The 57,671-nt window shown below is 42.9% G+C and carries 29 protein-coding genes (1 of these 29 running past the window's edge); 6 read left to right on the forward strand and 23 right to left on the reverse strand.

Features of this window, described 5'->3' with window-relative positions; genetic code table 11:
• The 10 genes from BUE31_RS24510 to BUE31_RS24555 form a co-directional block, all read right to left on the reverse strand.
• Positions 1 to 6,740 (reverse strand): type I polyketide synthase (locus BUE31_RS24510; RefSeq protein ID WP_073406506.1); only part of this gene is annotated, 6,740 nt, incomplete at its 3' end.
• A gap of 900 nt (positions 6,741 to 7,640) precedes the next feature.
• A complete protein-coding gene (locus tag BUE31_RS24515) occupies positions 7,641 to 8,075 on the reverse strand; it encodes a MarR family winged helix-turn-helix transcriptional regulator (RefSeq protein WP_073406507.1) in 435 nt (144 codons plus the stop codon).
• Positions 8,076 to 8,097: 22 nt separating this feature from the next.
• Positions 8,098 to 11,385: an efflux RND transporter permease subunit gene (locus tag BUE31_RS24520; protein ID WP_073406508.1), complete on the reverse strand. Its 3,288-nt coding sequence runs from the start codon at positions 11,383 to 11,385 to the stop codon at positions 8,098 to 8,100.
• The gene (locus tag BUE31_RS24525) at positions 11,382 to 14,639 is read right to left on the reverse strand and encodes an efflux RND transporter permease subunit (protein ID WP_073406509.1); all 3,258 of its coding nucleotides are present in this window, start codon (positions 14,637 to 14,639) and stop codon (positions 11,382 to 11,384) included. Before BUE31_RS24525 ends, BUE31_RS24520 begins: the two co-directional genes overlap by 4 nt.
• Before the next feature lie 44 nt (positions 14,640 to 14,683).
• The gene (locus BUE31_RS24530) at positions 14,684 to 15,859 is read right to left on the reverse strand and encodes an efflux RND transporter periplasmic adaptor subunit (RefSeq protein ID WP_073406510.1); all 1,176 of its coding nucleotides are present in this window, start codon (positions 15,857 to 15,859) and stop codon (positions 14,684 to 14,686) included.
• A 20-nt stretch (positions 15,860 to 15,879) separates the two neighbouring features.
• Positions 15,880 to 17,322, reverse strand: coding sequence for a TolC family protein (locus tag BUE31_RS24535; protein WP_073406511.1), 1,443 nt, complete (start codon positions 17,320 to 17,322; stop codon positions 15,880 to 15,882).
• 577 nt (positions 17,323 to 17,899) lie between these two features.
• Complete coding sequence (locus BUE31_RS24540) at positions 17,900 to 18,595, reverse strand: hypothetical protein (RefSeq protein ID WP_073406512.1); 696 nt, start codon at positions 18,593 to 18,595, stop codon at positions 17,900 to 17,902.
• Between the two features lie 124 nt (positions 18,596 to 18,719).
• Positions 18,720 to 19,787, reverse strand: a complete 1,068-nt coding sequence (locus BUE31_RS24545) for a glycoside hydrolase family protein (RefSeq protein ID WP_073406513.1) — start codon at positions 19,785 to 19,787, stop codon at positions 18,720 to 18,722.
• A 135-nt stretch (positions 19,788 to 19,922) separates the two neighbouring features.
• Positions 19,923 to 21,467, reverse strand: coding sequence for a RagB/SusD family nutrient uptake outer membrane protein (locus BUE31_RS24550; RefSeq protein ID WP_073406514.1), 1,545 nt, complete (start codon positions 21,465 to 21,467; stop codon positions 19,923 to 19,925).
• A 22-nt stretch (positions 21,468 to 21,489) separates the two neighbouring features.
• Entirely contained in the window at positions 21,490 to 24,582 is a 3,093-nt protein-coding gene (locus BUE31_RS24555; protein WP_073406515.1) for a SusC/RagA family TonB-linked outer membrane protein, read from the reverse strand.
• A gap of 1,512 nt (positions 24,583 to 26,094) precedes the next feature.
• On the opposite strand from BUE31_RS24555, the gene BUE31_RS24560 reads away from it, so the two are divergent.
• Positions 26,095 to 26,346 (forward strand): hypothetical protein, encoded by a 252-nt coding sequence (locus BUE31_RS24560; RefSeq protein ID WP_073406516.1) that lies wholly within the window; start codon positions 26,095 to 26,097, stop codon positions 26,344 to 26,346.
• 159 nt (positions 26,347 to 26,505) lie between these two features.
• Positions 26,506 to 26,874: an ankyrin repeat domain-containing protein gene (locus tag BUE31_RS24565; protein WP_073406517.1), complete on the forward strand. Its 369-nt coding sequence runs from the start codon at positions 26,506 to 26,508 to the stop codon at positions 26,872 to 26,874.
• 56 nt (positions 26,875 to 26,930) lie between these two features.
• On the opposite strand, the gene BUE31_RS24570 is transcribed toward BUE31_RS24565, so the two are convergent.
• Entirely contained in the window at positions 26,931 to 28,376 is a 1,446-nt protein-coding gene (locus BUE31_RS24570; RefSeq protein ID WP_073406518.1) for an arabinose isomerase, read from the reverse strand.
• Positions 28,377 to 28,826: 450 nt separating this feature from the next.
• Between BUE31_RS24570 and BUE31_RS24575 the strand changes: the two genes are divergently transcribed.
• The 4 genes from BUE31_RS24575 (at position 28,827) to BUE31_RS24590 (ending at position 33,331) form a co-directional block, all read left to right on the forward strand.
• Positions 28,827 to 29,774, forward strand: coding sequence for an AraC family transcriptional regulator (locus tag BUE31_RS24575; RefSeq protein ID WP_073406519.1), 948 nt, complete (start codon positions 28,827 to 28,829; stop codon positions 29,772 to 29,774).
• Positions 29,775 to 29,835: 61 nt separating this feature from the next.
• Positions 29,836 to 31,347, forward strand: a complete 1,512-nt coding sequence (locus BUE31_RS24580; protein ID WP_073406520.1) for a family 43 glycosylhydrolase — start codon at positions 29,836 to 29,838, stop codon at positions 31,345 to 31,347.
• A 166-nt stretch (positions 31,348 to 31,513) separates the two neighbouring features.
• Positions 31,514 to 32,326 (forward strand): phytanoyl-CoA dioxygenase family protein, encoded by an 813-nt coding sequence (locus tag BUE31_RS24585; protein WP_073406521.1) that lies wholly within the window; start codon positions 31,514 to 31,516, stop codon positions 32,324 to 32,326.
• Between the two features lie 123 nt (positions 32,327 to 32,449).
• Complete coding sequence (locus BUE31_RS24590; protein ID WP_073406522.1) at positions 32,450 to 33,331, forward strand: TolB-like translocation protein; 882 nt, start codon at positions 32,450 to 32,452, stop codon at positions 33,329 to 33,331.
• A 130-nt stretch (positions 33,332 to 33,461) separates the two neighbouring features.
• Here the strand turns inward: BUE31_RS24590 and BUE31_RS24595 are convergent, their stop codons facing one another.
• The 12 genes from BUE31_RS24595 to BUE31_RS24650 all read right to left on the reverse strand — a co-directional run.
• Entirely contained in the window at positions 33,462 to 34,739 is a 1,278-nt protein-coding gene (locus tag BUE31_RS24595) for an eCIS core domain-containing protein (protein WP_073406523.1), read from the reverse strand.
• 11 nt (positions 34,740 to 34,750) lie between these two features.
• Positions 34,751 to 38,017: an eCIS core domain-containing protein gene (locus BUE31_RS24600; RefSeq protein ID WP_073406524.1), complete on the reverse strand. Its 3,267-nt coding sequence runs from the start codon at positions 38,015 to 38,017 to the stop codon at positions 34,751 to 34,753.
• Positions 38,018 to 38,065: 48 nt separating this feature from the next.
• On the reverse strand, positions 38,066 to 38,575 hold the full coding sequence (locus BUE31_RS24605; protein WP_073406525.1) for a hypothetical protein: 510 nt from the start codon (positions 38,573 to 38,575) through the stop codon (positions 38,066 to 38,068).
• A 38-nt stretch (positions 38,576 to 38,613) separates the two neighbouring features.
• Complete coding sequence (locus BUE31_RS24610; RefSeq protein ID WP_073406526.1) at positions 38,614 to 40,581, reverse strand: eCIS core domain-containing protein; 1,968 nt, start codon at positions 40,579 to 40,581, stop codon at positions 38,614 to 38,616.
• A gap of 44 nt (positions 40,582 to 40,625) precedes the next feature.
• Complete coding sequence (locus BUE31_RS24615) at positions 40,626 to 42,179, reverse strand: eCIS core domain-containing protein (RefSeq protein WP_073406527.1); 1,554 nt, start codon at positions 42,177 to 42,179, stop codon at positions 40,626 to 40,628.
• Between the two features lies 1 nt (position 42,180).
• Complete coding sequence (locus BUE31_RS24620; protein ID WP_073406528.1) at positions 42,181 to 43,971, reverse strand: eCIS core domain-containing protein; 1,791 nt, start codon at positions 43,969 to 43,971, stop codon at positions 42,181 to 42,183.
• 33 nt (positions 43,972 to 44,004) lie between these two features.
• The gene (locus BUE31_RS24625; protein ID WP_073406529.1) at positions 44,005 to 45,114 is read right to left on the reverse strand and encodes an eCIS core domain-containing protein; all 1,110 of its coding nucleotides are present in this window, start codon (positions 45,112 to 45,114) and stop codon (positions 44,005 to 44,007) included.
• A 36-nt stretch (positions 45,115 to 45,150) separates the two neighbouring features.
• A complete protein-coding gene (locus BUE31_RS24630) occupies positions 45,151 to 46,461 on the reverse strand; it encodes an eCIS core domain-containing protein (RefSeq protein ID WP_073406530.1) in 1,311 nt (436 codons plus the stop codon).
• 42 nt (positions 46,462 to 46,503) lie between these two features.
• A complete protein-coding gene (locus BUE31_RS24635; RefSeq protein WP_083620288.1) occupies positions 46,504 to 47,952 on the reverse strand; it encodes an ATP-binding protein in 1,449 nt (482 codons plus the stop codon).
• Positions 47,953 to 47,961: 9 nt separating this feature from the next.
• The gene (locus BUE31_RS24640; RefSeq protein ID WP_143167249.1) at positions 47,962 to 49,395 is read right to left on the reverse strand and encodes a contractile injection system tape measure protein; all 1,434 of its coding nucleotides are present in this window, start codon (positions 49,393 to 49,395) and stop codon (positions 47,962 to 47,964) included.
• Complete coding sequence (locus tag BUE31_RS24645; RefSeq protein WP_073406532.1) at positions 49,376 to 52,882, reverse strand: FlxA-like family protein; 3,507 nt, start codon at positions 52,880 to 52,882, stop codon at positions 49,376 to 49,378. Before BUE31_RS24645 ends, BUE31_RS24640 begins: the two co-directional genes overlap by 20 nt.
• A gap of 82 nt (positions 52,883 to 52,964) precedes the next feature.
• Positions 52,965 to 57,671, reverse strand: the 3' portion of a protein-coding gene (locus BUE31_RS24650) for a hypothetical protein (RefSeq protein WP_073406533.1). It continues 90 nt past the right edge of the window; only the last 4,707 of its 4,797 coding nucleotides appear in the window; its start codon lies beyond the right edge, outside the window — the gene reads right to left on this strand; its stop codon occupies positions 52,965 to 52,967.

Raw genomic sequence — 57,671 nt, forward strand, 5'->3', positions numbered from 1 at the left:
GGGTCGGGGTCATAATAATGCTCCACATCCCAGCGTTCACGCGGTACTTCCCTGATCGCATCCACCCCATCCCTTAACAGCTCCCAAAACGCTTCCGGGTCCTTCGCTCCCGGGAACCTGCAGCCCATCCCGATCACCGCTATCGGCTCATGGTCATGGTTTGCCTGTGCCGGTATCACTTTTTCTTCCGCTTCTTTTACCCAGCCCAGTTCTTCCAGCAGGTGGTCTTTTAACGCATTTATTCTCGGATAGTTAAACCCTACCGTTGCCGCCACACTGATCCCCAGCTCCCGCTGCAGCCTGTTGCGCAGCTCCAGCGCCATCAGCGAGTCCATCCCCAGCTCCGAGAAACCTGCTTCACGCTCCTGCATCCTGCCCTCTTCCATACCGAGGATGCTCCCCAACAGGTTCTCCAGGTATATAGCCAGTTGTTCCCCTCTTGCCGCCATAGCAGCTTTCTCCAGTTCCTGCCGCATCGTGCTGCCGCTTTGCGCCTGTTTTACCAGCTTGCTTAACAGGTGCTTTTTGTGCCCTGCTTCTTTTATATATTGTTCCCAGTCTATTTCAAATACGCCTGCGTTGGTTTCTCCTGTAGCTAATACATAATCCAGCGCTGCCAGCGCCTTTTCGCTTGTTAAAGCGCTTATTCCCATCCTTTGCATCCTTGCCCGGTCGGCGCTGCCCAATGCCGCTGCCATGCCGCCTGCCGCCCATGGCCCCCAGCTGATCACCGTCCCTGCAAGGCCCTGCGACCGCCGGTAGCTGCACAGCCCTTCCATATAGCTGTTCGCTGCTGCATAGTTCCCCTGCCCGGCAAACCCTAACACCGCTGCTGCCGATGAGTAGCATACAAAGAAGTCCAGCGGCTCGTTTGCTGTCAGCTCGTGCAGCAGCCAGCCGCCTGCGGCTTTCGGATGCAGCACCTGTTCAAAACTGCTGCTGTCCAGGTTCTCCAGCAGCCCGTCTGCCAGTGTACCTGCCGCATGGATGATCCCCTTCAGTGGCCTTTTCCCTGACCTGATCGTTTTGAAAAGCGTTTCCATGTCGCTGCGGTTGCCCACATCGCCTTGTACTATTCGTATAATGGTTCCGGTTTGCTGCGCCTGCTTTGCCAGCGCTTCCGGCACGATTGTGCCGTTGCGGCTCAGCAGCAGGATCTCTCCCGCACCCCGCGCCGACAGCCAGCCTGCCGTGGCTATTCCCAGCGCGCCTGTGCCGCCGCTGACCAGGTAGCTCCCTGTTTTATCTGCTTTAAATGTTTTTGTTGTTTGCTTTGGCTGGATCTCTTCCAGTTTCGCTGCATATCTTTTCCCGTCCCGATAGGCTACCCGTTCTGCCACCGCCCTGCCGCCAAGTTCCGGCAGCAGCTGGCTTACCGGCCCACGGTAGTCTATCATCACCGGTTGCCATTGCGGCAGCTCGCTGCCCAAAACGCCTGTTAAGCCGCTCAGTGCTGCCTGGCCTGCTACCGTGCTTTCGGTCCCTTTTTCATTTACCGCCTGGCCGCCGTGGCTCAGCACCCACAGCCGAGCCGTTGCCGTCATGCCTGCCAGCGTCCTGATCAGCGCCTGCAGGTGTACCAGCTCCTGCACAATATGTCCTGCTGTGGCGCCACTTTCCAGATCAAGCCCGCGCCCGTAAACAATTCCTGTTATACCGCTTTGCAGTGCTGCCTCTACTATCGCCTTATAATGTTCTGCTGCCTGCCCTGCCGCTACTTCTTTTACTTTGGCTCCACGGCCCGTAAGCGCGGCTGACAGCTCATGCATCTCTCCACCATTGTCCATAAACAGCAGCCAGTTGCCTGGTGTGCCGTTCAGTCCTTCACCCGCCTGCAATGCCGCTGCTTCCCAGTTTACACGGTAAAGCAGCTTGTCAAGTACTGGATTGCCCTGGGTACTGTAACGCCGTTCCAGCTCTTCCAGCAGCCGGGGCAACAGCGATACTCCCTGCTCTTCCAGTTCCAGCGCCGTGCTCAGTTCTGCCCTGAGCGTTTCCAGATCTGTTGCGCCAAGCCTGCTCAGCAGGCCTGGTTCTTTTATCTCCTGTTTTTGTTCTGTTGTTACCCAGTACCTGCTGCGCTGAAAGGGATAGGTGGGCAGCTGTACTTTCTTCCTTTTGCCCAAAAAGCCTTCCCAGTTTACCGCGCAACCCGCTGCATACAGCGCTGCCAGGCTGGCGGACAGCTGTTCACGCCCGTCTTTCTCCCGTCTTAGGCTGTGCTGCCACTGCGGCTGCTTCCCTGTATCGTTCAGGCATTGCATCCCCAGCGGTAAAAGCACGGCCTTCGGCCCAAGCTCTAAATAAATGTCTATGCCTGCCTTTTCCAGCGTGGCCATTCCAGCCCTGAAGTTTACCGGCGCCAGCACATGTGCTGTCCAATAGGCTGCCGTAGTTATTTCTTCGCCTGCCTGTTCCCCGCTTACCAGCGAGATCAGCGGGATAGCGGGTTTGTTGTATTGGATCTCCCCGGCTATCTTCCCGAAGGCTGCCGTTACCGGCTCCATCAGGCCTGAGTGGAACGCATGCGACACCTCCAGGCGTACTGTCTTTATTCCTGCCTTTTCCAGCGCTGTTTCCAGTGCGTCAAGGCTTGCGCTTTCTCCCGATATTACCGTTTGCTGCGGGCTGTTCAGCGCCGCTATCCACAACTTATCTTTATAGCTTTTTAAAAAGCTGGTCAGCTTGTCTTCTCCTGTATATACATTCATCATCCCGCCCGCTTTCGGCAGTGCTCCCATCAGCCGCCCGCGGTTCACCACCAGCTTCATCCCGTCTTCCAGGCTGAAAACCCCGGCAACGCAGGCTGCCGTATATTCTCCTACGCTATGCCCCAGCACCAGGTCCGGCATAATACCCCAGTGCTGCCACAGCTGCGCCAGCGACCAGCCTAAAGAGAACAGCGCCGGCTGGCTGTAGGTCGTATCGTTTATTAATCCTTCGTCCCCTTTTTCAGGGTACAGCATTTCCAGCAGCGATATAGTGTGATAGCTGCTGAACAGCTTACTGCAGCGATCCAGCGCTGAACGGAATACCGGTTCTTCTTCATACAACGCCCTGCCCATTCCTGCATATTGTGAGCCCTGACCGGTAAACAGCCAGGCCTGCTGCGGAGTTCCCTGCTGCGGGGACTCGCCCTGATAAACGCCTTTTGCCGTCTTCCCCGAAAGCCAGCCTTTTAGCTGCGCTGTTACCGTCGCCGCATCTGTTCCTGTTATTCCCAGACGGTGGCTGAAATGGCTCCGCCCTGCGCCTGCTGTATAGCATACCGAGCTCAAATCCACCACTCCGCCAACGCCCTCTAAATAGCTTACATAGCGCTCCGCTAAATCCCGTAAGCTTCCTAAATCACGACCCGAGATAGCTAAAATATATTCTGCGGGTTCAGGAAGCGGGTTGGTAACCTCTGGTGCTTCTTCAATTATTGCATGAGCGTTAGTCCCTCCAAAGCCAAAGGAGCTTACAGCAGCTATCCGTTTTCCGTTATTAAAATTCCAATTTGTTTGTTTTGCGGCAATTTTCAGGCGGTTATCATCCCACTCAATTAGTGGATTTATGCTGCTGAAATTTATATGCGGGGGAATTTCTTTGTGCTGCAATGCAAGTATCAATTTAATAACACCTGCAATACCCGCTGCAGATTCGAGGTGACCGATATGTGTTTTTACAGAACCAACCATGCATGGGTTTTCATTCTGTCTTCCTTCAAGTAAAACAGAAGAGAATGAATTTATCTCTATGGGGTCGCCTAAAGATGTGCCGGTGCCATGCGCTTCCAAATAAGATACCTGTTCAGCACTTACACCGGCATTGGCTAAAGCCTGCCTGATAACCCTTACCTGCGAAGGGCCATTTGGCGCGGTAATACCATTGCTCCGTCCGTCCTGGTTTATAGCTGTTCCCCTTATAACTGCCTGGATCCTGTCGCCATCCGCAATGGCATCTTCCAGTCTTTTTAAAATAATTATTCCACAACCTTCACCCCTTACATAGCCGTCGGCGGCAGCATCAAAAGTTTTACACTTGCCGTCAGGCGCCAGCATACCTGCTTTTGCAAATACAACGCTCAGTTCGGGGCTTAATATAAGGTTTACACCACCTGCTAAAGCAGTATCTATTTCCCCGGTGCGCAAGCTTTGGCAAGCCTGGTGGATTGACACCAAAGAAGAAGAGCAAGCTGTATCAATTGACATGCTTGGCCCTTTAAGATTTAAAAAATAGGAAAGTCTGTTAGCAGCTATACTCGAAGCATTACCAGTGCCTGCGTACTGATCAAAACGGGTTACAGAATTCGACTGAATTCGCTGATAATCGTTGTTACTGATCCCAATGTAAATGCCAGTTTTATATTCGGGCAAATCAGATAGTGACGTTCCCGCATTCTCCAATGCTTCCCATGCAACTTCGAGCAACAACCTTTGCTGCGGGTCCATTGCAGAAGCTTCGCGTGGTGAGATCCCAAAAAATAAAGGATCAAACTCTTCCAGCTTATTTAAAAACCCGCCCCAGGTAATGGTATCAAGAATGGTTTTGTCTTCAACGATTTTTTCCAGGTCAGCTTCTTCCCACCTTCCTTCAGGCAATTTTCTAACAGCACTCACGTCCTGCTTTAATAGCTCCCAAAAAGCTTCGGGGTTATCGGCCATAGGGAACCTGCAACCCATTCCTACTATGGCTATCGGGCTGTACCCATTTAAATTTTTCTCCTGTGGAGCTGTTATTGCGGTTAATTGTTCATCTGATGATAAATAATTAGCCAACGCACGGATAGTAGGATAATTGTAAACCAGGGTAGCTTCCACCTTACGCGAAAGAAGGCTACCCAAAGCCCCTGTCATCTCAGCAGCAAACAATGAGTCCATACCCATCATTTCAAACGTATCGGTTGCTTTTATTGCTGCTGGGTTTAAGTTCATTTCCTTCGCCATCAAAGCTGTTATCCAGGCTTCAATAGTTTTGCCATCAACAGATCTTTCGTTTGATTCAACAGCAGATTCGCTTAACAAATCTATGGCAGGCGTATTGTTTACCCATTCAGCAACAATTGTAAGCTTGCTATCTGTAAATGCCTGTTTACAAGCTCTTCTCTGTATTTTTCCGCTTGAAGTTTTAGGTAACGATGCTGGCATCAGTAAAGAAATGGCATAAACCTGCAAGTCATGATCTAAAGAAACCTGCTTTCTGATAGCAGCAAATACATCTTCAGGATCTAATTTTGAAAGATGCCCGCGGTTAACTTCCTGTACAATTACCAGTTGTTCTTTTCCGCCCACCTCTATACTAAAGGCTGCGCCGCCATCCTGTTTTAATGCTGGATGGCTTTTTTCGGCAGTCACTTCAATATCCTGCGGATAATGATTCAGCCCTCTTATTATAATAAGATCTTTTAGCCTACCGGTAATAAAAAGCTCGTCATTATGGTAAAAGCCAAGGTCGCCTGTCCTTAAGAAAGGCCCTTCACTACTGTCCTTTAAGCGAGCTTTAAATACCTCTTCTGTCTCTTTTTCTCTTTTCCAATATCCAAGGGCACAGGAAGGGCCACCAATCCATATTTCACCAATGCAACCCGGTTCTGAAAGCTCCATTGTTTCAGGGTCAACAATAATTATTTTTGTGTCCAGCACATATGAGCCATGCCCTGCAAAATATTGAGAGCCCGGTTCACCATCCTTCATCACAACCACCAGGTTCTTTTCAAGGGCAGCGGAATTAATAGACAGGAAGGTTACCCGCTTGCTTTTGTGAACAGTAGATACTTTCAGTGTAGACTCGGCCAAACCATAGGCCGGAGTAAATGTTTCGGGCCTGAAACCATATTGCTTGTATTTTTCAGAAAACTCTCTTATTGTTTCTACCCTTACCGGTTCTGTACCAATCATGGCCATCTCCCAGCTGCTCAGATCCAAATCTTTGATCTGGTCAGTTGTAGTGCTTTTACAGCATAAAGAATAGGCAAAATTAGGGGCCGGGCTATGGGTGCCTTTATATTTGGATATTGCTTCGAGCCATCGCAGCGGACGCTGGATAAAAGAGGCGGGAGCCATTAAATAACATGGAAATCCGTTGTATAAAGGTTGTAAAAGCCCATAAATTAAACCAAGATCATGGAAAATAGGCAACCATGTAACCATAACACTGTTTTCGCTGTGTTCATAGGTAGCATCAAGATCCTGCAGGTTGTAAATAATATTTTTGTGGGTCACCATTACCCCTTTGGGGGTACCGGTTGATCCGGATGTGTACTGTAAATAAGCAATTGAATTCTCGTCAATAGTTATTTCTTTATAATCCTGCCAGCGTTCATCCTTTTCCAGGTCAGAAAGTATGCGGTTAAGGGCCTGCAGCTTGCTCTCATTGTTATCGTGTTTTTCAAAGTTTGGAGCAACATTCGAGGTGGTAAGCACCAGGTTTGCCTTCGCATCACTTATTATAGCGTCCAATCTTTCAAGCGACCTGTTTTTACGCGGCGGATAAACCGGTATAGCTACCACACCCGCAAAAAGGCATGCAAAAAAAGCAACAACGTAATCAAGCCCCGGATTGTAAATTAACAGTACCCTGTCGCCCTTTTTGGTAACACGCTGAATACAGCCGGCAAGGTGTAATACCCGTTTATATAATGATAAATAAGAAAAGCTTTCGGCTTGGTCTTCTCCATCTTTTAAGTAAACATAAGCAGTCCTTTCGGGAGATTTTTCCGATCGGAATTTTAAAAGATCAACCAGGTTAATTGCCTGCATATTAGTAAATAATAGGGTTTATACATTTATTTCCAGTACACAATTATTTACAGCGAAACCTTTAAAAAAGGGTTTTAAGCTGCAAAAGCCATTATTCTACTACTATTTAAGATTGATTTGGGATATAATTTTTCATATAGGTTAGGTTAAGGTTATAGGTTTCTACTGTAAAAAATTAACTAATTGTTTTTTTGCAAATAATACTGCTTACATAGTGTTAATACAATACCGAAATATTAAACGCAATATTAACATACCTGCATTAAGCCACAACTATGTTTGTTTTAATTTTTAGTTAATAAACACTACCTGTTTATACCAGGTTTTGATTAATCAATTCTCTTTTAAAATTTGTATGAAAGAACAGGATCCATTTGGATATCAATTTAACACGATTTTTTTAACCGAAAAAAGTTTTGCCTATCGGCATAAAATATTGTGAAAAATTCAAAAAAAATAATTAGTTACGTAAGGTTACTGCCCACACGCGTTGCAAAAGGCATAGTTTTTAATTTGATTGATATTAGTTTTGTCTAATAATGGAATAGAATTCGATTCCATGTTTGTTTTTTGTGATATCATGGTGTCCAGGTTTAAAGACCAAATATATATAATTAATTATTAACTTAATAATTAATTAAAGGGATATTTTTAAAAAACAGATATTCATGGAGTTAGCGATAGATTATTCCTTTTACGCTGATATTTAATTTCAATGAATACTAAATATAAATTACCGGCAACCCCAAATGATTCTGATTAATACGTTGTACAGTCTGGCATTCGTACTTTTGGGGTGCACTTCAGAAATCTGTTTACATTCTCTCTTTCAAAACCGTCGTTTTTTCCATTGATGGAGATTGCCCAGCAAAAACACGATGATAAAGAAAAGCGGCGTAATTAAAAAGCTACCTTCTTCACCAAATTCTGCTGGATCATTTCCGACACTTCAAAAAACGTCATCAGTTTTTGCCGCTCTATTCCGGCCTCGGCCAGTTGATTTATTTTTTCAATGCTTATTTCAATATGCGGTATGGAGCTGACGGCCGAGGGAGAAAGCGATATGTAATGCTGACGCCTGTCGTCGGGATTGATGTTTATTTGTACCAGTCCGCGTTTTTCTAACTCAAAAACAATCACTGCTGTACGCGATTTATCAATCTGAAGCAGCTCTGCAAGTTTGTTTTGAGTTACCGGTTTTTCCTGCGTGGCAAGGACCAGTAAAACTTCAAAGTGATGGTCGAGCTCAAGAGCAGAAAGTTCTTTTGAGATCATTCTTGTGTATAAATTGTTGATCTTTTTTAATCGTTGCGATATTAACTGTACACTTTTCATACGCTACTTTATAGGGGGTAAATCAATTTCCGTTATTTCTCTCATGTTCTTCCCGCGATGACTTATTTTCAGCATGGGCCATAGCAATATCATATTCCAGCTCGGGGTCAATATTCTGCTCTTCTACTTTTTGGGCTTTTTCCATCAGCTCCTCATGATGATCCTGCAGCCATTTCAGTTGTTTTTTACCATACGAAAAACGGGTAAACAATACAAACAACAGAGGTACAATAAATATGGAGATAGTTGATGATGCAATCATGCCGCCAAGCACAGTTACTCCAATGGTATTCCTGGAAGCTGCGCCAGCACCGGTTGCCAGTGCAAGCGGCAATACGCCAAGTATAAATGCCAGCGAGGTCATAATAATAGGCCGTAAACGTAAACGCACGGCTTCAAGGGTTGATTTGAGAAGCTCTTCGCCACGGTCAACCCTGATCTTGGCAAATTCAACGATCAGGATAGCGTTTTTGGCTGATAATCCTATCAGCGTGATCAATCCAATTTGGGCGTACACATTATTGGTTAGCGCAGGGATGCAGGTAAGTGCCAGGATAGCGCCAAAAGCGCTTATCGGCACAGCAAGCATTACCGAAAAAGGCACCGACCAGCTTTCATACAATGCGGCCAGGAACAGGAACACAAATATGATACAGAACAGAAAGATATAAACCGTGGTTGAGCCTGCTTTGATCTCTTCATAGCTCAATCCGGAAAACTCAATAGTGTATCCCCGGGGCAGCACTTTGGCTGCCAGTGCCTTTAAGGCGTCCAAACTTTGCCCGCTGCTATAACCGTCAGGAATGGCGCCGTCAACTTCGGCCGACCGGAAAATATTAAAGTGTGAGATCAGCGGCGCGGCAACAGTAGGCTTATAATGAATAACTGTGCTCAGCGGCACCATATCACCGACCGAATTCCTGACATAATATTTATCCATGTTTGATATCAGCGACCTGTAGGCTGTATCAGCCTGCACCACTACGTGGTAAGTTCTGTTATACAGGGTAAAGTTATTCACAAACAAGCTGCCCATATAGGCCTGCATGGTCGAAAACACGTCAGAAATATTTACACCTAGCTTTTGGCATTTTTCCCTGTCAACCGTAAGATCATAGCTTGGCGTATGAGCCGAAAAGTAGCTAAAGGCGGTGGATATTTCCGGGATCTTATGCGCTTCGGCAACAAACTTTTTAATAACTTTTTCAAACTGGTGAATATCGTCAGTAGAGCTTCCCTGTTCAATTTGCATGCTGAACCCTGCTGCAAGGCCAATGCCTCTTATTGGCGGCGGCTGGATCACCACCACACTTGCATTTTTTATCCCGGCTTTGGCAATCCGTTTTTTTATCGCATCAGTAATGCCCGCTACTTGGGTAGCCGGCGTGGTACGGTCATCCCACGGGGTGAGCATACAAAACATAGAGCCGTTGTTCGAATTTGCGCCGCCATTTAATATGTTAAAGCCTGATATGGCCGTGTAGTGCAAAATACCTGGTGTTGAGCCAACTATCTTCATCAGCTTTTCCATTACGTTTACTGACTGCGTGGTTGAAGACGCTTCCGGTAATTGGTAGGTAACAAAAAGCCGCCCTCCGTCTTCCGAAGGCACAAAACCGGATGGCTTGGTTTTAAATAAAAGGATAGTGCCCCCGCAAATACATACCAGTATAATAATTACAAACCTTGAATGTTTAATACTGCGTTTTACCCCATTTGAATATTTGAAGGTTACTTTTTCAAACCAGGTATTAAAATGATAGAAAAACTTATCAAGCCAGTTTGATGATTTTTTGTTCACATGGCTGGGCCGTAAAAGCAAGGTGCACAATGCGGGAGTTAATGAAAGCGCAATAAAGGCTGAAAACATAACCGAGATGGCGATAGTGATAGCAAATTGCTGATACAGCCGGCCTACAATACCGGGAATAAACCCTACCGGCACAAATACCGAAGCTAAAATGAGCGCTATGGCAACTACCGGTGCAGAGATCTCTTTCATGGCGTGGTAGGTAGCCTCTTTGGGCGACATGTGCTGCTCATCAATATAATGCTGAACAGCCTCCACCACAATAATGGCATCATCAACCACAATACCTATGGCCAGCACAAAGCCAAACATAGTTAGGGTGTTTATGGTAAAGCCAAGCGGTATAAAAAAGCAGAATGTAGCCAAAATTGATACCGGGATAGCCAAAATTGGGATCAAAGACGACCGCCAGTTTTGAAGGAACAGGAACACTACAACCGCCACCAAACCAAGCGCTTTTAGCAGGGTGCCGATAACCTCCTGCATAGAAACCTTTATGATAGTTACAGACTCAAACGGAACGGTATAATCAACATCTGCCGGGAATGATTTTTTCAGCTTTGCCAGCTCGGCATAAACGTTCTCAGCTGTTTGGAGTGCATTGCTTCCCGGCGATTGATAAACCTGGATAGTTGAGCACCGGTTCCCGTCGGCAAAGGCGTTGCTTGAAAAAGTGAATTTGCCAAGCTCTATCCTCGCAATATCTTTAAGGTAAACCAGCTCGCCGGTTGCCGGGATGGTTTTTACGATAACCTTTTCATATTCGGGCACTTTATTAAGCATCCCGTTAACCAATATACCGATCTCATTTGACTGTGATGATTTTTGCGGAGGAGCCCCTGCCGAGCCCGCTGCCACATATACGTTTTGCGCATCCAGCGCAGCAACCACGTCAGCAGGTGTTAAATGGTACGATGCCATTTTTTCAGGATTCATCCAAATCCGCATGCTGAAGTTATCAGTACGGGCGCTTACATCACCAACTCCCGGAACGCGGAGAATAGCATCTTCAATAAACGTATTGGTGTAATTATCAAGAAAAGTGATGTTATGCGTTTTCTTTGGCGAATAAATAGCGATCAGCATCAACTGGTCAGGGTTGCTTGCGCGCACTGTTAAGCCAAGCTTGCTTACTACAGATGGCAGGATGGGTTTAGCTATCCCTACTCGGTTCTGCACGTTCAATGCGGCAATTTGCACATTGGTGCCAATATTAAAGGTAACCCTTATGCCTACACCACCGCTGTTGGTACTGGTGCTGGTCATGTATTCCATTCCGGGGGTTCCGTTCACCTGTTCCTCAACAGGGATTGCAACCGTTTGCTCCACCGTTTGGGCATCAGCGCCTGTATACGATCCGTTAACCGAAACACTCGGCGGTGAGATATTGGGGTACTGATCAACCGCTAAATTAAAAAGGCAAATAGTACCCGAGATCATCAAAACTATTGAGATAACAATTGCGGTAACCGGCCTTTTTATGAATGTATTTGCAATCATATATGATCGGGGTTACTAAGCGAACGTGATTTTTCAATCTCGTATTCCAGCTCGGGGTCAATATTTTGTGCTTCTACCTTCCTGGCTTTTTCCATCAGATCCTCGTGATGCAATTTCAGGTATTCCAATTTTTCTTTACCGTAGGATAAACGGGTAATCAACACGTACAGCACAGGCACTATAAATATGGCAATGGTTGATGCGGCAAGCATCCCGCCCAAAACAGTAAAACCAATGGTACGCCTGGCTACCGCCCCCGCGCCCGTCGCCAAAACCAACGGCAACACGCCCAGGATAAACGCCAGCGACGTCATGATAATAGGCCGTAAACGCAGGCTAACCGCATCCAGGGTTGATTTTAAAAGATCCTCTCCCCTGTCAACCCGCACTTTTGCAAACTCCACAATCAGGATGGCATTTTTGGCCGCAAGACCAATTAACGTTATCAAACCTATTTGTGCATAAACGTTATTGGTAAGCCCGGGTACAAACAGCAGGGCAAGTATGGCTCCAAAAGCGCCCACCGGCACAGCAAGCAGTACCGAAAAAGGCACCGACCAGCTTTCGTACAAGGCCGCCAGGAAAAGGAACACAAATGTAATAGAGAACAGGAAAATATAAATGGTGGTTGAACCTGCCTTTTGTTCCTCATAGCTCAAGCCAGAGAATTCATAAGTATAACCTTCAGGCAATGTTTTAGCCAGCTCCTGCAAAGCGGTCAATGCCTGGTTGCTGCTGTAACCATCGGCATTTGAGCCGTCAATTTCTGCTGTGCGGAAAATATTAAAGTGCGAGATCAGCGGCGCTGCTTCTGTTGGCTTATAGCTTATTAATGTGCCAAGCGGAACCATTGTGCCTGCCTGGTTGCGTACATAATATTTATCCATGTCTGACACCACAGTTCTAAAAGCGGTATCGGCCTGCACCACTACGTGGAAAGTACGGTTATATGTGGTAAAGTCATTAATATACAAACTGCCCATATAAGCCTGTATAGTTGTAAAAACATCGGCTACGTTAACGCCCAGCTTTTCGCATTTTTCCCTGTCAACATTCAGGCTCACATTAGGAGTATGTGCGGTAAAAAAGCTGTAGGCTTTAGTTATTGCCGGGTTTTTATTTGCCCGGGCAACAAAATCATTTACCACCTTTTCAAAGGCATGCACATCGTCATTTGTGCTGCGCTGCTCTATCTGCATGCTGAAACCTACTGTTGAGCCAACACCTGGTAACGGCGAAGGCTGAATAACCTCCACATTGGCATTATTGATCCCTGCATCACGAATGCGTTTTTGCAGTACGCTGATTATTCCGGGCACCTGCTCGCTTGATCTCGAACGGTCATCCCATGGGGCAAGCTGGCAATAAATGGTGCCGTTATTTGAGTTGCTGGCATTGGTTACCACGTTAAGGCCTGATAGGGCTGCGTAATGCGCCACACCCGGCGTTGTGCCAATAACATGCATCAGCTTGCTCATCACATCAACAGATGCTGCTGTAGACGAGGCCGGCGGAAGCTGGAAAGTGACGTATAAATTTCCATCGTCTTCAGAAGGGATGAATCCCGATGGTTTTGCCTGGAACATAAAATAAGCGCCTGCACAAATGCACAACAATAAAATGATGATATACCTTGAACCCGCGATGCTTTTTTTAACCCCATTGGTATATTTAGCGGTAACCCTGTCAAACCAGGCGTTAAACTTGTTAAACCATTTAGTTAAGCCCCTGGCTTTTTTGCTGGTATCTGTCGGTTTTAATAATAGGGTACACAGGGCCGGGGTTAATGATAATGCTATAAAAGCAGATATAATTACCGATATGGCGATAGTGATGGCAAACTGCTGGTATAAGCGCCCAACTATGCCCGGAATAAAGCCAACGGGCACAAACACCGCAGCAAGGATAAGCGCAATAGCTACAACCGGCGCCGAAATATCCTTCATAGCCTGGTAGGTAGCTTCCTTGGCCGACATTTTATCATGATCGATATAATGCTGCACGGCCTCAACCACAATAATGGCATCATCAACCACAATACCAATGGCCAGCACAAAACCGAACATGGTTAAGGTATTTATAGTAAAGCCTAAAGGGATAAAGAAGCAGAACGTACCAAAAATAGATACAGGGATGGCCAAAACAGGTATTAATGTTGACCGCCAGTTTTGCAGGAACAGGAACACCACAATGGCAACCAGGCCCAGCGTTTTTAATAAGGTGCCCACAACATCCTGCATTGAAACTTTTACTACCGTAACTGATTCAAACGGTACGCTGTATTCAACATCAGCCGGGAAAGTTTGCCTTAATTTTGCCAGCTGATCATAAACCCCCTTTGCCGTTGCCAGCGCATTACTTCCGGGCGCCTGGTAAATTTGAAGGTAAGATGCCCGGTGCCCATCAACAAACGAATTGCTCGAAAAAGTAAACTTTCCAAGCTCAACCCTTGCCACATCTTTAAGATAAACCAAAGCCCCCGTTGAAGGAATTGTTTTTACAATAACATTTTCAAATTCAGATACTTTGCTCAACCTGCCGTTAACCAAAATCCCCAGCTCGTAGGTCTGACTCGATGCCTGCGGTGGCACTCCGGCTGTTCCGGCTGCTACCTGTACGTTTTGGGCATTAAGCGCATTAATAACATCGGTTGGGGTTAAGCTGTATGCAGCCATTTTTTCAGGATTCATCCATATGCGCATACTAAAATCGTCGGTAAACCTGTTTATGCTGCCTACGCCCGGCACCCGCAATAATGCATCCTGGATAAATATATTGGTATAGTTATCAAGGAAAGTAATGTTGTGTGTGTTTTTTGGCGCGTAAATAGCCACCATCATGAGCATACTTGGGTTAAGCGCGCGTACGGTTAGCCCTAACCGGCTAACTACCGCAGGCATCAGCGGCGTAGCAATACTTACCCGGTTTTGAACATCAAGCGCAGCCACATCAATATCAGTACCTATTTTAAAAGTAACATTCATTGACATCAGCCCATTATTGGTGCTGTTGCTTTGCATGTATTCCATGCCCGGGGTTCCGTTAACCTGTTCTTCTATAGGAGTGGCCACGGTTTGTTCTACCGTTTGCGCATCGGCGCCTGTAAACTGGCCATTAACCTGTACAATAGGCGGGGTAATATCCGGATACTGGTCAATAGGCAGCAGCAGGATACATACTATCCCTGTAATTACCAGCACAATAGAGATCACTATGGCTGTTACAGGTCTTTTTATAAAGGTATTAGCAATCATATTTTAATTTCATCTAAATAAATGCAGCTTACACCGCTTTAATTTTATTGCCTGCCGCCTTTACCTTGTGTTGGAGCAACCTTGTTAGCTGTGGTTATTTGCGAGCCGTCATGCAGTAACTGAACACCGTCAGTAACTACCCTGCTGCCGGGGGTAATTCCGCTTTTTATAATTACGTTAGGCCCGATTGTTTGACCAACCTGTACCTTTTTCTGAGCCGCAACAAGCGCTTTTTTCTTTTTGGTAGTATCAGGGCCGGTTTTATCATTTATCATACTATCCTTTGCCGTAAATACAAAGTATTCGCCCATTTGCTCAACAACAGCCTTGCTTGGCAATACCATTTGTGGTGATGTTTCTTCGTTATGAACGCGCACCACGCAGCTCATGCCCACCCTTAAATAATTTTTAGGATTTGGAAACACCAGCCTAACCCTGATTGAACCTGTTTGTGAATCAACTGCACGGTCAATAACGGAGATCTTCCCGGTAAACGGATAAAGTGAATTATCAGGCAGAAGAATGGTAAATAAGGAATCTACATTATGCTTGCCATCCTGAAGCTTTTCAAAATGCGGCAATTGCTTTTCATTAATAATAAAATCAACCGCTACCGGATCAACTGTTGATATGGTATTTAAAACCGTTGTGCCCGGGGTAACCACATTACCCAGCTTTACCTGGCTAAAGCCTATCGTGCCGTCAAACGGCGCAGTGACTATCGCATACGTTAAATTGGTTTTAGCAGTTTTAACCGCCTGCTCTGCCGATTTAACCGAGTTCTTAGCATTTTGCAGTGTAATTATCGCATGGTCATATTGTTGTTTAGCCACGGCATTGTAGTTGTTCAGGTATTCATACCTGTCGGCATCCTGCTGTGCCTGCGTCAGGTTACCTTCCGCCACTCTTTGATTGGCAACTGCAGCATTGTAGTTGTCGAGGTAGATCCGTTCATCTATTTCATACAGTTTCTGGCCTTTTCTAACGTTGGTTCCTTCTGTAAAAAATATCCCGGTAATGGCGCCCTGTACCTGCGGAAGCAAGCTTACCTGGCTTAGCGCTGCCGTTGTTGAAGGATAATTATCAAAGTATAAAACATTTTTTGTTTTTAGCTTTATCAAGCTTACCGGCACTTCGGGGTTCACGGGCGGTTGCTTTTTTTTACAGGCGGTAATTACCAGGCAGCTTAAAAAAATAGCATTCAATATTACTCTATTCATTGAGGCGGTTGTTTTAATAATTAGTAAGAAATAATTCCCATTGATTTTTCAAGATCGATTTTGCTTGATAACAGCTGAAATAGCGCATTCAGATAGCTTGTTTCGGATGTTATCAGGTTTGATTCGGCAGTTATCACATTTAAATAAGGCACAATACCCTGTTTGTATTGAAGGGTTACAACAAAATATACCCGTTTTGCCATAGCCACATTTTTTTGCAGCAGCTGCAGGTTATAAAAATTGCCCTTATAATTGGCTATAGCGGTTTTATATTCTTTGTTGATCTGCAGCTTCAGGTCTATTTCATCCCAGCCGATAAGCTGTTGCTGCAGTTTTGCCTTTTGCAAATTGTGGGTTCGTGAAAAACCGGTAAAAATAGGGATGCTGAATGAAAGGCCAACCAATTGGCTTGGATATGAGTTTGACAGCAGATTGGAAAACCTGTTATTTTGAAAAGCCAGGTTATAATTATAAAATGCCGATAAAGTTGGTAAATACGAAGTTCGATAATAATTTACCGCCTGCGTTTGAAGGGCTTTGCTGGTTTCAACCTGCTGAAATTCAATGCGTTTTTCATATTTCAACTGTTGCGCGGTATCAATATAAATGCCCTTTATCATTTGCACCGTGTCAAAGCTTACATTAAACTCTTTTTCCACAGGGAACCCCATCTGCTGTTTTAAAGCGGCATATTGCGGAACCACATTTTCATTAGCCTGCTTTAGCTGTGCCCTTGAATTATTCAGGGTGATGGCCGCTTCCTCGTAGTCTGTTTCATCAACAATACCGCCTTTGTACTGATGATATGCATCGCGTACATTTTTACCAAGACGGGTGGTATCTTCCTTTAATATATTGATCTGCTCCAGCGTAAGCAGCACGTTATAGAATGATTTACTTACTGACGAAACCAGGAAGATCTTAGTACTGTCGGTAACCAGCTGCGCCTGCTTTAAATACAAAGGCGCACTTTTATAGGCGTACAACAAGGTTGGACTAAATATGGCTTGCGAAACTGAAATACCCGGGATAAATGTATTGGTGTATTGCCCCCTGGAAGACGATGTTGATGCGCCGCTTGGCGTAGTTGTGCCCGGACTGCTTACACTACCACTACTTGATGTTTGCAGGTAATGGATCATGTCGCCCGAGGCGGTTGCCTGCGGAAGCCATCCTGATAAATTTACGCCGTTTGTTTCTTTGGCGATGCCTACATTTATTAAAGCTTTGTTTACACCTGGCTGGTGTGTCATTGCGTAATCAATACATTGCTGCAGGGTAAAAAACTGCCCCGAGCTATTTTTGCCGGTATCCTGCGGATTGAAAGGCACTAACAGTGTGTTTTTGCTGGTGTCGGGCTGGATAACCGGCGGCAAATTATTTTTTTGCTTTACCTGGCATAAGGTAGCCAGCGGTAAACAATATAAACAAGAGATAAGTATTTTAAAGCGGATATTATCCATATAAAAAGCTATGCAGCATTCTTAGTTAAGAATGTTGTGTGTTAAAAATTAAACTTACGTTATGTCACAATAGCAATAGCCAGATATCGGCCGCTGGGCGAGTATTTCCGGTTATCTTAATAGGGGCGAACAAATGTGGCAAAAAAACAGGTTCTGTTACAAGTAACATTTTTGTTAAGCTGGTTTAATCATATAATTGTTACGATTGACAACCATTTTATTACTGATAATCAACAAATTGTATCGCCTGGCATCAGTGCTACGATTGTTAAGCTAAAAGGAAAAGTGAGAAGTTATTATTACGTGACCATCTCTTATTATAAAGAAGATTGCACTAGTGTCATGCCACTTATAAATTGACGTTTAGACAGTAATATTTATGCAAAAAGTGTAAACCTACTTTTTAAAAAAAATATTATAAATACTTGATTAATAACAACTTAAACATGTATTAACTTTGAATTGTGTTAACCCTTTGTTAACTTACACTTTAAGACAATGGAAGATAAAGTAACGTATGACCTGCACTCGGACGGCAAGCCATCGCGGAACTCTCATTTTTAATACGAAAGCGATTTTATTCTGCATTTTCCGTTGATACAGGATCCTTCCGTTTTTTATTATCTTTCCATACAGTGTAAAGAAAATTTAAGACTAAAGGTATTAAAACTGCCAAAACTAAGTACGTGTTTTTATCGGCGCTATCTAATTCACGTTTTACAGAGTCCTCGAAAATTTGTTGCCTGGTGGCGTTTTGGCTGGTTAAACCATTTACTTGGTCGCGGATCTTATTAACTTCATCTTTTAACCTGGCGATGGTTAAAACTTCATCAGGTTTAAATGGGTTTATTGCCTGCCTTAACCCTATGGTTGATTGATTTAACTTATAAATTTCCGCTTCCAATTGTTCGAATTTTAGCTCATCGTTAAGATTTTTAGATGTGTTAGCTTTATGGTTTTTCGTTGAATCAAGCCTTCTTCTAATCAAATACGTCTGATTTATTTGCACTATACTATCTAACTTATGCTGTTGGTATTGCTGTTTTAAGATATCTTCTTTACCTGCATCTCTAAAAAACACATTGTAAAGCAGGAAAGTTGTCGCACCGACAGCAAGAACAGAAGCAAGCTCCCTCCAAATATAATCGGGAGATAGAAATGATTTCTTTTTAGGTAGACTTGTTTTTTTTTGCACAGTGATAAAATTTGGTTTATCAAATATAAACATTTCCTGTCCTTTATTAAATACTGCGCTGCCTCCTTTTTGGAGCATGTTTGAAGCTATGAATTCCTGTATAAAAACCTTTTTTGTTTATTTAATTTGAACCCAAGACCGTATATCAATTTATGGTTGAAATAACACCAGTTGCCAATAGTGCATCATAGTTATTTTTTATTTATTTAGCTATTCTGATCGGTAACGGGATCCAGGCTAGCCCAAGATCCCTGCCCATATGGCTGATGCTATAACCTTTACCGGCATCGTACAACAAAGCTAATTTATTGCCGGCTTTTATAACCGATGGCATACCTATTGCGCCTTTTGCCCAGCTGCAGTTGGTACCGTCAAGCACAACCGCTTTATTTTTACTGTCCCATTGAAGCACACTTTTAGACCAATACACCCATATGGCATCGGTATATTCTTCTCCTTTATCAGTTATCCCGATGTGATTGGTAAATAAATACCAGGTTTTATTACCGGCGTCAAAAAACAGGGATGAGTTTTCCACCTGTTCCGTTAACGGAAAAATCGGTTTGTCGTTTATCGCCCATGTGCTGTTCAAATTATTGGTTTTGGCTAAGCCAAGTGTTCTTTTAATTCCTTTGCTGTCTTCTGTTGCGCCACTAAAAAATTGCAGGTATTGGTCTTTATATTTTACAATAAACCCCGGGCTTGCGGTCACGGTGTAAAAACTGTTTTTCTTTTCTAAAAATGGCTTTACATCATATTGTTTGATCCATGGCCCTGCTAACGATTTGGATTTTGCCTTCATTGTTAAATACGGAAACGCCGGGATCCGGTCGGGCGCTTTAGTAGTATTAGGCGTGCCCAGGTAAAACATGTGCCATTCATCTTTTTCCTTTATTACCCACGGTGCGGAGGCGCTTTTAGAATCCGCCTTTGAGGAATCACCCAGGGTAAGTATAGCGCCTTTTTTTACCCAGTTTCTTAAATCTTTGCTTTCGGCCAGGCAGGCCAGCCAGCCCGTTTTCCCTGCGCCATCATAAAACAGGTAATAGGTATCGCCAACTTTGTTCACTATGGCCTCCCTCGCTCCATAGGTATCGCAGCTATCCGGTCCGTCGCCATGTTTTAAAACGGCACCTTCATCGGCACACAAAACCCTAAGGGCGGTTGATGGGCGGCCATCCATATATTTACTTTTCTGCGCAAATAAATTGCAGGAGGTGCCGGCAAGAATTACAAGAAAACTGAGCTGACAGAAAAAAGATCTGTTCATAAATCAAATTTAACAGGGTTTGTATAACTTTTTTTGTAAACAAAGATGCCAATCATAAATACTTAAAACAGGTAAACAAAAGTATTTAAATACAATTGTTTACCTGTTGGGGCTGTGATTATGGCTTGGTAAAAATTAATAGCCCGGGTTTTGCGTCAATTTACTATTGATCTGAATTTCCCGGAACGGAATTGCATAGATCAGTCTATTAGCTGTAACGTTAAATGTAATTGGTAAAAGCCATGGATTTAGTGCTTTCTCCCTAACACCTTTTGCATTCAGCACATCAATAGCCGTACCGTTGCGCACCAGGTCTGTCCAGCGGTGGTTTTCAAAAGCTAGCTCGTGGCGCATTTCGTTTGATACATTTAGTTGGGTAGCTACAGCTAATGCCGGTAAGCCGGCTCTTGCCCTCACCATGTTTAAATAAGGCAATGCATCGCCTGCTTTGTTCTCATCAACCAGGCACTCGGCCAATAATAACAACGCACCTGAATAACGGTAAACAGGCCAGTTGTCGTCCGTATTATATTCTACCTGGTATGGTGGATGCAGATACTTTTTTATAAAATAATAGTAACCCAGTCCCGCGGTTGGTGTATAACCAACCGGGCTTTTAACGGCCGTGGTTGTAAGCACCTCGTTTGCAACGGTACCTTCTGCCACGGCAATTGACGCAGGCAGCCGCTGGTCGCCGGCCTCGTAGGAGTCAACCATCTCTTGCGTCGGAACATTCCACCCCCCGCTGGCAAGGCCGCCACGGGCATTGGTACCGTGGAGGCCCAATATGGCTTCGGAGTTGGTAGTTTTAGGGATAAACCTCCAAATAAAGTCGCTTTGCTGTCCATCGTTACCTGCTTTATATTGAACTTCGAATATCGACTCCGAGCTATTTTTATTTGCCGGATCAAATACATCAGCATATTTAGCTAACAATGCATAATTCATTTTTGTGATGTCTAACAAAGCCGCCTCGGCCTTAGGATAATCTTTGGTGGTTTTTGACATGCAGGCATAAGCCAGCAGTATTTTGGCCGCACCCTGGGTTGCCCTGCCTGATTGAGGAAAGGTTTTTGCAACAGGTAACAGCGGGATAGCTGCATCCAGGTCCTTTATAATTTGAGCATACACCTCATCGGCTGAGTTTCTCGGCAAAAACGCGCCGGCCACATCAGTAACTTCCACGAGTTGCAAGGGTACGCCTCCGTAATGCTGTACAAGGTCATAATAATAAAATGCTCTTAAAAACATGGCTTCACCGCTCACCTGGTCTTTGTCCGCCTGTGCCAGTGTAGATTTGGGCAGTCTTGATAATATGGTATTTACGGTAGCAATGCCTGAATAATCATTCCCGTAGCGGTTACCTGGATTATTTGGCTCCTGGCTTGATATGTTGTTATCAATAAACTCTGCCATCGCTTCGGCGCTTGTTGAAGTGCCCCTGTCGGCAGAATATATGGTAAAAAATGTATTGTCCGACCGCATTTCATCCATATAAATGCCGGTAAAAGCAATTCCCCTTAAATTAGTATAGGCGCCGGTTAAAGCCTGGTTATACTCGGCCGCGTCTTTAAAAAACGACGCTGAGCTTAATGATGTTTGCGGAACCAGGTTCAGGAAATCCTTTTTACAGGATACCAAACCCATAACCGCCAGTAATATATATGATAGCTTTTTCATGGTTTTATCTTATTAAATTATACTAAAAACTTGCGTTAACACCTACTGAAAGTACCCTTGGGATTGGATAGCCGGTAAAATCGCGCCCCTGGTTCAGCCCGTTTAAGCCTGCAATTCCTGCTTCGGGATTAAGCCCCGGGTATTTAGTGAAAATAAAGGCATTTTGCGCGCTCAAATAAGCCCTGAAGCTTTTAAAATATTTGCTTTTTTTAACCGGCAGGGTATAACCAAAGGTTATGTTTTTTACTGCCAGGTAAGTCGCTTTAAATACCTGCCTACTGGTGAAGTTGCGAAAATCAGCAGTGGTGCCGCTTCTTGTTCTTGGGTAAATTCCATCGCCAGGGTCCTGTTCTGACCGCCAGCGGTTAGCTACGCCTTTCCTCACGTTAAATACACCATCAAGGTTTTCGGTTGATTGAAAAGCATCGTCGGCAATATCATTTCCTACTGAACCTGCCATAACAATACTCAGGTCAAGATTTTTGTACGAAAAACTATTAGTGATTCCATAGGTAAAAGTAGGGTTCGGGTTTCCTATAAAAGTTCTGTCGTAACTGTCAATCTTTCCGTCCGGAACACCGCTTGGCCCGCTTACATCTTTAAATCTTGCGGTTCCAACCATGGCAGTAGCATCATGGGGCTGGGTGTCAAATTGCTGCTGGGTCATGTAAACACCGGTATTAATGTACCCATAAAACATGCCTATCGGGTGGCCAACTGCTGTGCGGTTATCGTCCCAATATTCGCCATAGCCTCCAATCGGTGCATTGTTTGTACCCAGTTGCTTAACTATGTTGCGGTCGAATGAAATATTGAAACCGGTATTCCATTTCAGGGCTCCCGTTAAATTTCTGCTGTTAATGGAAAACTCATGTCCCCAGAAATCAAACCGGCCAATATTGGAGGTAATAGTTGAAAATCCCGATTGTACGGGTACATCTATCCCGTATAATAAGCCATCGGTTTTTTTCTTGTAATAATCATAGGTAAACGAAATCCTTCCGTCAAACAGTTCCAGGTCTAAACCGAAATCATACCCGGTAGTAGTCTCCCAGGTTAAATTGTTATTGCCTATTCCGCTCAGCACCTTTCCTGGCGTTACCTGGTTACTGAAAACATAATTACTGGTATTTACCGATGCCAAATAGGAATAATCGCCAATGTTATTATTACCTACTTTTCCATAACTGGCTCTCAGCTTCAAGAAATTAATGGCTTTTATGTTTTTCATAAACGCTTCGTCAGATGCAACCCAGCCCACGTTAACAGAGGGGAAGTTTCCGTATTTGGTATTGTCGCCAAATTTGGACGAACCATCCCTGGCAAAAGCTACCTGCAACAGGTATTTTTGATCGTAGTTGTAATTAAAACGCCCTATATACCTCAGGTATGACCATTGGGTGGCGCCAACGTTTCCTATCCGGGTAGTGGCTGCATTTATCCACTGGATATTGTCATCAGGGAACTGGCTCCCATCGATACTGCTGTTCTCAAACGAGTATTTTTGGGCGGTATAACCTGCCAGCACATCAAAATTATGCTTGCCGCCTACTGTTTTTTTATAGTTTAAAGTATTTTCACTCAGCCATGTTACAAAATTACTGGTATTATAGCTGCCTGATGCCGGGTTTGGTGGTGCGCTTCCCAATCCGCCCTGGGCCGTGGATGGCGTAAATTGCCGGTTGGTGGTATTATCCGTATTTACATTTATGGTCGATTTAAATTTCAACCCGTCAATGATCTTAAGTTCCGCAAATCCGTTTGCAAGCACCCTTGCTGCCTTGGTTTTATTGGTAATTTGCGTTAATACAAGATAGTAGTTAGGATTTGGGAACATCCCTGGTTGTGAAAAAGATACCGGGTAAGTACCATCCGCATTCTTGTAATTTACTGTGGGATCCATTAAAAAAGCGTTCTCAATAATATTACGCCCGTTATCTAACCCCGGCACCACCTGGTTGTTTCCATAAGAAAGCTCTAAATTAACACCCAGCGTTAACCTGTCCGAAGCTGTGTAAATATTGTTGCTCCGTGCAGTAAAGCGCTGGTCGTATGAATTAAGCATCACCCCCTCCTGTTTGTTATAGTTAAGGTTTACCACCGATTTTAAATCAGTGGTACCTGAAGTGATCGCGAGGTTGTAATTTTGGCTTATCGCATTCCGCAACAAAATATCAAACCAGTTTGTCCCCGGTTTCCCGGCATATTGGCTGGGGTTGGCATAAATTGCCGGCACGCCACCTGTGTACCCTTCGTACGTTGCAGCATCTTCGTAATATTCTTTTTTATATTCCGCAAATTCCTGTGGATTCATAAGGTCTGGTTTCCCGCGGTTGGGTACAGACTGAACCCCGGTATAGGCGCTAAATTCAATACTTTTTTGACCCACCTTTGCCTGTTTGGTTGTTACTAATATAACCCCATTAGCAGCTCGCGAACCATACAGGGCGGCTGAAGAAGCATCTTTCAAAACAGTAATTGTCTCAATTTCATCAGGGCTTAAGCTCTGCAACCCGCTTTGCGACGGAAAACCATCAATTACGATTAAAGGATTATTCCCTGCGTTAATTGACGCCGCCCCCCGGATGCGGAAACTCATTTCAGACCCCGGGGTTCCTGAATTTTCATTGATTTGTACACCCGCGAGCTTACCCTGCAGTTTTTGCCCGATATTGGCTACAGGCATATCTTTAACTTCCGAAACCTTAATCTGGCTTATGGCCCCTGTAACCTCACGTTTGCTCTGCGTTCCATAGCTCACTACTACCACCTCTTTTAAACTTTGTGACAGCGCGGATAAGTTTACACTAATTTCCGTACTGCCCTGAATGGTAATTTGTTGTTGTTTGTAGCCGATATAGCTGAATACTAAAACACCACCAACCGGGGCGCTAATTTTAAACTTTCCGTTAGCATCGGTCTGCGTACCGGCACCTGTTCCCTTTAAAGATACGGTAACGCCCGCTATTGATTCAGAATTCACAGAATCTCTGACAGTTCCGGTTATAGCAAGCGGGGCCTGCGCTTTTGAACTTAGCGGGAAATAGAGAAGTAAGCTAATAATAAAAATAGCGGCATACTTCCACGATTCGATTAGTAAAATTTTTCTTTTCATAAATTGATTTGATTGATTAGTTTATTTGGTTTATTTAAGACATAGCATGGCCAGGGCATCAAAAAATCGCCTTCTTTTATGAGTACTTATAACTGTAGGGGCGGGATTATAAGCTGATGCTAATCAGGAAATGATACATGTTAACGTAACTGCTAAGGGCCATGCGACTGCGTTTCTTTGCAGGCTGGCAAAAATTCGCCGCCCCCTAAAACCAGGACATTTAACTTAGTCTTTTTGACAGTACCGGTTTTGTGTTTGACAGTAATTTTTATTATCATAATAAAAAAACTAAAAGTTAATATATTGATAATAGGCTTATTTGGTTAGCCTGGTTAAAACCATGATGTTATTTAGTATTATAATTGTCACATCAAATATATCTGATAGTTTAAAAAATATAAATACTCTTTTTGGGCATTAATTTGTACTATTTGATATTTTTTTGATTTTAAAACCTCTGCGAAACCCTTTGAAATTGACACAGCTCCGCCTGCCAGGTATCTGGTATAAAAAAATCACTTCAGGCCACAGCACAGAGTCATATATGAGAAATATCGCTGATGCAGAAGCTATTAATCTGAAAGTAATGTAGATTCACACAACTGTTAGGGACTATGAGATTGGGTTTCTTTGCAGATTGGGGAAAATTCACCAGGTCCTAAAACCAGGGTGCTTAATTTAGCCTTTTTGACAATACCGTTTTTACATCGGGTAGCAATTTTTATTATCATAATAAAAACAAAAGGTTAATATTTATTCAGGCTTCCCGGAGGGGCAAGGGAAATTGGTTATTCAAATTTAGCCAATCGAATAAAATAACTATCCTGATCTGTCTGCACGCCTTTAGCCTGTATTTGATAGCAAGGGATTGTTTGCCGGGTTATGCGGTCGAAAATTACCTCTCGCCAAAAAATCCTACAAACCACAACGCAGGGTCCGCGATGCGAGACCCTGCTGAGACGGAAAGTTAAAGACACCTTAAACATTTAGCCCCCTCTAAATCTCCCTCGGCAGGGGAGACTTTAGCTTCGCCCATGTTTATTTTTTTCAAGTCCTCCCAACCAGGCTACCGTGTACCCACATCTTTTATTTCAATTAATTATCAAGAAAGGCTGCTCCGGTAGGAGCAAAATATTGGTAGAAAAATAGAAAATAATAAATTTTCGCTCCGTAGGTGCGAAACCTATTGGACTATTTTACCACGGATTTTCTTTAACCAACCAAAAGGCGGAATAGGTGTTGTACCTACGGCACAAAAAATATTTTTTGACATTTTTCTACCAATATTGAACCCCGCTGGGGTTTTATAAAAAGATGTGGGTACACGGTAGCCAACCAGGGAGGATTTAGGTTGGGCTACTGGATGTCGCTGTGTGGTTAGTTTATAGCCAACATTCTCTTAACTTAATAGGACTGGAGAGACCGGCCGGGACGGAAGATTGCTAACAAAAAGATAATACGGGCTTAAAATCAATTTATCATCTGATTGCTATCCTTAACCAAGAAAAAGTTATGGCCCTGATCCCGTTCCCAATCAATACGTTTGATCATTTCCTAATCTGCTTGCCGGATCTTCTTGAAGACGAAATATCACGGGCTTCCATCCGGCTCCGGTTGCACAACAACCCGAAAACAGATGAAGAACGCAAATCGTACCAGGAGGAACTCGACTGGTTGAGCGCCCTAAAATACATCAGCCAATTACGGAAAGGGAAATTAAGCAGAGAGAATTTTGGCCTGAAAGTGCAATTAACCGCGTTATAGGCAGGCAACTCCCTCCCCGCAGGGCCTTCTGAAAAGCCCTCTGCACCGCCTGCCATATATGCGGAAATTATCCAGCGCCAAAAATTTCTGCAAGCCAGGGTACAGAGTCCTCTGTGAGAGTCCCTGCTGAGACGGAAAGTTATAATTACCTTTACAACTATGCAAGACAATTATCCAATACATTCGAACGTGCTTAAAGCCGACCCTGAAGGCGTTTTACTCTCTATAAGAACAGGCGCAAATGTTGATCAGTTAGACGACCATGGAAACTCACCTTTACATTGGGCAGTTCTTCGTGGCGATTATGATATTGTGAAGATACTACTTGAGGCCGGAGCTAATCCAAATATTATTTCAACTGACGGTGTTACGCCTAAGTGGAGTGCCATCGACTTTGGCCTTAATGATATTGAACAGCTTCTTACGAGTTATGAAGGTAAGGTTCTCACCGATCATAAATTTGATAGAACATCCTGGTCAGTCTTCAAAGATGCACTTGGTCAATCCTTGCCTAAGGAAGAAGAATGAGGAAATGTGACCATGAGAATGGCCAATAAAGTTTCTTTCGTTTCAGCTGAGTCCTTTTAACAAACCTTAATAGTTTGTATTTCTAAAAGCGCACCCAGTTTTATTATTTTCGATGCGATATGACCTTTGCCCACGGCACAATGATGCGCCGGGCCATAAGAATTCCATGATTCTACAAAATTCCTTGCCCCCATCGGAAACCTGTAACGGCTATTGGTATTACCAATCTCCAAAATAGGGCCTGAAACTGATTCTGCTTCCGCTGTTAAAAACAGCAGCTTTCCATCCCGCGTTTCAACAACCGACAGCAAGGTAACCGGGCCATATTTTACCGACATTTCAACAGATAAGCCATCGCCTACTTTACCGTGATATACGCGCAGCGGTTTAACTTTTATCTTTCCTTCTGCAATTGCAGGGTGGCAAGGGCCATCATGTCCCATTAACACAATATCATCAGTAAAATCCATCGCGTAATACTCGGTGAATGATCCACCGGCGCCAAAACTGTCCATAATTTTCATTGCCTGGGCATTTTTCACTTCATACTCGCCCGCCACCGGGATCCCTTTGGCTGTAAGTAATGATGTTCCTAAAATTATGGAAGCCATCGTATTTTCATTTATAGCGTTCCCTGTCCCTTTATGATAATAGGCAAGAGAACCAAGATTGTATTTTTCTACCAGTTTATCCAGGGCAACAGCTGTTAACGCGGCCCATTTTATCTCATCCGCCATACAATCGTCCTGTACATCAAAATACGCATGGAACTCATTGATCTTATTATCAGCCTCTTCATCTGTAACACTATTACGGATGCCCGACAGCTCATCAACCTCAATAATTTCAATGTAGCCTCCAAAAATTGCGCAGTGCAAAGTCAGGTTCGAGTAAATATCAAGCATGCCGCCATAATAATTGCCCATAATTCCAAGCGTATTGTTGTACATGGTATTAGCTACCCTTGCAGCGGCTATCCACTCTTCAACCTCATGCCAAACATGTTTATCGCCATATAACATACCTGTTACCTGGTAAAATGAAATATTTGCGCGCTTAAAAACATTTGCAATTTCAGGCACTGCGCAGGCAGAACAATAGGCAAGCCATTCGCCGGTCATTGCTTTATAATCCTTTAAGCTATTAAATGATGCATAATCAATGGCAGCCTCCGGTGAAAGATTTAATACAATTATCGGCACTTTTGCCCTTTTAACTACAGGCAGTACCGTGGCAGATAAAGCGTATGTGGTTACGTACAGAAATATCAGGTCTACACCCTCGCTCCTGAACCGGTTGCCTGCCTCAAATGCTTTTTGCGGCGTATCTATCATTCCGGCATTTACAATTTCGGCATTAAAATCCTGCAACTTATCACAAACCACATCAATATATCCTGAAAGCCGCTTTTCAAGTCCGTCAAACTGGTTCCAGTAAGTGCTCAGGCCAATGCCAAAAAGGCCAACTTTTATTAATGATTTTGGGGATGTTTTTGTGATCATTTAATTATTTAATAAAACTATAACCCTGTTGCGCGACCAATAAATTAATTTACTGATGTTAAAGAGTTTTGGGCAATTTGTTGTAATAACAGGATCTTAATTGGTAACCAAAGTTATTTTGTACAGAAATGTTAAAGGCGTATGATTTGATATTTATCTTGTAATTTTTGACTTAACCGCAATTACAATTAAGCCCTTTAAATAAATTTACGATATTTTTTTCTCCCTGCATGTATCTGCTGCTATTTGAAAAATCAATTTGTCTTATTTGACATTTGACTATTCCATTTTGACATAAATTTACTTTTAAAATAACCTGGTTGTTCATTAGTTTAAAAGTTTGATACCTTTAAATTTATAAACTTATACATTCAAGTACTGAATCCTGCCGGTCCGACGCTTTATTAAACAGGCCATATTAACCTTTATTGTACATTTTTTATTATCAAAATGATCAATTACTATAAATACCTACCTGTAAGCAAAGAAGATGAAAAATGGGGACTTTGCGTTGTAAACACAGGCTATACGCAGGTAGAGGCTGCAGGTTTTTACCCTCCTAAAAATCACCCTGCACACCATTATTTTAACTGGAACGCCGGCCGTATTTTAAATGAATATCAAATAATATATATTACACGGGGCAAAGGCATTTTTGAATCAGACAGCTGTAAACAAGTTGAAGTTAAAGCAGGCACCATTATAATGCTTTTCCCGGGAGAGCGGCACAGGTATAAGCCAGACAGTAAAACAGGCTGGGATGAATACTGGATAGGCCTGAAAGGTGAGATGATAGATAACCTGGTTAAAAGAAACTTTTTTAAGCCGGAAAGCCCATGCTTATATATTGGGTTTAATGAAGATACATTTAATATCTTTAACGGTATAATAGAAAGAACCAAGCACGAAAATGCCGGTTATCAGCCACTTATATCAGGTGCGGCAATGCATTTATTAGGCAGCTTTCATTCTATAATTAAACAAAACTCGGTTGAATGCGAAAGTAAAGAAGTGATCATTAATAAGGCACGCCTGTTATTCCGGTCAAATATAGCGGAAGACTTTTCCCCCGAACTTGCCGCCGAAAAATTACAGGTTGGTTATTCATGGTTTAGAAAAGTATTTAAAAATCATACCGGCTTATCACCCGGTCAATATTACATTCAGCTTAAAATTGAAAGGGCAAAAAGCATGCTGAATGACCCGGGGATCCCTATAAAACAAATTTCAAATGATCTGCGGTTTGAGTCTTATTCTTATTTCTCCAAGCTATTTAAAAAAAGAACAGGCATAACCCCATCCGAACACCGAAAGAAAGCGCAGGGCATTATTAGCAATGATTTATCATTAACAACAAAGCAATTATCAGATAATACCAAAAGATATTTAGTAAGTTAAAATAGCTTTGTGCAACACTAAGTCACTTTACAAAAGGACATCGAAAAGGTCCCTGCAAAATATGAGAGCAATTCTATTTACATTATTAGTACTATCAATAGTTATTCAAACAGCTTACGCCCAAACCATAACTAATTTTAACGGAAGCGGTGGCCAGGTAACTAAATTTGATAATCTTGGTAATGCCGTTGATGCGCATGATGGCGAGATTGCCTTATTTAACGGTGTTTATTATCTGTATGGTACCAGCTACGATTGCGGCTTTGAATGGGGAAACAAAAAAGCCCCTTTTTGCGGCTTTAAAGTATACACCTCAACCGATTTACAACATTGGGCGGATAAAGGCTTTTTATTTGACGCCAAAACAGCCATTTGGCAAACCCGGTGCGATGGTAAAACTTACGGCTGCTTTCGTCCGCATGTAATTTTCAATAAAAAAACAGGCTTATATGTTCTTTGGATAAATGTTTACGATAACCGTGTTGGGTACCGCGTTTTTACCAGTAAAAAACCCATAGGACCGTTTACAGAAGTAAAGGAGCCAACACTGGCAGTTAATAGCGACATGCCCGCAGCCGGCCTGAACAACGGCGATCACGATACTTTTGTTGATGACGACGGAACCGGGTACCTGGCATATACCGATTGGCGTACCAAAGGCAGTATTGTAATTGAGAAATTAAGTCCCGATTACCTTACGGGCACGGGCTTGCATGTTAAATCTATCACCACCGGTAACACCGAGGCCCCTGCTCTGTTTAAGCGTAAAGGGATCTACTATTTAGTGTATTCCGATCCTAATTGCGGTTATTGCAGTGGCACAGGCGCTTCCTACCGTACCGCTAAATCTCCGTTAGGGCCATGGTCCGAAGGTATTAAAATCACGGATAATTCCTGCGGCGGGCAGCCTTCATTCGTATCAACTATTAAGTTACAGGCCGGCACTGTATTTCTTTTTGGGAGCGATTTATGGAACAATGCGGCAAAAAACGAGGCCCTCGCTAATTTTTATTGGGCGCCGCTTACCTTTGCTGCCAATGGATCTATAAATCCGATTACCTGTGAAAAAAATGTTAAATTTTTTAAAGCAAGCGCCAAAAATCAACAGCTTAGTAATGATTCTTCCTCTGCTGAAAATTTTACTTCCGGTTGCGATATCGGGCAAAACAATGAGCGGGCCCAGGGTTTTACAGCGCAACGTAGCGGAATATTAAATAAATTTGCCTTTACCACATTTAAAAGTGGGTATCCTGATGCCGCATTAACAATTGAGTTGTACCGGTCTGATGGTACTGTCAAGCCCATTGGGCATCCACTGGCAAGTGTTAACTTACCGGCTGATTCTATTTCCTGGAGCCCGAAAACCAGGTTATTTTATCCTAAAGTTGCGGTTAGCGCAGGGGAACACTATACTATCGTGATCAAATCGCCTGCGTCTGCAGGTTGTTTTGGGTTTGAATACAGAAATATTTCCTCCGGCTCTGACGATCCCGCTGCGGCGAGCCATGATGGTGGCGTAAATTTTATTGAAGAAAAGAACAGGGCTCTTAAATTCCAGGTTTTTATCCAATAGTCGATTTTCCGGATCGCCCAATTTAAATGGGAAAAAACAATAGCACCGCGAGCTTGGCGACCCAATTACATTATGTCAGAAAGTACAAAAAAAATCGCGTACTGTAATAACAGGGAGAGCTTCTTTTACGATATTTTTGAAAAGCAAACCTAATTTTCAAAACAGTATGAGAACTGAGCTTACCCCACAAGCCATTGCCCAATACCAGGAGGACGGCTTTTTAGTTGTAGATGATTTCTTGTCTCCCGAGGAGCTGGCAACATGGCGCATTGCGCTTGACGAAGCCGTTGAAAAAAGAAAGGGGAATAAACTACCCGACCGGAAGGAAGTTTACGGCAAAGGCGATGATGCAGATAAATCTTATTACGACAATGTTTTTGACCAGCTGATCAATCTTTGGATGGACAACGAAAAAATGAGGGAATTAATGCTTGATGAGCGGCTTGGCAAAATGGCCGCTCAGCTATCCGGAGCTCAGGGGATCAGGATCTGGCATGACCAGGCATTGATTAAAAAACCATGGGCCAATCCAACATCCTGGCATTTAGATACGCCGTACTGGTCGTTTAGCGATCGCAGGGCTTTATCTATCTGGGTGGCGCTTGATGATGCCACTTACGAAAACGGTTGTTTGTTTTTTATACCGGGCTCCTATCGCCAAACAACTTTTGAAAATCCCGGAATAGGCAAAAACATGGGCGCCATATTTACAACTTATCCCGAATTAAAAGGCAACAAATCTGTTGCGGCGCCAATGAAAGCCGGAAGCTGCTCTTTCCATAATGGCCTCACTATCCATGGGGCACATGCAAACATGACGCCCGGATACCGAAGGGCCATGACCTGCGCCTATATGCCCGACGGCAATACTTTTAACGGTATCCCCAATATTTTAAGCGAGGAAGAAGTTGCCCGCCTGCAACCAGGCGACCTATTGAACAATGAAGCGTTAAATCCGTTAATTTATAGCGAAAGATAGCTTCCGGAAAAAATTTGGTATCACTATTTGTGCCTGATGATTAAAAATGTACCGGCAGTTATTGAAATACTTTGCCGCTATCATCATTAATAGCAATCTTCAATTTATATATAATTATAAAATATGAAAATGTTGCTTGCCGTTACTATGAGATCAACAATGTTTGGGGTCCTCATTACCTGGATTACAGTTTTTCCATCATCAGGTCAAAGTTCAAATCAGCAAAATATTATTGAGACCGGAGCCGTACCCAAGGTTTTTTTACAGGAAGGTGTATCTGTTCCAAATGATGAATCAGCGCCGTCTTTTACGCCAGATGGTAAAACCGTATACCTTTCAGACCACAACACCATCTGTTTTTCAAAAATGATAAATGGCAAATGGACTAAACCAAAACCAGTATCGATCTCAGGCCACTGGCATGACTGGGATGCCTTCCTGAGTCCGGATGGAAAACAGCTTGTTTTTGTTTCAAACCGCCCATTAGAGGGCATGCCACAGGACAGCGCTCAAAAAAAGGGGCACCTTTGGTATTCCAGCCATCTATCGGGAGAGAACTGGTCGGCCCCGCGGCATATTGGCGCTCCTGTTAATTTAGATGGATTTAATGCTTATGCGCCTTCAATCAGCAATGCCGGGTCGCTCTGTTTCTGTTCCCGCGGGCGTGACGGCAATAAGGGAATGTGCGGCTATTATACGAAATGGCTGGGTGACCATTACGACAAACCTAAATTACTCGCTTTAAATGGTGGTAAGGACATATTCGACCCATATATTTCCCCGGATGAACGTTATATAATATTTGTAAGCGAAAAGAGCCTTTTCATAAGCTATCGCCATGGCAATGATTGGTTACCAGGTCAAAAATTGAGTACGCAGGTTAACAACGGCGGCTCTAACGGCGGTCCCTATGTTTCGCCCAATGGTAAAATGCTTTATTATTCATCCAGCCTGGTGGAGGGCATTTCAATGATCCCGGTTAATATTCCGAAAACTATTCATTAAAATTCAATAAATAAAAGAGATCAAATTTACTACCATGGTCAAATTGTTAAAAAGGTTTGCACTATCAGGATCTGATTAAGTTTACTTGTTCTTGTTCTAAAATGATAGTATGTTGTTAAATTTATTTTCACTATCCCACAGGTAAATCTTTTTTAGGAGCTGTTTTAGGTGCAGGTTTGTGATCAGGATCTTTCTTGTGAGGCCCATCGCCTTCAAGATGCGGCCCCTGAACCGGATCAGCGGCGCAAGGTTTCCCATTACTACAAGCCTGGAATGTTGGATCAGCCCATTTAGCGGATGAATAAACCCTAACACAGTCTCCCTTATCAACAGCATCAAAAAAGGATTCAGAATCGGCTTTATGAACTGAGGCAGCATTCCCGTCTCTCAACCGGGCACAACCATGAGAGTGTTCCCCCGGAATTGGCGTTGGATCTTTATCAAGCTTTTTATCTGATTTATGCCGCCAAAAATCACTGTGAAAACCAAAGTCACCATCATAATTTACAAAATTAATTAAGCCTTTCCCTGAAAGTTTTTGCTTATCCTGGATAGCATACATCTGGCATCTTACTTCCTTTTTTGTTTTCGGCCCAACAATAATATTCTTGAATTCTACAAAAGTATGGCTCGCGGGAGTTCCGCTATAAATTCTAACACCGGGGATACCTATATTTAAATGAATTTCTTTTTTTGTACTTACAGCACCAGTATAACAGCAATTAGTTAATGCAGGTTTTTTCTTTACCGGTTTTTTACCTTTTCTTTGAATAAGCTTGGTTCTTATATTATTATTTTGTTGTACCACATGCGTTAGCTCATGTGCTAATAAGTGTTTACCCGTATCTGTTTCGGGTTGATATTGGCCGCTGTTAAAAAATATGTTATTACTTACCGTAAACGCCTTTGCATTTAATGCCTGGTTCAATTCGGCCGGTTCATTTCCTGTATGAATTTTTACATCGCTAAAATCAGCCCCAAAGCGGTTTTCCATAAAACTCCTGGTATCTCCCTGCAGCGCGTTTCCTCCACCCATACTTGATTGGATGCGATTGGAAACCGAATTGCTCACAGTACCCGCACCATCACCTTTTGCCTGTATAAAAGGAGTAACCTGGCTTGATAAAGGCTTGAGGCGAACATGCTCGTCATCATAATCACCGCATGAACATCCTGATTTTCGCTGGATAAACGATGTTTCAGGCATTCGCATCACTTTATCGGCCATGGCATCTGCCTGGTGTTCCAAAGGGTTATTTGCTGTGCCGGCAGAAGGCTTTAGCTGAATGGGTAACCGATTATTAAATTCACTTTCCTTTTTATGCAATTGTTGTGCAGGCGTGGCCTTGCCAACCAAAGCAGCGGGGCTGTTTTGGGATTCATTGGTTGTTGAGGTATTTTCGCGCATATCTATCTTATTTATAAATTCCCCATAATAATAGTATAAGTTGATTCGCCTAGGGCCTGCATGTTTTTAAAGCCATTTGCTTTAAAGGCATCCAATATAATTTTAATTTCCTGTTCATTATGGGTCCAAACGTTCAGGCTTAGCTTGGCGCCCGGCGCCATTGCTTTTGCTGCTCCGGAAGCAGACCTGGCCCAGTCTACGTCCATATATCGCAAACGATTTGAGTAAACCTTTTTAAGGGAACCGGGTTTAAAAATCTCACCTATATCCTCAAATCCTGCCTTAATATGATTAGGAATTCCTCTGCTTGGTCCGCCACTATCCGGGTTAACCGGGTTTAGATTAGTTGCTTTTTCTGATTGAGATTCTAAGCCACCACCAACATTAACGGTATCATTAACAGCCCGAACGTTTGATTTACCATAGATCTTTTCAAGCTCTGCAAGTTTGGCTTCTCCTTCCACAGCATCTATATAGCCTTGTTTAAGTGCCTTAATCTCATCAGCAGTTTCAACACCTGTTACAATATTTTTAACCTTTAGCTCGTTGAAAAAGATTTCAAAACTCACAATTCCTTTTCGCAATCTATAATAAGCAAGTCTTGAAAAACGATAAACTAAAGTTGGGTCAATGCCACTGTATAAACGTCCTTTTATTTTATTGAACTGTAAAAGGGCTTCATCATATTTGGCTGTAAGTCCCGGTAATCTTGCTTCTGCTTCTGCCCCCCGTATTAGTGCCTGCTTTAGCTTTTCGTCAAGGCCGGGGATTTGATCCAGGCTATTTTTGAACTTTGATAATGCAGAGCCAACTTCCTCTGTTGTTTTTAATTCTTTTGCAGCGGCTGCAATCAATTTAACAGTTGCAGCACTAACCGCAGCCAAATCAATACCTGCAGCAACAAACGACACAATAACCCAACCCATTGAGGGTTCTTCCGACAATAATTGTGCTCCGTAGGCCGCAGTTTCTATATTATATTTTTCAAGTTCGTCCAAGGCCTGTGATGTGCTGATTGCAAGGCTGGCTCCTCCCGCTAAAACAGCTACTGTACCACCTCCAAATGTAAGTACGCCAAGAGCAAGCGCAAATAATGTTATTGCCAGCGTAAGTTCGAGCTGATCAAATTTTCTTTCCTCATTTTTAAATTGAATGATTTTTGCATAGATTGAATTTTTATTCATTGATTCAACCTTATACACCTCATTCATTAAACTATCAAGTTTATAAATAAGCAGCGGATCTTTTTCAATATTTTCCCTTGTATCTTTAATGTTGGTCTTTCGGCCTCGGATATAAGTAAGGATTACGCTTTGCAGATCTTCTTTGCTAGTTGCCGATAACAGCGATTCCCTTTTAAACTCTTTATCCAAAAACAGGGGATTGCTACCTGTAATTTGACTTAATACGTCTTTTGCCTGCTGGTAATTGGCTATACCTTCATTAACTTTTTTAGATGATTCTTCGTTTTTCTCATTGGCAACATGCCCGGCACCCTGTACTGTACTAAATCGGGCCTGCTCACTTAGTTCCTTAGCTTCAGCCTGTAACACTTTACCTTTGGCATAGCTTGCCCTTGCTGGCTGTAACTGATTAAAAAGGGCATCAATGGGTGCCTGATTTTTATATTTCTCTTCTGCTTCAAACAAAAAATGCTCATACTTAGCTAGTATATCAAACGCTATTTCTTTTGCACGCAGCAGCAATTCTTTTTCGTAATCATCAACTAACTTTTCAAAATCCGGGATACTATCAAAGCCATTTGCTTTTAAATTTGCCAGCAGATCTTTCTCTGCCTGCTGCACATCCATTATTGGCATCATAGGCGGTGATGACATTGACTGATCGCCCTGTCCAATATTACTAAGTGCCTGGCCCGACTGGTTGATCGTAACCCTCATGGCCACTTTATACTTCACATATAAATCAAAAGTTGAATCTAAAAACAACAGTTTTGCCTTCAAGACTTCCCGTCTTTTTGTATTCTCTCCCTGTTGTTGCCTTTCTGCCAAAAATCTATCTATCGATTCCTCAATCTTTGATAAATCGTCTGTTTTCTGGTTAACTTTATTCAAATAGTCTTCTAACTCCACAGGTGATAAAAGTGCTAATTTTTTGTATATCTGAATAAGTCTTTCATAATCCTTATAAGTGTAGTTTTTGTAATCCACAATTCGCCTTGCCTGCCTGGAAATACCTCCCAAATAGTCAAATTGATTTTCAAGATTTTTTCGCAAGTCATCTTTTAAGCCCTGTTGCCAATCTCCTTTACCGCCGTCTGCGCCCTCCGGAATTCCTGTTATTCCACTAAACCGTTTTTCTATTTCCGCATCAATCTTCTCCTTCGTCTTATCATCTGTTGCATATACATCAATCGGGGCGTTAGGGTCTGGTTCCTGAATGCCCATTACCTGCCTGAAAGCAGTTTTTGTTACAGAGACCGGGACAGTCTTACCTACATCATCCTGGGTTAACAATTTGCCCGCATCCATACCCTTACCGTTCCAGTTAATACCAGTTCTTTTATGAAATATTTGCATATCAATATATGCCTTCCACTCTTCCACATTCATCACCGACGGCACTTTTACCCTGAAATAATATTTATCACCCGCAGATTTAGGGTCGACTTGTTTTTGAATTATTTTTCGTTGTATACTCCCCCCCTGCTGCACCACATGTGTCAATTCGTGTGCTAATAAATGTCTGCCCGAATCGGTTTCCGGCTGATATTGGCCGCTATTAAAATAAATGTTATTACTTACTGTAAATGCCTTTGCATTTAACGATGTGTTTAATTCTGCTGATTCACCTCCGTTATGGATCTTTACGTCACTAAAATCCGTTCCGAAGCGGCTTTCCATAAAGCTTTTAGTATCCGCCTGCATAGTGCTCCCCCCACCCATGCTTGACTGGATCTTACCCGATACAGCATCACTTACAGCACCCGCGCCATCACCCTTTGTCTGTATAAACGGCGTGATCTGGCTGGCCAATGGTTTAAGGCGAACATGCTCATCATCATAATCACCACATGAGCATCCTGATTTGCGTTGGATGAATGATGTTTCGGGCATCCGCATCACTTTATCGGCCATGGCATCGGCTTCATATTCCAAAGGATCATCGGGCGCGCCAACAGCAAGCTTTAGCTGGATGGGCAACCATTGGTTTAAACCTGGTTCCAAATCAGAAAGCTCAGGTACAGGCATATCTATATTATCCAATGCAGCCGGGGTGGCCTGGGGTTGATGAGCTATTTGAGTATTTTCGTGCATATTTATTATCTGTTGCTTCCCTGTAATCTAAATTTGCTTTTAGTTATTCTATTTTAATCTTCGTGCCCGCTCAAAAACATGAAGGTGTTCCCGGTAATAGGCTGTTGTACATGGCGGATATATAGCTATCTTATACAGAACTGTCTTATCAGCGTTAAGCAATATTGAAATTCCTTTAGTGCAATAAACATACTCTGCTTCAACGCAAAGCATTCTTCCTTTATAGTAATCCAGAATAGTTTCAACCGCACCCAGGCTTTTCATTAACGCTTCTTTATTTTGAACAGGAGGATACTCCGTTTCTATTTTAAGAATATCTATAAATTGCATGTCTGTCCAAACAGTAAGTTGAATGTTATTAAATGGCAGCAAATATTTCCTGAACATGGCCTCGTATAAATTCTCGCCAAGATTAGCTTTGCCATAGCCTTCCAAAGCTGAAAAATGCTTTTCAATTTCTTCCGTTTTAAAGCAATCTGGATTTGTTGCGCTCCAGTTTTCAAAGTCCATTTTGCCAAGTGCAGAAAATAATGGTTCACAATTTACAGTCTGTTCCATAGTATAATTAATTTTTATAAACGTAGTGGTTAATCGTATTAACCACCTATTAAATCAACGCGGCCACTAAAAAAGGCAGCCATTAGGTTTTTTACACCAACTATTCCGGCGGCTCTTTCTGCATTGTCAGTTTCATCGTATTTACTTCGCGGGGCAATTTGGTGTTTTACTTTTGCCTCATGGTACGGCCCTTCAACTGCTGAACGTAACGGTTCATCAAAAGTAAGCGTATCCCATACCATCCCTGTAAAATAATCGGTAACACCTTCGCGCAAAGTGCGGTTACCGCGATGTTCGCCAGCATCACCGGCAAATTTGGTATTCCTGTAGGTTACATGCGCAGGAGCTTCTAAAGTATGGATGTATTCATGAATGCATGTTTCAAATAAATCCCACATTTTAGTTCTATTTTCTGCATTATTGGCGCCTTTGTAACGTTGTAATTGAACTACTCCCCCCCCTGCCTGGCCAGGCCAGTCTTTTTGAATAGAAAATAAATCTGTTTTACGCGTATCTAAAAAACCCTGCTTAATTTTCAACAAGATAGCGTTTTCGGCCGCGCGTGATGTCACAGCGCCATGCGCCTTGTTTATTTTCTTGATCGGCTCATATCCAAGAAATGCATCTAAAACATCTATCGCCATATCATCAGCATAAGTAGCGTCCTTTGCCATATGATCTCCTTCACTCTCAAACAGGTCTACAAGATTAGTTCCCGGCGTAAACTCAGCGCCCTTTTTATAAGCTCCAAATACCTTGTCCGTATTAACTTTAGAAAGATGGGCAACATCCTTAATTCGCGACCATGATTCAATATTAACAGGATCAAGCCGCAGGGCTTCATCTTTCTTAGCTTCAGCAAATGCATCGTCAACTGTAGCCGTTAGTGAGGCACGTACTTCATCTTCATATGACAATCCGCCAACGGTTAGCGGTAAAGGTTTAAAAGTAGGTAAACCACCCCTCTTTGTATGCGGTTCAGTATTAATAGCGGCATCGAAATCTTTAGCCTCATTGCTTGAAATTTTTCTCGTTCCGGCACCAGGGTCAAGCGGATCAAACTCTCCTGCCCTGTCGGCTGCCGGTTGATGCGTTTGGTGCAGGGCATCTAGTGCGTCAAAGGTTTTCTTGTCAAGAATCCCTGTTTCTGTAAGTGATTGGGAGGATTGAAATTTCTTTATTGCATCTGCCATTTCAGATCCAAAAGATCCGTCAATACCAAATTTTGGTAAAAGGAATCCTGCATCAACCAAGGCTTGCTGAATTATACTTACCGCCCTGCCGCTTGACCCAATTTGCAGTGTACGTTTACCAGCACTTACCAAAACCAGGCTGTCATTTTGGTCAAAACGAGGCGACATTCTTTGTATTGATTGTGCTACGGGTGTCTTTTTTTGTTGTATTGTATGTGTCAGTTCATGTGCTAACAAATGCTTACCAGAGTCAGTTTCCGGCTGATATTGCCCGCTATTAAAGTAAATGTTATTACTTACGGTGAATGCCTTTGCATCTAATGATCTGTTTAATTCTGTTGATTCACCCCCATTATGGATCTTAATATCACTAAAGTTTGCTCCGAAGCGGCTTTCCATAAAGCTTTTTGTATCGGGCTGTATCGGGTTCCCGCCTCCCATGCTTGACTTTATCTGACTGGAAACAGCATCACTTACAGTACCATAACCATCACTCTTTGCCTGTATAAACGGTGTGATCTGACCGGCCAATGGTTTAAGGCGTACATGTTCATCATCATAATCACTGCATGAGCATCCGGCCTTCCGCTGGATAAAAGAAGTTTCGGGCATCCGCATTACTTTATCAGCCATGGCATCAGCTTCATGCTCCAAGGGGTCATTTACCGCCCCAACTGATAACTTTAGCTGGATGGGAAACCTTTGGTTTAAACCCGGCTCTAAATCAGAAAGCTCAGGTACAGGCACATTCATGTTATCCAATGCAGCCGGTGTGGCTTGAGGTTGATAAGCTATTTGAGTGTTTTCGTGCATGGGCTATATTATATGCTATATTTAAGACAGTTGATTTAAAACCATCAGGTCAGGTATTCGTAATTTGGATATTCTTTTACAATCTGCTTTTTTATTTCAGCCGGAATAGCTGAGATAGCGCCGCCGGAAACAAATTTTGTTGAACGCACCATCGCTGTTTTTGATGTGTACTCCCATTGAATATACAACGAAACCTGGTAAATGGCTTTGCCTTCCTGGATCAGGAAGTTATCAAAATGATCTATTTCTACTACTTTTGTCGCTTTGGCATCAAACTGTTCCAAAATAATTTTTTTGTCATCCGATGGCCTGTCAAAATCAATAATGCTGGTATCGGTACGGTTCTTTGAACCTGCGTGGTCATAAAATGGGGTCTTAGATGTCGAGTCAACTTTATATTTCGGTTTTTTGGGGTCGGTTGTAAGTTCCAGATATCCATTTACGCTAACCGCAGTCTTATCCACCCATACTTGTGTATTATCAGGCTGGGTCGCAATAATTTCGGTCCACATAGTTTGAATATAATGCGAATCATCAGCCTTAGCCCCAGCATAAGCAATAGAAAATCCATCGGTGGTTTTGGAGCTACCAGGTGACTTTCCGCTATAACCAACGTTGGTATGAACAGAAACCTCTCCGCCCCCAACCTTAGCTTTGTGATCTTCGTTGCCTGCCCTGTCAATATTTACCATTGACAGAAAAGACGTTTCAGCCGGCGGGGCATTAAGCAGAAAAAGCGCCCTGTTCAAATCAGCGCCGGTAATGTGTAATTTGATATCTGCGTCAAGATCGGTTGTGTTATCCTTTTTATAGGTTGTTTTAAGCAGTGTCGCTTTTGTCTCATCGCGGTTTAGCGTATTAAGGGCTGCGAGTACATCTGTAACATTGGGTTTGGTTGCAGAAAGATCGTCGTGTATTCTTTTCGACAAGGCCCTGGCATCGTCAGATGGTGTGCGCCGTATAATTCCGGGGGTACCTGATCCCGATTGTTGCAAAGTATGTGTTAACTCGTGAGCCAGTAAATGCCTGCCCGAATGCGCCTGAGGCTGATATTGGCCATTATTAAAATAAATATGGTTTCCTGCTGTAAATGCTTTTGCGCTTAACGAATGGTTTAGTCCGGCAGACATACTATCATCATGGATCTTTACACCACTAAAATCGGCTCCAAAACGGCTCTCCATAAAACTTTTCGTATCACTTTGTATTGAGCTTCCGCCTCCCATGCTTGATTTTATCTTGCCGGAAACAGCGTCACTAACAATACCTGCACCATCACCTTTAGCCTGTATAAGTGGTGTGATCTGGCTGGCCAATGGTTTAAGGCGCACATGTTCGTCATCATAATCACTGCATGAGCATCCGGCTTTCCGCTGGATAAATGATGTTTCGGGCATCCGCATCACTTTATCGGCCATGGCGTCAGCTTCGTATTCCAAAGGATCGTTAGAAGCACCGACGGAGAGTTTTAACTGAACAGGTAATCTGTCCTTTAAATCCGTTTCCGGATCAAACTGTACCGGTGGGTGCATAGCTTTATTAGCCAAAGCCGCCGGACTGCTTTCTGATTGATTTGCTATGGAAGTGTTTTCGTACATCTCAAAATCTTAGATCCCATGGAATATTCAACAAAATACCTCCCGAAAATCCGGCCACTGGCGGTTGCCAGGAGCCGCCGGTAGGGATTGCTTCCTGTAAGCTCCCCATTACCTGGATCCCTATCTGCGGCACACCAAATGCTATATGCCTGTGTGCCATTCGGATATGATCATAAAGCGGAGGCGAAGGCGGCGTTAAAAGTATTTGGGCACCCACAGCAGCTTGTACAGCAGGAGAAACTGTAGCAGAACCAGTAACAGAGCGGCTCCAATTAGCAGAAGCCATGAATTGTGTAAACCCACTGATTTGAATCCAATTACTGAGCAGCGGGATAACATATGCTGCTTGTCCTCCTGTCTGGATGTTAAGAACCTGGCCCGAATCATCCAATGTAACACTACCCTGGGCGGAATACTCCCCACCCGCATCGGTACTTGTATGACGGACCCATGTCATGGTAAAAGAAAGCTGATGCTGGTTGACCAACGGATTGGCCGGATCTACCGGTGAAACAGCCTGGGCAAATCTCGGAACAAAAGTATAGCCGATAATTGCCTGCACTCCGGGGGCGCCCGGTGCCGGAACGGCATACCTGCGCCTTACCTGGATGGTAACTTCCTCTAAATTAACAGACGCCCCACTGCCCAATGATGCCAAAGCAAGAGCAGCTACATGCGCAACAGTAGTTTCTCTGCCGTCAAGCACCACTATTTCGGCCCGTTCAGAAGGGATTGACGGCTGATAAAAATGATGCGCATCCAGCCAGTCATCAACCCTTGCCAAATCCATAGCCCTGCCAAGCCTAAGGTATTCGGCCGGAGTTTGAGGAAATAGGGGCAAGCCCGGCACCAGGTTACCAATGCCAACAAAAGCAGCGCCGCGCGCGCTGTAAGGAACATCGCGGGCAAGTAAAGCGTTAATTACACGCCTAACAGTGTCCACTGGCTGGTGCGTCTCTTCAGCCACCAGGTGCACGGCATCACCAACTGTCATATCCTGGCCTCTTAAAATAACGTGCCGTTCATCCGGGGCAGGTGGTTGGCTGGCCGGTGGTGCAAATTGGTTTTGTTCAAGCCAGGTCCTGATGGTTGCTTCAGGCGTAAGTACAGGCGCAGGCGGATGTTCACCGTGCATCTGTAACATTATTCGATCGCTTGTCCTGTTAATATTATGCGATCCGCCCTGTTGCTGTACCACATGCGTTAACTCATGCGCCAGTAAATGTTTGCCACTGTCTGTTTCGGGTTGATATTGACCGCTATTAAAATAAATATTGTTGCTTATTGTAAATGCCTTTGCATTTAATGATCTGTTTAATTCCGTTGACTCACCTCCATTATGGATCTTTACATCACTAAAATCCGTTCCAAAACGGCTTTCCATAAAACTTTTTGTGTTGCTTTGCATTGGGCTGCCCCCTCCCATGCTTGATTTTATCTTACCGGATACGGAATCGCTCACCGGCCCTGCACCGTCACTTTTTGCCTGAATAAACGGTGTGATCTGGCTGGCCAATGGTTTAAGGCGCACATGCTCATCGTCACGATCTGCACATGAGCACTTGCGCTGGATAAATGATGTCTCGGGCATCCGCATCACTTTATCAGCCATAGCATCAGCCTCATGCTCCATCGGATCATTTACCGCACCTACAGAAAGTTTTAGCTGGATGGGTAAATGTTCGTTCAATGCTGTTTCTAATTCATCCGGTTGCTGTGCAGGCACAGTTTTACCAGCCAATGCAGCAGGGCTGCTTTGTGATTCATTAACTGTTGATTTTTTCTCCTGCATACTCTTTTTATTTTGGATTTTTTAATTAGGTCATCAGGCTCCGCCACTTGCAATGCTGTACATAAAGCGTGAGTAAGCATATACATTGATCAATGAACCAGGTGGCGTAGTCTCACCCGGAGGATAGATAGCTCCGCACGCTCCCGCGGCTCTCAAAGCTTCGTGCTCAAACATAACTGCCCTGCTTGGCTCAACACCAGTGCTATCAGCATCCGGCCGAAATACAGGAGGGCATAAATGTGTTGGCTCAGTGGTAGTAGGGCAATCGGTTCCGGCCCACCATGAGTGGGGCGGTGCGCAATAGGTGTATGATGCTTCGGTATCACACCTCCAGGCACTTGCACTATGCAAACGGGCATCAGCAGCCACCATCCGATCATGAACTATGGTGATCTGCGCCGGTGTTAATGTGCCGAAATAGTGCGCCAATGAAGCTGCTGCCCTTCGGCTTGTTCCGCTCTGCAGATCAGCAACAGCCTGTATGGCCCGGGTCGACCGCCGGCGTGCCCGCGTTAGCGCACTGGTGATGATATCATTCTGTGCCGTCGAGCATCCCGGAAAACGCCGGATAGTGTTGTTTGCTCCCTGCTGCACTACATGCGTTAACTCATGTGCCAGCAAATGTTTGCCACTATCCGTTTCGGGCTGATATTGCCCACCGTTAAAGTAGATGTTATTACCTACCGTGAACGCCTTGGCATTTAATTCCCTGCTTAACTGAACTGATTCATTACCGGTGTGAATTTTCACATCGCTAAAATTCGCGCCAAAACGGCTTTCCATAAAGTTTTTGGTCTCACCTAACATAGAACTCCCACTACCCATACTGGATTTTATGCGACCAGATACAGCATCGCTAACCGGCACAGTACCATCACTTTTTGCTTGTATAAAAGGCGATATTTGGCTTGCTAATGGTTTTAAACGAACATGCTCATCGTCATATTCACCACATGACCCTGCTGCTTTGCGCTGAACAAATGGAGTTTCAGGCATCCTCATCACTTTATCGGCCATCGCATCGGCCTGATGCTCTAAAGGGTCGTTAGTAGCGCCAACCGTTAATTTACGCTGGATAGCAGCTGTCCCCGCAGAAATGATTCCTGAATTCTCACCGCCCTGGTAATGATTTTGCCTGCTCATATTTCAATTAATTTAATTGTATCCTATCATTTCACATCAGCGCACCCTATTCCCAACAACCCAATTGGTTGTTGTTAGCGTTGACAACCAATCTGAAAAGGGTGCATATGCATCTGCTGTAACATTATTGCCCACATTCATTATCCTGTTGTTTATATGCGCTCTCGCAGGATCTATCTGGTTCGCTGATGTCCCGCTGTCATTTAAATATTCATCCCCTAACCCTATCATATGGCCAAATTCATGGGCTGATGTATTTTGGGTAAAGGTTGTATTGTCGTTTCCATCGTTCACAGAAAAACTGGTGCCAGCCCGGATTGCAGACCCTTTGGCACTGTGATTTTTATTGGCATTCTCATCAAGTTGCACCCTGGAACCACTAACATTAGCACGAATATTAACATCCTTGGTATCCATAATCCACGCTGCTTTCTTCTGTAAAATATTAGAAAAGGCTATTGATTCATCCATTTCGGTGGCCATTTTATGGACAACGTTTTCATCAAAGTTGATTTTAACATGGGCTGATCGTTTTTTACCGTTTGTTTCTTTTAACAAAAAACGATCATCCCAAATATCCAGGATAGCCTTTTCATAATCACTAACATAACCGTCGCGTTTTGCGTCATCCCACCCATGAGGAAACATCCATGCCAATGAAAAAGTAACCGTAAAGGCAGAAGAGCTCTCATCATATGAAACCTTCGCTTCGGGAAAGGTGGAGCTTCTGCCGCTTTTCACCTGCTTGTTATCCCAGCCATCAAGCTTATACTCTGAAGTTGTGCTCTGTGTGCCGCTGGTAACTACATTTCTTTGAACTTTAGGGCCAATATTATTTTGCTGCACCACATGTGCCAGTTCATGAGCCAGCAAGCGTTGTCCATCGGATGCACCCGGCGCGTACTTTCCAGAATTAAAATAAATATCGTTGCCAACGGTAAATGCCTGGGCATTTAAATCATTGGATATTTGCGAAGCATAATCGCCGGTATGGATCTTTACACCTGAAAAATCACTGCTAAAGCGATTTTCCATAAAACTTTTTGTGCTATCAGCCATTGGGCTGCCGCTGCCCCTGGTAGTTTCTATTTTATTTGAAACTGCATCGCCCGCTGCGCCATCACCTTTTGCCTGGGCAAATGGCTTTGCCGGACCGTTTGATGGCTTAAGGCGTACGTGCTCATCATCATAATCGCCAGGCGAGTGCGCGGCTGCTTTACGCTGGATCAGGGTTGTATTCGGTATTTGCATAACGCTCCCTGCCTGAGCTTTTCGCTGAATTGCAGCGGTACCTGCGGGCGTCGCTGCTGAATTTTCAATACCCGGTTTACGCTTATGCCTTTTCATACCTTATTAATTAATTCCAATAGCAAAACCCTGCAGGCTACCTCACATTGTTTTTCCTTCTTTTTTAAATTCCTTTTTTATCCCAAGGATGATATCATCAACTTCAATTTTTTTATCACTCCTGTTTAAAGCCATTAACGAGGCATACTGAATAACATTCATAATTGAACCCCCCGAAAGTTCGTGCTGATGGGCTATCTGTTGTAAATGATCACTATCCGGCGGGATACATTCAGTGCTAAAACCTGCACTCCAAATCCTTAGCCGTTCACGGCCCTGAGGTTTTTGAAAATGAATTATTGAGTTTAACCGGCGGGTAAACGCTTCGTCAACGTTGTTGCGCATATTACTGGCCAGGATCACTAAGCCGGGATAATCTTCCAGCCGCTGTAACAGGTAGGCAACCTCCTGGTTAGCATATTTATCGTTTGAATCTGAAATGCTTGTCCGTTTGCTAAAAAGTGCATCCGCCTCATCAAAAAACAGGATCCATTTTTTATTTTCCGCTTTCTTGAAAACCTTTTCGAGGTTTTTTTCCGTTTCGCCTATATATTTCGAAACCACCATTGAAAGGTCTATCCGGTATACATCCAGGTTAAACAATTTGCCCAAAAGCATTGCGGTTAGTGTTTTACCTGTGCCCGGCGAGCCGTGGAACAATGCTTTGAAACCAGGCTTTATCTTTTTGCTCATCCCCCAGTCTGTTTGCAGCGTTTGCCCATATTGCAGCCAGATCCGTATTTCATCCAATTGCTGCATGGTGTATTCATCTACTATCAAATCGCTCCATTCCATTCCTGTGGTTAGCCTTTTCGCCGGAAAATCCGGGCTAAACTGGGGTTTGCGCAAATTACCTGTAGTAAAAAAATCAACGTATTCATCAGTTACATTTATTATACTGCAGTAAAAAGGCTCGGTAGTGCTGCCCTGGTCAAGTTGAAGAATGTTATGGGCAAAAAAAACGTGATCGGGTTCAAAAATCCTGTACAATTTAAAACGATAGCTAAGGTCGTTTCCGCCTAACAAAAAAAGAGCTGTCTCAATTGTAGGTATAAAACCGCCGTGCCTGCTTCCTTTAACACCGCCAAATTCGGTGTAACCCCTCCCTGTGGCTTTATTTACAGAAAAAAAAGCATCCAGTAAATGAGGTTGTACATAAGGCATCAAGGCCAGTATTAATAGCAATCGTTCATCCGGATTCAATTTGTAATAACTAACAAAATCAGAATAAACAGAATGGTCATTACTAAGATCAGGGATTGGAACATCGGTTATAGCCGGGGTTATATCATCAGAATTTACAATAACTTCCGATTTCTCCTTATCAGCACTTAGATACAGCTTTTCAGCAGGAAAAAAATCCAGCAGTTTTTTATTAACCACATTTACAAACCAGGTGATCTCTCTTGCCAAAGTTTCCGCGTTCTGATCAATCACCCCCGGCACCGGGGCAGGTTTGGGTTGTTCTATATTTTTTACCGATTTCTTCATAATTATAATTTACCATTCAACAGATAACAGGTAGTTGTTCCATACTAAACTGATAGTAGAATACCCCCAGGGAATATTATCAAGTAATACATCCATTGTTTTTCGCTCAACCTGTAAAAGCCAGGCATTTTCCTTTTTTGTTATCAACCCGTCCCGTTTAAGAAAGGCTTCGCGCAGGCCATCAATCGATGTGTTTTTAAGCGCGCTCCAATGTGTTATCACAGCGTTTAAAAGCGATTCGCCTTCTTCCATCTCTTTTTCTTCCAAAATAATATTTAAAGGAACCGGCGTCTCTACAGGCAAACCGCATAATATTTTTTCAAAAACAAGGGAATATTCCGGTACAAGCTGATGCCCGTTGCTCAAAAATTTTAATAAATGAACGGCTCTGAAAGCGCAATCCATGTTTTTCCAATTACCGTTCTCCAATAAATTCAGCTCGTCAAAAAATGCCTTTAAGAACGGCGCCAGTAAAACAATACCAGCGTATTTAACCGAATATTTATCAACAGCCTCTTCAACTGAATATTCCGAAGGCGCAGTTTGCTCTTCAGTAATATCATCTGCCTGCTTTAAAGCGGCATTTGCTATAAATTCACTATTAATTGTGGTGCTAATATTTGCAAATTCAGTAATCGTTGAATCGGCAAGTGCTTGGTTTTGGATAAAAACAGTTTCAATATATGTCTTGAATATTTGTGCCAAAACTTCAATATCATCAATATTTGAAAATATTAAAGGGGCATTTTTTATCAGGATATCATTAATAATTGGTTCATTATTAATTACCTGCGCATCTGTAATGCCTGCAAACTGGCTTTGCAAGCCTGTGTTTTTTAACTCATTTATTTTATCAATAAGCCTGGCAATCCAACCGGCAAATATTTCGTTCACTTTTTTAAGATCAGCTGATAAATTTATAACCAGGCTTTTTGACTGATCATTAAGCTGCCACAGAATGCGCTGCCATATTTTCTCTTTTAACTTGTTTTGGAAAAAGAAACGCCTGAACAAATTCCCCTGATTTATAAATACATCTGCACATATTTCATCCAGGTTTACCGCTGTTTCATCTGTCCACCATGGCAATGTGCCATTTACCAAAAAGTACAAAAGTATTTCGGCTTGTGATAGCTGGCCTGAAGCCTGCCGCTGAGCCGGTTCAATTTCCGAAAGCCTTTTTGTTAATTCGCGTTCAAGCTTTAAGCTTAATACTTTTTTAAAATCGGTTCCAAATGTATGCCTGCTAAAAGCACCCAGGTCCAGCTCAAGCTTATCTATTTTCAGATTCTCATTTTCACCTATATGTGCCGAACAAACTTCTTCAATAATTTCAGCTATCTCTGACTGAAAGGTTTGAGCAAAGTTTTGCCGCAGGTTAAATGACATCTCCTCATCGGGGCAAATAACTTCAAATTGTAAACTATTTACTGCGTGTGTCATTTACATCCTCATTTATAGTTGCCGGTGGCGGCGCGGTTTCATGGCTACAATCATCATCGCACACACCGCAAGGCTTTAAGGTATTAATAATATCAACCAACGGGTTCACCACTCCATAATCCGGCACTTCTGTTTGCGCCATTTCAAGCAGCCACGCATTATATGCTTTTTCAAACCGCTGCATTTCTTCGATGCCAATCCACATTACTTTTGTTTGGACATGTGCCGGCGATTCTGATAAAATTGTTTTTTCAACCAGGTTTCTGAAAGCCGGGTTGCGGAGCCGTTTTGGCCAGCAAGGCAACACTACTGTAGTTTTAAATGAATAAGGATCGGCATTCCCGTCACATGGGGATGCATTACAATACAGATCCATCTCGTATCCAAAATATTGTATCAAACCGCTTATTTCCTTCTCAATATCAAATGGATCTGAAGCAGCGGGAGTGCTATCTGTATTTTTATTGAATATATAAATGCTCTGTGCAAGTACTACCCCATTATCGCCATGAATTATGAAGCCGTATTTTACCGGGCTTTCCTTGTCAGCCACAATTTCATAGTTCCCACGCTCTGATCCAAATTCGCACAGGTCATTTATCCGTTGTACCAAGTCTTCATATTTTCTAAATTTTAACAAAACAGGATTAGGATCGCCCGGGGTAACTTTCTGAAAAAGAACAGATTTTTCATACAGATCTGTGCCTGGGGTATGCCTCAAATATTGAAGGATCCATGGCATGGTATCATAACATTTTTCGGCAGGTAACCTTGAAATCTTTTTCCGGTAAGGCGGCTCTTCTATAGCCTCATCCTGCACTGAATTTAAATCACATCCATCTAAACAAATATTTAAAAAGCTCACCGGTTCATCAACATTATTTTCGTCCAACACCTCATCCAGCTTTGGCCGTAATAAAATATGCTCAACCATGTGCATGCCTTCATTATTGTTTATCAGCACCATTATCTGCTGTAACCTCTCAAATGCTTTATCTCTGTCTTCCTTTTTTGTAAAATGTTCGCTGCTCCCTAATAAAACTGCAGTAGCTGCATCAGTACTATCATACAAGTCAAACCAAAATTTTCCAACTAATCCTGCTGCTTTACGGCTGCGGGTTTTTAGTTCATCACTAAATTTGAAATAGGTACGATCATCGGCATGCTCCAGTATATCTTCCATTAATAATTCAGTGCAGCAGCCCTGCATTACTTCAACGCTCGTAAAAATCACTTTGGTCTTATCTTTCGGATCATGTATTTTAATAACATTAAGCGGCACTCCACTTTTTGTTACTTTTTGTACAGGTGGTTTATTAGGATCATCCTGCTCCATTAAGGGTTCACTCACCAGGTAATCAGGAACCAGCGATCTTCTTTGTATGTCGCTAAAACCAAGCAGCCTGCCTATTCTCCGTTCTGCTCCCGATACATTATTTGTATTCCAAATTTTATTAATTGCATAATTATAGGCCTTACCTCTCTGGCTGCTTATAAATTTATACTCATCGTCCTTAAGTATATTTATCTTGTCAGCGATCAGTTTTTTAGCTACATCCTGCGGTTCAAGCCACCCCATTAGCGATTCGTATTCAGACAGGTCTTCGCTGAAACGGGCAAGCATATGATTTAAAAAAACATTGCGGCGGTCACTAAATAATTTTGGTGTTTCTACAAGATTTTGGACAACTGCTACAAAATCCTGTAAGATCAGATCAAAGTGGTTGCTGCCATGGTTTCCCTTATCTATCAGCAACTCATTTAAATTTTCAATCTCGGTAAGCGCGCGGGTAAAATAGGTGTGTTTTACAGTATCATCAAAAGTAAAAAGGTCTCTCAGGTGATCAAGCTGCACCAGGTAGTCAGCAAGTATTTGTTCAAAAAACAATAAATATCCGCCAAGCTGAAGCGCCTGGGCCTGGCGTGCCTCATCAGCATTGCCAGGAAGTCCCGCACGATCGCTCACTCCATAAGTAATAGGCAATGAGTAGGTAACCGGGTAATAATCCTCCAGGTTCATATACTCGCCGTTTGGTACCGGGAAATCCAGGTCAGTGCCCACAAGCTTATACTTACGCTCGGCGGTTTTCATGTCTTTAAAAGTCTTCAGCATTTTAGCAGGCAAACGGTCTTTGGTGCTGCCTGTATAGTAGGTAATAAATTCGCGCTCTTTGCAAAACATTATTTGCGACATAGCCGGTTGGATCCGGGCTATTTTGCGTTCATTCTGCAGTTGATTAACCCACTCATAAAAATAGTTTTTGGATGCAGATTTGCCTGTTACGCCATTAAATGGTAAATGAAGATAAGTTATGGCCTTTATACCTTTAATGTTTGTTATTTCAGCAATTATATCAGACAGCATTATATTACGAAACAAGCTGGTATGTTCCAGGTCAACATCGTCAATAAATCCATGTTTTAAAGCCGGGCCTTCAAAGATCTCATCAACCTGGTAATTTTTATCAAGCATTTGCTGAATGGTATAAAAAGGTACCGATGGTGTAAAATATTTGTAGATGGTAAAAAACATTTGCGCTAATACCAGGTCAGGGTCGGCATATTCTTCCAGTACTATAGAGGCGCCTATCCCAAAATCAAGGTATTCAACCGCATCTATACTTAAAAAATCTTCGCATAAATTACGGTTTGCAGCTAAGCGGTCAATTACTACCTGCCTAACCTCCTCACGTTTTCCTCCATCAATAACGTCTTCTTCATATTCAATCATTACATTGTATAAACCTTCTATCTCAACAATTTCCGGTGCAATGTAGGTGTTGTTCGCCGCGTCGCGCTGCTCCTGCTTTAGTTCTGTTATTTGGTTTTCAAGGTCGCTAATGTCTGCTTTCAGCCTGTCAATAACAGTTACATCTGAATCGGCCGGTAATTTTGAAAGCTCATCCATTTTTGCTTTCAGCTTTGGAACAAGCGCATTAATAGCAGTAGTTACATCAGCTAGTTTCTGGCTGCGTTCCGCTTTTGCAGCAGTTATACTTACATCGTTAACGCCAAGCTTTCCGTAACAGATCTTTTCTTCTTTATCCTCACAGTCGCAATCATAATCTATCCTTTTTTCAAAATGATTATAATCAATCCAAATAGGCACTTCATAATCTTTGCTCTGGGTTAGCCAGGCATTTCTTACCCCAACAATATCAATAATCAACTTTCGATAATCATTAATATTAAGAGCATTGTTATGTAAAATATGTTTGGCTGTATAAAAAACCTGGTTCCAGGTATTATTCGTAAGCTGCTTAGGGGCAAGCAGATCTTTTATATCAAAGTCCGTTCTGTATGAAAGATCGGTTATTGCATAACATACGGCTTCTAAAATAGTGATCCCGGGGTCAGAGAAATTATAATTCGTCCAAATGTCGCTACCTAATTCTTCAATCAGTTTAATACCCTCAGAGCGAAGTGAAGTATAATCTTCTGCAGGGAGAAGCGGGTTATTTTTTATTAATGAAACCGAATTTGACATAGCAGTAGTTTTTATAGAAATGCTTTTGATATATTTATTATTGCCTGCTTTAATTTGTATTTGCAGGCTTGTACATTATTTGTTAAGTTGTTTTATTATCAGGGCTTTTAGCAGGATCAGTAGTATCATTCGCAGGCTGATCATTGGTTGGGGCCGGGTCTGCTGATTTACCTTTAACCACACTTTTAAAAAAATCCTCAGCCTTTTTTACCGCAGCTTTACCCTTAGTGGTAAATTTGCTGGTTTGATCTTTCAAAACTTTATCGATCCCGATAATTGCATCTTCAATTTTCTCGGATATTTTTTCCATCTCCGATGTCTTATCAGTTGCAGTGATTGCTTCCGTGTTATTATCAACAGCAGCTGCATCAGCAGTTGGCGTAGTATCAGCAGCTGTAGCAACGGCGCTGGCCGGATCTGAAACATTTTCGGCTAAATTTGTTGTACTTGCTACCTGAACAGCAGGTGTTAAATTCTCTGTGGTTTTTTCCGCTGTAACTGTTGTATCCGCTGTTTTAGCGGCGGTAATTTCCGGTGCTGCTGCTTTTTCGGCTACAACCCCTGTCTCAACCACACTTTCAGCAGGTGCCGGTACAGCAATTACTTTATCCTCGGCTATGGCAGGTATTGCTGTATTTGCGGCTGGCGCTGCTATTTCGGCCATGCCCTTTTCATCTACCGCTTTATTAATAGCAACAGATGTTACCCCGGGTGCAGTTGCAACTATGGTGCCTCCGGCCGGCCTCGGGGCTTCCGTTACTATACTCACACCTGTTCCCGGGTGAAACGTATCTATCGGTAATCTTGCTACGGGCGGTTTGGCCATCAATCTTTTTTCACAAGGGGTTAGCTCTGTCGGTTCATCATAAAGCAATATGATATGTTTAGGGGCCGATACCAGCAGCGATACCTGAGATGATGGCTTTGCAATTACATCCCCTATAAAATAACCCTGATCTTTTAAAAACACTTCAATATCATTACATCCTGATACGGTATCCAATGCGGCAACAAAATCTTTATTGGTTACTTTTTGTGCATTGTGTTGTTTTGGCGGGCAGCATTCGTCACGGCAAACCCCCATTAAAAAATCTGTTATAAAATCAACATAAGGCCTCTGCTCAATAAAGTTGATAATTGCCGATGCATAGATTTTTTGTCCGAAATCAGCCTCAATGGTTTGATCAAAAGCCCAGGGGGTTAAGTATTGAACAATTTCATCATTCAACTTTTTCAGATAATACCCTTTATCAATCCCGCTTAAAAATTTCACCCTAAAAAACACGATCACCTGCTCATACACCGGGTTACGGGCATGTACCTTTACAAATGGTGAAGTAAGGCCGCTTAAGTAATTTACTATTTCAATTAAGGTTAACCTGCTTGTTTTAGGCTGCAACGGGTTTGCTGCATTATCGTTTTTAAGATTTGGAACCGGAACTATAAGTACATTGCCTGTTGCCGATACCGGGCCGCAGCATTTAATTTTTCCTAAATGCTCCCTGTGTGTCACCGGTTTACGGCAAACACAACCAGGATCGGTATTGGTAACACATTTTACTTTAAAAACATTCGGAAAGCGGTCTAACACCAGGTGTTCGTAGTCCCAGCTGGTTACAGCCCGGCCTTTATGGCGTAACCTTTCGCTTACGCGGGTATAATATTCTTTTCCAACTTCTTTATGTTTTCCATCAAACGATGCAAATGGCTGCTGTACTTTGCTTATCTGTGCTACCGCAACTGACAATTTACTGATAGTACCCGCAGGCAGTGCATTATCAAAATGCTGCTGGCTATTTCCCTGGTCATAAAATTGCACTTCTGTTGCTTGTGCTATAACATCAATTAATTGCGGAATACACTTGGAGCCAGAGGTTACGCTTGCACAAAACCAATGTAAGCCGTCCGTAATTATAGTATGGTTGCTATTTGCATCACCCGGAACATCAAGCTTAACAATTCCGGTTGTCTGAAAACCGTAAGTGCTGTCTGATACCAGGTTTTCGGCTTTTAATGGCCGCCATTCATTATAGATCAGGTACGACCAGTTTATTACCGGCGGGTCATCATCTTCATCAATTGCGCTGCCATCGGCAAATTCAAAAAGCAATGAAAGGGTTTGCAGCGGCTGTAAATTTTGCACACCGATAAATAATTGCCCTTCTTCCTGAATCAGTGCCGAATATTGGTTATTCCCCCCATTGATCTCTTCATCTAACCCGCTCGATTCCAATATCAGCTGGTTTAATCTCCTGTCGCCGGTTAAAGTAGGAAACTTCTTATCCGGATCTATGTATTGTGTATTATCAGCAACTTTACTTAAAAGCGCATTTTGATACTTGATGTTTGGGTTTAAATAGGTAAACTGGGGTAAAAGAGCGTCATTGGCATCAACCATTAAAGGGTTTTTTATTATGCCGCGTGCTAAATTTTCATTTAAAAGATTATTCTTATAGGTCTTTCTGTCGTCGTTATAGATAGGAAGATCAATGGTAGTTTCTACTATTCCAAACGGGTAAACATGAAAAAATTGATCTACCTGGGGGTCAAGGGCTGTTAGGTTTGAAATATAACTAACCGATATAATTTTTATTTGTAACCGGGGCGCAATGTTTAAGCGCGACTGGATATCTCTATAATTATCTGAATCAGGACCAAAAACATTATCTATCCTTAAAAAACCCTTATCGGCATTAATATCATATTTTGGGAAATATTCAATCGGAGTTCTGTCAATACTTATAGTATCAGGAGGGGTGTAGGTTGCACCGGGAGTAGACGTGCTCTGGTTTAAAATATTAAACGTAAGGCTTGCTTGCGTAAACTGCCCTCCCGTATAATCTACCAGGTTCATCCAGTCATTGTTGCTCAGCACACTTATATTATATTCGGCAGGCATATCACCTTCGTCCTCATATTGTATTAATCCATCCTGAGTTTTCGTGATATTTAAGGCAAGCTGGCCAAGCGGTTTATTAAACACTTCATCGCTGCCAATGTAGAAAGAGGTGCCGAGTGTTGGCGTTGTGGTAAATGGATCAAATGCTTTACCGGGGGTAGCTGTGGCAGTATCATTTTGAATTACAAGTTTTTTTAACCCGTCAAAATGCTGAACCAAAACATCGCCTTTAGGGCTAGTTGGTGTATTGGCGAGATTTATTGACCCTACCCGTACAGCTATTGAAAGCGTGGTAACGGTTAATTTTTTATACATAGCAGCCGATAAGCCAATATCAGGCCCGATAAGAATCTGTGCTACCGGGTAATTTGTGTTAAAAGTATTCCCGGTATGAAGCTTGGCATTAAACGCAATGATGCCCTGCTCTACAACGGGCAGGTATATATATATTGCTCCATCAACAAAAACATAACCTGTAGTACTTACCAAGCTGGTATCAAAAGAGCCTGTATTAATTAACTTTTCAAGCCAATCTTTACCATTTACTATAGGTTGGTCAACAGCTAACCACCCTTTTTCGCCGGTTAATGCTATTTTTATATTATTTAAGCTGGTGGTTTTACTAAGCGCATCTATTGCAATCTTTATAAGCCTGTTGCCTCCCTGCAATACCAACTGCGGCGATGCTATGGCAAAACCTATTGCGGCTTTATTTTTTGTGCTTAGTTCAATCTCCTTTTTGCTGATAAATTCACAAATATTTTTAACTATGGGCGTGTTTAGCACACCATTATCAAAAGTTGGCCATTTTGGGTTGGGCACAGTAAATTTTTCGCCATACCCATCTTTTGAGTTGGCTACGGGGTTTGCGTATATAACATCAATGTTTTTAAGCTTTTCATCCGCATCGGCAGGTGTTTTAAGTATAAATATATTTTTAAGCTCTTTAACGGTGGCCTGGTTAATAACAAAATCGTTTTCGGTTTTATACACCTGGTCTTTGCCTGATGCATCCTTACCTGCGCTTAATGATGTTCCCTGGGTCAGGTCATATTCGGCAACGTTTTTTGCTAATTCAAAAACTACAAAAGCCTTGTCAGGTACGGATGGTTTATCCTCAAGCCGCAGTATATCACGATAGTAAAAATCAAGCATTTTACCGGTAAGCCCATTCATTTGCTGCTGTGCCAGGTTAAAGATCTTTAAAAAGGTAATAAACAATGCCATATAAGGCTGATGGGCCGGATATTGCGTTAAAGCAAAATCAATATAACTTGTTGACTGATTAACAATATTGCTGATAACCCCAAAAAAAGCATGAAAAACATCATCTACATAAGGAACAGCATTCAGGATCTTATCCTCAGGTGTTATACCATTGTAAATATCAAATTCAGGGTCAATCTTATCACTCAAGCCCCACTCATCCTGGTTTAAAATTTTAGTATAATCAATGTTCAATACGGTTTTTGAATCAACTACAATAAATCCTTCTTCATAAGCTACAGCTTTTTTAAGTTCGGCGCTAAGTGATGATTGAATTGCCAGGTTTATATCTGCGTATAAAGGATTTTCAGGAATTGCTATTGAGTACCATTGATCTATTTTTACCGCAATTGCAGCTATATGCGTAAACAATGACGCATACAAATCAGTAGTAGGCCCGGCCAGTATTTTATTGCTGGTATCGTTATAATCGTTTTTTATCTGATCAAGGTTAACCGTAGCAATAGAAGCTGCAATAACAGCCATATCTCTTTTAAAAAACTCTGACCAGCTTGCTTTATTTATATCTGCAAGCGGGCTATCAGGCATGTCATAAAACCTGATCTGATCGGCATACCCTGCTGCAAATACCAGCAGGTCTTCAATACTGCGGCCATCAATTGA

It is taken from the genome of Mucilaginibacter sp. OK098 (genome assembly GCF_900142915.1).
Classification (GTDB): domain Bacteria; phylum Bacteroidota; class Bacteroidia; order Sphingobacteriales; family Sphingobacteriaceae; genus Mucilaginibacter.

What these genes read in the sequence shown, in the direction of transcription:
- BUE31_RS24515 (WP_073406507.1), bottom strand. Translation starts at nt 8,075, where the DNA reads ATGAAAAGTGTACAGTTAATATCGCAACGATTAAAAAAGATCAACAAT.
- BUE31_RS24520 (WP_073406508.1), bottom strand. Translation starts at nt 11,385, where the DNA reads ATGATTGCAAATACATTCATAAAAAGGCCGGTTACCGCAATTGTTATC.
- BUE31_RS24525 (WP_073406509.1), bottom strand. Translation starts at nt 14,639, where the DNA reads ATGATTGCTAATACCTTTATAAAAAGACCTGTAACAGCCATAGTGATC.
- BUE31_RS24530 (WP_073406510.1), bottom strand. Translation starts at nt 15,859, where the DNA reads ATGAATAGAGTAATATTGAATGCTATTTTTTTAAGCTGCCTGGTAATT.
- BUE31_RS24535 (WP_073406511.1), bottom strand. Translation starts at nt 17,322, where the DNA reads ATGGATAATATCCGCTTTAAAATACTTATCTCTTGTTTATATTGTTTA.
- BUE31_RS24540 (WP_073406512.1), bottom strand. Translation starts at nt 18,595, where the DNA reads ATGCTCCAAAAAGGAGGCAGCGCAGTATTTAATAAAGGACAGGAAATG.
- BUE31_RS24545 (WP_073406513.1), bottom strand. Translation starts at nt 19,787, where the DNA reads ATGAACAGATCTTTTTTCTGTCAGCTCAGTTTTCTTGTAATTCTTGCC.
- BUE31_RS24550 (WP_073406514.1), bottom strand. Translation starts at nt 21,467, where the DNA reads ATGAAAAAGCTATCATATATATTACTGGCGGTTATGGGTTTGGTATCC.
- BUE31_RS24555 (WP_073406515.1), bottom strand. Translation starts at nt 24,582, where the DNA reads ATGAAAAGAAAAATTTTACTAATCGAATCGTGGAAGTATGCCGCTATT.
- BUE31_RS24560 (WP_073406516.1), top strand. Translation starts at nt 26,095, where the DNA reads ATGGCCCTGATCCCGTTCCCAATCAATACGTTTGATCATTTCCTAATC.
- BUE31_RS24565 (WP_073406517.1), top strand. Translation starts at nt 26,506, where the DNA reads ATGCAAGACAATTATCCAATACATTCGAACGTGCTTAAAGCCGACCCT.
- BUE31_RS24570 (WP_073406518.1), bottom strand. Translation starts at nt 28,376, where the DNA reads ATGATCACAAAAACATCCCCAAAATCATTAATAAAAGTTGGCCTTTTT.
- BUE31_RS24575 (WP_073406519.1), top strand. Translation starts at nt 28,827, where the DNA reads ATGATCAATTACTATAAATACCTACCTGTAAGCAAAGAAGATGAAAAA.
- BUE31_RS24580 (WP_073406520.1), top strand. Translation starts at nt 29,836, where the DNA reads ATGAGAGCAATTCTATTTACATTATTAGTACTATCAATAGTTATTCAA.
- BUE31_RS24585 (WP_073406521.1), top strand. Translation starts at nt 31,514, where the DNA reads ATGAGAACTGAGCTTACCCCACAAGCCATTGCCCAATACCAGGAGGAC.
- BUE31_RS24590 (WP_073406522.1), top strand. Translation starts at nt 32,450, where the DNA reads ATGAAAATGTTGCTTGCCGTTACTATGAGATCAACAATGTTTGGGGTC.
- BUE31_RS24595 (WP_073406523.1), bottom strand. Translation starts at nt 34,739, where the DNA reads ATGCGCGAAAATACCTCAACAACCAATGAATCCCAAAACAGCCCCGCT.
- BUE31_RS24600 (WP_073406524.1), bottom strand. Translation starts at nt 38,017, where the DNA reads ATGCACGAAAATACTCAAATAGCTCATCAACCCCAGGCCACCCCGGCT.
- BUE31_RS24605 (WP_073406525.1), bottom strand. Translation starts at nt 38,575, where the DNA reads ATGGAACAGACTGTAAATTGTGAACCATTATTTTCTGCACTTGGCAAA.
- BUE31_RS24610 (WP_073406526.1), bottom strand. Translation starts at nt 40,581, where the DNA reads ATGCACGAAAACACTCAAATAGCTTATCAACCTCAAGCCACACCGGCT.
- BUE31_RS24615 (WP_073406527.1), bottom strand. Translation starts at nt 42,179, where the DNA reads ATGTACGAAAACACTTCCATAGCAAATCAATCAGAAAGCAGTCCGGCG.
- BUE31_RS24620 (WP_073406528.1), bottom strand. Translation starts at nt 43,971, where the DNA reads ATGCAGGAGAAAAAATCAACAGTTAATGAATCACAAAGCAGCCCTGCT.
- BUE31_RS24625 (WP_073406529.1), bottom strand. Translation starts at nt 45,114, where the DNA reads ATGAGCAGGCAAAATCATTACCAGGGCGGTGAGAATTCAGGAATCATT.
- BUE31_RS24630 (WP_073406530.1), bottom strand. Translation starts at nt 46,461, where the DNA reads ATGAAAAGGCATAAGCGTAAACCGGGTATTGAAAATTCAGCAGCGACG.
- BUE31_RS24635 (WP_083620288.1), bottom strand. Translation starts at nt 47,952, where the DNA reads ATGAAGAAATCGGTAAAAAATATAGAACAACCCAAACCTGCCCCGGTG.
- BUE31_RS24640 (WP_143167249.1), bottom strand. Translation starts at nt 49,395, where the DNA reads ATGACACACGCAGTAAATAGTTTACAATTTGAAGTTATTTGCCCCGAT.
- BUE31_RS24645 (WP_073406532.1), bottom strand. Translation starts at nt 52,882, where the DNA reads ATGTCAAATTCGGTTTCATTAATAAAAAATAACCCGCTTCTCCCTGCA.